This window comes from Sphingomonas jaspsi DSM 18422 (assembly GCF_000585415.1).
Classification (GTDB): Bacteria; Pseudomonadota; Alphaproteobacteria; order Sphingomonadales; family Sphingomonadaceae; genus Sphingomicrobium; species Sphingomicrobium jaspsi.
Window position 1 is genome coordinate 920,832 of the sequence record NZ_KK073876.1, and the last position, 57,525, is coordinate 978,356.

Consider the following 57,525-nt stretch of genomic DNA (forward strand, 5'->3'; position numbering starts at 1 on the left):
GCCGCACCATGATGGCCTTCGGCGCCACCGAAGAGGTTCCTTACGATAGCAGCGGCCGGATCATCGTGCCCCCGATGATGCGCCGCAAAGGGGGACTCGCCGACCTCGCCCTGTTCCTAGGGGTCGGCGAGACCTTCCAGATCTGGAATCCGGACGAATTTCTGAAGCATCCGGATATCCCTGAAGACCTGAAGGACATCTGTCGCTTCCGGCTCGAGGAGCGCGGGCTATGAGCGCCGCGCCGCACGTTCCTGTCCTCATCAACGAGGTCGTAGCGGGTCTCGCCGTCGTCCCCGGCGAGACCCTAGTCGACGGCACCTTCGGAGCGGGCGGCTACACGCGCGCCCTGCTCGGGGCGGGGGCGGGACGAGTGATCGGGTTCGACCGCGATCCGGATGCGATCGCGAATGGACCTGCGCTCGTCCCGGACGCCAAGCTTACGCTGATCCACGAACGTTTTTCGCAAATGGACAAGGCGCTGGCCGAGCGCGACCTGCTGCCGGTCGACGGCATCGCCCTCGACATCGGCGTCAGCTCGATGCAGCTCGACCAGGCCGACCGCGGCTTTTCCTTCCAGCAGGACGGGCCGCTCGACATGCGCATGAGTCAGTCGGGCCAGACCGCCGCCGACTTCGTCAACGAAGCCGACGAGGGTGAGATCGTCCGCGTCCTCAAGGATTATGGCGAAGAGCCGCGTGCCCGCACCGTCGCCAAGGCGATCGTCAAGGCGCGTCCGCTGACCCGCACCTCGGAACTGGCGAACGTCGTGCGCAAGGCGCTTGGCCATCACGCGGGGATGAAGACCGACCCGGCGACCAAGACCTTCCAGGCGATCCGCATCCACCTCAACGCGGAACTGGAAGAGCTGGAGCAGGGCCTTCGCGCCGCCGAACGTTCGCTGCGTCCCGGCGGCCGCCTTGCCGTGGTGACCTTCCACAGCCTGGAAGACCGGATCGTCAAGCGCTTCCTGCGCACCCGCAGCGGCGGCGACCCCGCCGGCTCGCGTCACCTGCCGATGGCCCACAAGGGGCCGTCGCCGACCTTTGAACAAGTTGCCAAGCCGGTGTCCCCGTCGGATGCCGAGCTGGCCCGTAACCCGCGCGCGCGTTCCGCCCGGCTGCGCACCGCAGTCCGCACTGGGGCGCCCGCGTGGGACCAGCCCGGTACGAGGGAGAAAGCAGCATGAGCGCGCGTGGTTTCGGACCGGTCATCTGGGCAGGTGCGGTCGCCGGCGCGGCGCTGAGCTTCTACCTCGTATCCCTTCGCGTCGCGTCCGAGCGGGCGGCGCTGGAGGATGTCGAAACCGAAATCGCGCTGACCCAGCGCGACATTCGCGTGCTGCAGACCGAACTCGGAACGCGCGGTCGGCTAGCCCAGCTGGAACGGTGGAACGTCAAGTTCATCCAGCTGTCGGCGCCGACCGCCGACCAGTTCGTCGACGGCGGCTTCCAGCTGGCGACCCTGGTCAAGCCCGAAGCCAAGCCGGTGGTCGATGCGCCGGTGGTCATGGCGTCGGCCCCGGTCGAGGACGTTAACGCACGCAAGCTGAGCGGTGACGCCGTCGTCGACGTGGCCCCGTCAGCCACCCCGGCGCCCGCCGCGACGGCCCCGCGCCCGTCGAAGTCGGCCGGCGATATGATGGTCGTTGCCGGCTATACCCCGCCCGCGAAGGTGCGGGCAGAGGTTGCGCCGGCGCCGCCCAAGCCGGCTAAGGCCGACGTCAAGACGTCGACGCCGGGTGCAAAGCCTTCCGCTGCAAAGCCTGCGACGAAGCCCGTCAAAACTGCGACGGCTGATCCGCTGTCGCCCTTGCCAACGGCCAAGGCCAAGGGCAAAGCGGCAACGGGAGTCACCGGGGCGACACCCAAAAAACCCAATCAAACCAAGGCTAGTGTAACCGACTGATGAACGCGCCGACGCCCGCTCTCGTCGCACGGCCCGAGCGGCTCCGACTGGTCGGACAGCGCCGCCAGATATTGGCCGTCATGCACCAGCGCCTGATGTTCGGCATGCTGGTGTACGGTGCGATCGTCGCCGTCATCGCCCTTCGCCTGCTCTATCTCGGCGTGTTCGGGGATCATGCCGGACGCAAGCAGGGGTTCGGCGGTCTTAACGTCGAGCGCGGCGACATCGTCGACCGCGACGGCATCGCGCTGGCCCGCACCATCGATGCCTGGACCATCGGCCTCAACGGCAAGAAGGTGATCGGCAACAAGCTCGACCTCGCCCGCAAGCTCGCCGCGCTGATGCCTGAAAAGGACGAGGCGACCTATCTCAAGATGCTGCGGTCGGGTAAATTCTTCTACCTGCGTCGCCGCGCCGCCCCGGACCTGGTCGCCGCCGTCAACGCGATCGGCGAGCCCGGCCTGCAGCTCGAGCGCGAGCCCGACCGGCTTTATCCGCAGACGACGCTTGCCGCGCATGTGCTGGGCTATACCGACATCGACGGTCACGGCACGTCGGGCATCGAACGGGCGTTCGACAAGCAGCTGCTCGATCCGGCGCTGCGCAACCAGCCGCTCGCGCTATCGATTTCGAGCCGGGTGCAGCAGGCGCTCGAGCATGAACTCAACGAGGCCATGGTCAAATTCTCGGCCATCGGCGCGGCGGGCGTCATCATGGACGTCCACACCCACGAAGTGCTGGCGATGACGTCGCTGCCGACGCTCAATCCCAACTCGCCGGGCCAGGCGATCGATGCGGCGCGGTTCAACCGGGCGGCGCAGGGAGTCTACGAACTGGGGTCGACCTTCAAGCCGTTCACCGTGGCGATGGCGATGGACAGCGGCGTGGTCCGCTCAATGGGGCAGATGTACAATTGCCCGCGCGAATATCCGATCTACGGCCACGTCATCCACGACACCCATCCCTTCGGCCGCGCCTGCTCGGTCGCCGAAATCATGATGGAAAGCTCCAACATCGGCACCGCCCAGATCGCCGACCAGCTGGGCACCAAGCGCCAGCAGGCGTTCCTGAAAAAGATGGGCTTCCTCGACCGCGTCGAGGTGGAACTGGCCGAAAAGGGCCATCCGATCCTGTCGCGCAACTGGGGGCCGTTCGAAACATTGAACGTCGGCTTCGGTCAGGGGATCGCGGTCACGCCGCTGCAGCTGGCGAACGGCTATGCGACCCTGTTCAACGGCGGCATCTACCGCCCGGCGACGATGCTCCGGGTCGACGACGCGCATCCCATGACCAACGGTCGCCGCGTGTTCAGCGCCGAAACCAGCCGCAAGATGCGCGCCCTGCTGCGCCTCGTCGTCACCAACGGCACCGGCAAGAACGCCAATGCCGAAGGCTATCGCATCGGCGGCAAGACCGGGACCGCGCAGAAGGTCATCAACGGCCATTATTCCAAGACCATCAACATCACCTCCTTCGCCGGCGTGTTCCCGATGGACGATCCGCGTTATGTGATCGTTGTCATGCTCGACGAACCCCATGCGACGGCCGACACCTTCGGTTTCACCACCGCCGGCTGGAACGTCGCGCCGGTGGTCAAGAAGACCGTCAGCCGCATCGCGCCGATGCTGGGCGTGCGCCCCGACAAAAAGCTTGAGCCCAACATGGCCGAGGTGCTTCCCTACGTTCACGAGGAGAAGTGAACGCCATGAAGCTGGGGCAGCTTGCCGGGATTGAAAGCGATTCAGAAGTGACCGGGTTTGCGCTGGACCATCGCAAGGTGGCGCCGGGCGATATCTTCGGCGCGTTCAAGGGCGCGCGCTTCAATGGCGAGGATTTCATCGCCGACGCGGTCAGACGCGGCGCGACGGCCGTTGTTGCCGGCCCCGGGGCCAAGGTCGAGGGCGTTCCGCACTTGTGCGCCGACGAGCCGCGCAGGCTGTTCGCGGACCTCGCGGCGAAATTCTATGGTCCCTATCCGGACACGGTGGTGGCCGTCACCGGCACCAACGGCAAGACCTCGACAGTCGAACTTGCCCGCCAGCTTTGGCGCCTTGCCGGCCATCGTTCGGCGTCGATCGGTACACTGGGCGTCACCACCGCCGACGACCAGGTGAAGACGGGCCTCACCACCCCCGACATCGTCACCTTCCTCAGCAACATGGCGGGGCTGAAGCGCATGGGGATTTCCCATGTCGCTTACGAAGCCTCCAGCCACGGTCTCGACCAGTATCGCGCCGAAGGGGTGCCGGTGAAGGCCGCCGCCTTCACCAACCTGTCGCGCGACCATCTCGACTATCACGGCACCATGGACGCCTATTTCGAGGCGAAGATGGCGCTGTTCGATCGCGTCGTCGAACCCGGCGGCACGGCAGTCGTGTGGATGGGCGATGCCCGTTCGGTCGACGTGATCGAGCGCGCCCGCACCCGCGGCCTGAAGGTCATGACCGTCGGGCCCGGCGGCGACACGATCGACCTGCTGTCGCGCAGTTCCACCGCGCTCGGCCAGCAGCTGACGCTGATGCACGAAGGCAAGCAGTACAAGCTCAGCCTGCCGCTGATCGGCGCCTACCAGATGAACAATGTCCTGACCGCGGCCGGCCTGGTTCTCGCCACCGGCGGCGATTGGGCGACGACCCTGGCCGGAATGGGCCGCGTGTCGCCGGTGCGCGGTCGGCTGGAGCGGGCGGTGATCACCCCGGCGGGTGCGCCGGTCTATGTCGACTATGCCCATACCCCCGATGCGGTCGAGGCGGCCATCGCCGCCCTGCGTCCCCACGTGTCGGGTCGGCTCATCACCGTTCTCGGTGCGGGCGGCGACCGCGACCATGGCAAGCGGCCCGAAATGGGCCGCGTCGCCGCAACGCTCAGCGACGTCGTCATCGTCACCGACGACAACCCCCGCAGCGAAGATCCCGCGACGATCCGCAAGGCCGTGCTGGAAGGCGCGCGCGATGCCACCGAAATCGGCGACCGGCGCGACGCCATCGCTGCCGCAATTCAAATGGCGAAGGCGGGCGACATCGTCCTCCTCGCCGGCAAGGGCCATGAACAGGGCCAGATCATTGGAGACAAAGTGCTTCCCTTCGACGACGTAACCGTGGCTCGGGAATGTGCTGCATGACCGCCTTGTGGACCAGCGATGAAATCGTCGCCGCAACGGGCGGAAAGCTCATCGGCGCGTCATTCGAGGTCGTGGGGGTCGCCTTCGACAGCCGTGAGATAGAGCCCGGCTTCCTGTTCGTCGCCATGCCCGGCACCGTCTATGACGGTCACCAGTTCGTCGCCAAGGCTATCGCATCGGGCGCGGCCGGCGTGCTGGTGTCGCAGGCGGTGGATGGCCCGCACATCCTGGTCGCCGACGTGCCTGCCGCGCTGACCGCGATGGCGGTCGAGGCGCGCCGCCGCATGAAGGGGACTGTCCTCGGCGTCACCGGGTCGGTCGGCAAGACCTCGACCAAGGAGGCGCTGGCCGCCGCGCTCGAACGCTTCTCGCCGCACAAGGTCCATCGGTCGGTCAAAAGCTACAACAATCACACCGGCGTGCCGCTGAGCCTCGCCCGCATGCCGCGCGACAGCCGCTATGCGGTGCTGGAAATGGGCATGAACAACGCGGGCGAGATCGCCGCGCTGACCCGGCTCGTCCGCCCGCATGTCGCGCTGATCACCGCCATCGCCTCGGCCCATATCGAAAACCTCGGGTCGATGGAGGCGATCGCCGACGCCAAGGCCGAAATCTTCGAAGGGCTGGAGCCCGACGGCGTTGCCATCATTCCCGAAGACACGCCCCACCGCGACCGGCTGCTGAAGGCCGCACGCCGATGGGCCGACCGCATCGTCACCTTCGGGTCGGGCGAAGCCGACGTCAGCGCGCTCCACGCGGTCCGCGCCGACAATGGCGGCAGCCTGGTCACCGCGCGGCTGGTCGAAAGCGAAGTCACCTACACCATCGCCCAGCGCGGCGATCATTGGGTGTCCAACTCGCTCGCCGTCCTTGCGGCGGTCGAAGCGGTCGGCGCCGACCTTGCGGTCGCCGGCCTCGCGCTGGCGGAGATGGGCGGCCTCAAGGGTCGCGGCGAACGCCACATGCTCGATGTCGACGGCGGCCAGTATCTGCTGATCGACGAAAGCTACAACGCCAACCCCGCCTCGATGGCCGCGACATTGAAGTCGCTGGGCGCGGAGCGCGACGTCAAGCGCCGCATCGCCGTCCTCGGCCCGATGCGCGAGCTGGGCGAGAAGGCGGCCGAGCTGCACGCCGGCCTCGCCGAAGCGGTGCGCGAAGCAGGCATCGACCACCTCATCCTCGTCCACGCCGACATGCGCCCGCTTGAAGACGCATTGGACGGCGACATCATCGTCGACCGCGCCGAGGGGCCGGACGACGCCGCCGAGCTGCTCGCGCGGATCGTCGAGCCGGGCGACGCGGTCTTGGTCAAGGCATCCAACTCTATCGGGCTTGCGAAGCTGGTCGAACGGATGGCAGGGGGTTTGGCGACGTGCTCTACTTAATCGCAGAACAGCTCGGCTTCCCGGGCATCCTGAACCTTATCCGCTACATCAGCTTCCGGGCGGGTGCGGCGACCGCGACCGCGCTGATCATCGGCCTGCTGCTGGGCCCGGCGTTCATCCGCTGGCTGCGCGAGAAGCAGGGCAAGGGCCAGCCGATCCGCGCCGACGGGCCGCAGAGCCACCTCGCCAAGCGCGGCACGCCGACCATGGGCGGGCTGCTGATTCTGATTTCGGTCGCCATCTCCACCCTGCTGTGGATGGACCTCAAAAACCCCTACGTCTGGGCCTGCCTGCTGGTCACCGGCGGGTTCGGGCTGATCGGTTTCCTCGACGATTACGACAAGGTGAAGAAGGCGCACCACGCCGGCCTGTCGGCCAAGATGCGGCTGTTTCTCGAATTCGCTATCGCCGGCTTCGCCACCTGGCTGATGGTGCGGATGAGCGGGACGCAGCTCTACCTGCCATTCGTGCAAGGGTCGGTGATCGACCTTGGCTGGCTCTACATCGCCTTCGGCGCGTTCGTGATCGTCGCCTTCGGCAATGCGGTGAACCTCACCGACGGGCTCGACGGGCTGGCGACCATGCCGGTGATCATCGCCTGCATGGCCTTCACGCTGATCGCCTACCTCGTCGGCAACGCCAAGTTCGCGACCTACCTCGGCATCCCGCATGTTCTGGGGGTCGGCGACCTTACCATCCTGCTGCTCGCCATCGTCGGGGCGGGGCTGGCGTTCCTGTGGTTCAACGCGCCGCCCGCAGCGGTCTTCATGGGCGACACCGGCAGCCTCGCGCTCGGCGGCGCGATCGGCGCGGTCGCAGTGGCGGCGCATCATGAATTCGTGCTGGCGGTCATCGGCGGCCTGTTCGTGCTCGAAGCGGTCAGCGTCATCATCCAGGTGTTCTGGTTCAAGCGGACCGGCAAGCGCATCTTCAAGATGGCGCCGATCCACCACCATTTCGAACATCTGGGGTGGAGCGAGCCGACCGTCGTCATCCGCTTCTGGATCATCAGCTTCGTGCTGGCGCTGGCCGGCCTTTCGACCCTCAAGCTGCGGTGATCACGGCCCGGGCCTTCTTGGGAAAACATTATGCTGTCCTGGGCCTCGCCCGCTCGGGACTGGCGACGGTCGAGGCATTGCTGGCGAGCGGGGCCAAGGTCACCGCTTGGGACGACCGTGAAGAGGCGAGGGCGGCCGCGCCTGAAGGCACCATCGTCGACGATTTCGTCGGCGGCGACCTGACCCGCTTCGACAGCATCGTCGTCACCCCCGGCCTGCCATTGAATCGCCACCCCATCGCCCCGGCAGCCAAGGCGGCGGGGGTCGAGATCATCGGTGACATCGAACTCTTCGCCCGCGCCCGGCCCGAACTGCCGCCGCACAGGGTGGTCGGCATCACCGGCACCAACGGCAAGTCGACCACCACCGCGCTCATTCACCACATTCTCAAGACCGCAGGCGTGCCGACGACGATGGGCGGCAACATTGGCCTGCCGATCCTGGCGCAGGACCCGCTTCCCGAGGGCGGGGTCTATGTGCTCGAACTGTCGAGCTACCAGATCGACCTGACCAAGAGCCTCGACTGCGACGTCGCGGTGTTGCTCAACATCACGCCCGACCATCTCGACCGGTATGAGAGCTTCGAGGCGTACGCAGCGTCGAAGATGCGGCTGTTTGAAATGCAATCGCATGCACATGCTGCCGTGATTGCGACGGATAATTTTTGGGTACGTGAGTATATGATGGCCATGACTGGCGGCCCGGGTTCGATCACACATCGAATTCCCGGAACGCAGATCAATTGGGAGGAGCAGACCCGTTGGCCTGCGCTCCAAGGGCCCCACAATCTAGAAAATGTGTTCGCGGCCGAGAATGCGCGCGTCGATCTCGGCATCCTCCGAGACCTTGTGTGGGGTCCGGGTGGTGCTTTCGAGACCTACCCCGGCCTCCTCCATCGCATGGAGCGCATCCGCGACATCGACGGCGTCCTCTACGTCAACGACAGCAAGGCGACCAATGCCGAAGCCGCCGCGCCCGCGCTCGCCGCTTACCCGCGCATCCGCTGGATCGTCGGCGGGCAGGCCAAGACCGAGAGCCTGGGCGACACCGAAAAGCATCTCGGCCACGTCGTGAAAGCCTATGCCATCGGTGAGGCGGGGCCGATGTTCGCGCGGTTGCTGCGCGATCACGGCATCGAGGTCGCCGAGAGCGGCACGCTCGATGCTGCCGTTCGCGCTGCGGCTGCCGAAGCGCAAGATGGGGAGACGGTGCTGCTGTCGCCCGCCTGCGCCTCGTTCGACCAGTTCGCCAATTTCGAAGCGCGGGGCGATGCCTTCCGCCAGCTAGTGAGTGAATTATGAGTGAAGGCGGCCTTACCGGACGCATCAAGGCGGGAGCGGCGTGGGCTGACCCCAATCGCTATGGCCGGTCCGACCGCTCGGCCGTGGGCCGCTGGTTCTGGGAAATCGACCGCGTCCTGTTGCTGATGGTGGCGGTGCTGATCGGCATCGGCCTCATCGCCGTCGCCGCCGCCGCGCCCGCCGCCGCGCAGCGCTATTCGGGCGGCAATGTGAAGATCCCGGAACTCTATTATTTCTGGCGCCAGATCATGTGGATCGGCGTGTCGATGCCGGTGATGATCGTCATTTCGATGATGCCGCGCGACCGGCTGCGCCGCCTGTCGCTCATTGGCGCGGGCTTCTGCTTCGTCGGGCTGGTGCTGGTCCCCTTCATCGCGCCCGAGGTGAACGGCGCCCGGCGGTGGCTCAACCTCGGCATCGGTCAGTTCCAGCCGTCGGAATTCCTGAAGCCCTTCTTCGTCGTGTCGATGGCGTGGCTGTTGTCGCTGCGCGAAAAGGACAAGTCGCTGCCGGTCTTCTGGCTGTCGGCCTGCGTGCTGGCGGTGATCGCCGCGCTGTTGATGAAGCAGCCCGACTTCGGCTCGACCATCATTTTCGCCGCCGTCTGGGTAGCGATGCTGGCCATTGCCGGCATCAACCTGCGCATCCTTATAGGCCTTGGCGTCGCGGGCGTGGTCGGGATCGTGCTCGCCTATTTCTTCTATGACGTGGCGACCGTTCGCATCAACGGCTTCCTGTTCGGCGAAGGCGACAATTTCCAGGTCGAAAACGCCATGCGGACGCTGACCGCGGGCGGGCTGTTCGGCATGGGGCCGGGTGCGGGCACGAGGAAGTTCGGCCTGCCCGAACCGCACACCGACTATATCTTCTCCGTCATCGGCGAGGAATTCGGCCTGATCGCCTGCCTTGGCATCGCCTGCCTCTACCTCGCCATCGTAGCGCGGGTGCTGATCAAGCTGCTCGACGAAGAAAACAGCTTCGCCATCCTGGCGGCGTCGGGTCTGGTGCTCGAATTCGGGCTGCAGGCGCTGATCAACATGATGGTCAACGTCCAGCTGGCCCCGTCGAAGGGGATGACGCTGCCGTTCATCAGCTATGGCGGATCGTCGATGCTGGCGCTGTCGATCGGCATGGGATTGCTGCTCGCCTTCACGCGGCGAAATCCCTATCTGTCGCGTTCGCCCTATGTCGTGAAATGGGGCGGGGAGAATTTGGACTGATGAATATCACGCTGGCCGCCGGGGGAACCGGCGGGCACATGGTTCCCGCCCACGCATTGGCCGCCGAGCTGAAGAAGCGCGGCCATGGCGTCATGCTGGTCACCGACAGCCGCGGCACCAAGATCCCCGCGATCTTCGACGACGTGCCGGTCCATGTGCTGCCGGCCGGACGGCTCGGCGGCGGTCCGATCGGGATGCTGAAGTCCGTGCGCTCGGTCCTCGCCGGTCGGCGCGAGGCGAAGCGCCTCTATCGCGAATACCGCCCCGATGCGGTGGTGGGCTTCGGCGGCTATCCCGCCTTTCCCGCGCTGATCGCCGCCTCTTCGCTTGGCATCCCGACCATCATCCACGAACAAAATGCCGTGCTCGGCCGGGTCAATCGCTGGGTCGCGGGCAAGGCGGCGGCGATCGCCACTGCCTATCCCGATGTGCAAAAACTGAAGCCCGCCTATCGCGAAAAGGTCGCGCTGGTCGGCAATCCGGTGCGCGAAGAAGTCGCCGTGCTCGGCACCATGCCCTTCCCCGACTATGACGACACCGCACCGCTCAAGATCCTCGTCACCGGCGGCAGCCAAGGCGCGACGATCCTCGGGCAGGTCGTTCCCGAAGGCCTTGGCCAGCTTCCGCCGCGCCTGCGCCATCGCTTGCAGGTCGTGCAGCAATGCCGTCCGGACGATATCGAAGCGGTTCGCGCAAAATATGCCGAGCTGGGCATCCCGGCAGAGCTATCGACCTATTTGTCCGACATGCCCGCCAAGATTGGCGACGCCCACCTCATCATCGGACGGGCGGGCGCATCGACGATTGCCGAGCTGACTGCCGCGGGCCGTCCCGCCATCCTCGTGCCGCTGCCGATTGCGACCGACGATCACCAGACCTTCAATGCCCGCGAAATGGCCAAGGCCGGCGGCGCGCGGATGATCCCGCAGCCGCAGTTCACGCCCGAAGTGCTGGCGGAGCAGATCGCGGTGATTGCCGGGGACAGCCAGGCGATGGCCAACGCCGCCGCCCGCGCCCTGTCGGTCGGCCGCCCGCACGCCACCAGCGACCTCGCCGACCTGGTCGAACGCATCGCCGGCGGCCTTTCGCCGCTGGTCGTCGGCCCGGCCGGCCTCCAACCCGAACCGCGTCTTGCCATGGGAGCGCCCGCATGAAAGCCATGGGAACCGAAATCGGGACGATCCACTTTGTCGGCATCGGCGGCATCGGCATGTCCGGCATCGCCGAAGTGATGCACCACCTCGGCTACAAGGTGCAGGGCAGCGACCGCGCCGAAAGCTATGTCACCGAAGGCCTGCGCAAGCGCGGCATCCCGGTGATGATTGGGCAAAGCGCCGACAACCTCGGCGATGCGGCGGTGCTGGTCTGCTCGACCGCGATCCGCGACGACAATCCCGAAGTGAAGGCCGCCGCCGAACGCCGCCTGCCGCGCGTGCGCCGTGCCGAAATGCTGGCCGAACTGATGCGGATGCAATCGACCATCGCGGTCGCCGGCACTCACGGCAAGACGACCACCACTTCGCTCATTTCCGCCATGCTCGACGCCGGCGGGATCGAACCGACCGTGATCAACGGCGGCATCATCAACAGCTACGGCTCCAACGCCAAGCTGGGCGACGGCGAATGGATGGTGGTCGAAGCCGACGAAAGCGACGGCAGCTTCCTGCGCCTCGACGGCACCATCGCGGTCGTCACCAACATCGACCCCGAACATCTCGAACATTACGGCAGCTTCGACAAGGTGAAGGACGCCTTCGTCGAATTCATCGAGAATGTGCCCTTCTACGGGCTGGCCGTGATGTGCGTCGACCACCCAGAAGTGCAGGGCGTATTGAGCCGCATCCGCGACCGCCGCGTCGTCACCTACGGCACCTCGACGCTGGCCGATGTGCGCGCCGACAATATCGTCGCCGAAAATGGCGGCAGCCGCTTCGACGTCAGCATCCTTGGCCGCGATGGTGAGCGGCGGGTGATCGAGGGCGTCTTCGTCCCCATGCCAGGCCGCCACAATGTGCTGAACGCGCTGGCTGCGGTCGCCGTCGGCCTCGAATTCAAGATGGACGATGCGACGATCGCTAACGGATTCGCCAAGTTCGGCGGTGTGAAGCGCCGCTTCACTAAGGTGGGCGAGGTCGACGGCGCGACGGTCATCGACGATTACGCCCACCACCCGGTCGAAATTCGCGCCGTGCTGTCGGCAGCGCGCGAGGCGGCGGACGAGCGTGTGATCGCGGTGGTCCAGCCGCACCGCTTCACCCGCCTGCGCGACCTGATGGACGACTTTCAGGGTGCGTTCAACGACGCCGACGTGGTGTTCGTCGCCCCGGTCTATGCCGCCGGCGAAGAGCCGATCGACGGCGTCGATGCTGAGGCGCTGGCGGAGGGGCTGCGCGCCCGCGGTCACCGCATGGTCAAAACGGTCAGCGACGCCGCCGACCTTGCCGCCTCGCTCCGCGACCTCGCCGCCGAAGGTGACATGATCGTGTGCATGGGCGCAGGCGACATCACCAAATGGGCGGCGGGGCTGGCCGACGGGATCAAGGCGGCGAGGGCGGCCAAGTGAGCGATGTCATGACTGTGCCGCCCGTTCGCGGCAGGTTGAAGCCTGATGCCCCGCTTGCGCCGCTGGTCTGGTTCAAATCCGGCGGCCATGCCCAATGGCTGTTCGAACCCGCCGACACAGACGACCTCGTCAATTTCCTGAAGGCGCTCGACCCCTCGGTGCCGGTCATGGGCCTGGGGCTCGGCAGCAACATGATCGTCCGAGATGGCGGCGTTCCAGGTGTGGTCGTCCGCCTCGGCAAAGCTTTCGCCAAGGTCGAAAGGCTCGACGAAGTCACACTCAAGTGCGGCGGCGGGGCCAGCGGTATTCTCGTCTCCTCGACCGCCCGCGACGCCGGCATCACGGGCGTCGAATTCCTTCGTTCCATTCCCGGCACGGTCGGCGGCTTCGTCCGCATGAACGGCGGCGCCTATGGCCGTGAGACCTGCGACATCCTCGTCCAATGCGAGGTCGTGCTGCGCTCGGGCGAGCGGGTGATGCTGTCCAACGCCGATCTCGGCTATACCTACCGCCACAGCGAATTGCCCGAACAGGCGATCGTCGTGTCCGCGACCTTCCGCGGCGAACCGGGTGACCCCGCCGCGATCCAGGCCGAAATGGACCGCATTGCGCAAAGCCGCGAGGAATCGCAGCCGCTGCGCAGCAAGACCGGCGGATCGACCTTCAAGAACCCGCCCGGCGACAAGGCGTGGCGACTGGTCGATGAGGCAGGCTGCCGCGGCCTTACGATGGGCGGCGCCCAAGTGTCGGAGAAGCATTGCAATTTCCTGCTCAACCTCGGTAACGCTAGCAGTGCCGATATCGAGGGGCTGGGCGAGGAAGTCCGGCGCCGCGTCAAGGAAAAGTCCAACATCTCCCTTGAATGGGAAATCCAGCGTATTGGAGTGCCGAAAGCGTGACTGACCAGCTCGACCGCAATCTCAACATCGTCGTGCTGATGGGCGGCTGGTCGTCGGAGCGGCCGGTGTCGCTGATGAGCGGCAATGGCGTCGCGGATGCGCTGAAGGACCGTGGGTTCACCAACGTCACCGCGGTCGACATGGACCGCAACGTCGCGCAGGTGCTGGCCGGCGTCCGCCCCAACGTCGTGTTCAACGCGCTGCACGGAACGCCGGGCGAGGACGGCACGGTGCAGGGCATGCTCGAATTGATGCAGATCCCCTACACCCATTCGGGCGTCACCACTTCGGCCATCGCGATCGACAAGGAACTGACCAAGGGCGTCCTCGTGCCCCATGGCGTGCGCATGCCCAAGGGCAAGATCGTGGAGAGCAAGTCGCTGTACGAAGGCGACCCGATGGCGCGGCCCTATGTGCTGAAGCCGGTCAACGAAGGCTCGTCGGTCGGCGTCGCGATCGTCACCGACGGCGGCAATTATGGTCACCCGATCAGCGCCAAGGCCGAAGGGCCGTGGCAGCATTTCGACACGCTTCTCGCCGAGCCCTTCATCAAGGGCCGCGAACTGACCGTCGCGGTGCTGGGCGACGAAGCGCTGTGCGTCACCGAATTGAAGCCCAAGGCGGGCTTCTACGACTTCGACGCAAAATATACCGACGGCCTCACCGAACATGTCTGCCCGGCGCAGGTCCCGGACAATGTCGCCAAGGTCATGATGGACATGGCGCTCGCCTCGCACCGCCTGCTCGGCTGCAAGGGCGCCTCGCGGAGCGATTTTCGCTGGGACGATGAGCTCGGCGAAGCCGGCGTCTACCTGCTCGAGGTCAACACACAGCCCGGCATGACCCCGCTCAGCCTCGTTCCTGAACAGGCCCGCCAAGTTGGCATCAGCTATGGCGAGCTGGTCGAGCGCATCCTGGCCGAAGCGCTCGAGGGAGCGAAGAAGACCACGGGAGCAACCAAGGGGTGAGCGCGGAGCGCGTCCGGCGGGGGGCGTCGGGCCGGACACGCCCCAAGGCAAAGGCACCGCGCGTTGCGGTCCCCAAACGGCTGGCAGCCAAGCTGCCGGTCGAGGAAGCGCAGGCCAACCGCCTCGCCACCTGGGCTTTCGGCTTCTTCGTGCTGGCGATCGCTGGCGTCGCGCTGGTCGCGTTGGACGTTCCGGCCAAGGTCGGGCTGGCGGCGGGCGAGGCGGTCGGCAACGCCGGCTTCCGCGTCCGCAGCGTCGACGTCCAGGGCATCCGCAAGATGGACCCCAAGCCGGTCTACGAAATCGCCTTGGGGCAGAAGACCACGGCGATGCCGCTGGTCGACGTCTCCGCGATCCGCAACGAACTGCTCAGCTATGGTTGGGTCAAGGACGCGCGCGTATCCCGCCGCTTCCCGGATACGCTGGTGGTCGACATTGTCGAGCGCAAGCCCGCTGCGCTGTGGCAGGACGATACGCGCCTGTCGCTGATCGATGCCGAAGGCGTCGTGCTCGACCGGGTGCCGGTCAGCCAGATGCCCGACCTGCCGCTGCTGATCGGCAAGGGCGCCAACCGCCAATCGACCGGGCTTGAAGCGCTCCTCGCCAAGGCACCGGCGATCAAGGCGCAGCTGGTCTCGGCAAGCTGGATCGGCGGGCGGCGCTGGGACCTTGCGCTGCAATCGGGCGAGACGCTGGCGCTGCCCGAAGGCCAGGCCGCGGCGGAAGCGGCATTGACGCGCTTTGCGAAGATGGACAAGGCAAGCGGCCTGCTGGGCCGGGGCATCGTCCGCTTCGACCTTCGCGTGAAAGACAAGATGATCGTCCGCTTGCCCCGCGCGGCCGGCGAGCCCATCGTGCCCGAAGCCAAGACCGAAAGTTGATGTTGTAACCCCATGGCCGCCGCCACCGACCAGCCCCTGATCGCCGCCCTCGACATCGGATCGTCGAAGGTCAGCGCGCTCATCTGCACGCTCGACGCCGACGGGCGGCTGCGCGTGCTCGGCACCGGCCAGCGCGAAAGCCGCGGGGTCAAGCGCGGCTATGTTACCGACATGGACCAGAGCGAGATCGCGGTCCGTGAATCGGTCGAACTGGCCGAACGCATGTCGGGCGTCACCATCGACGACATCTGGGCCAGCTTCGCCGCCGGCGGCCTGGTCAGCGACGTCGCCAATGTCGAGGTCGAACTGGGCGGCCACCAGGTCGAACAGTCGGACATCGACGAGCTTCTTTCCGCCGGCCGCAACGCGATCGACCGCAACGGGCAGGTCGTGCTTCATGCCCATCCCGCGCTCTACACCATCGACGGGGTCGAAGGCGTCAGCCATCCGATCGGCCTTCATGCCGACCGGCTGGGCGTCGACATCCACGTCGTCGCCGCCGATCCCGCGCCGCTGCGCAACATCGACTATGTCATCCGCTCGGCCCACCTCGGCGTCCGCGCGATCGTCGCCTCGCCGGTCGCCGCCGCGCGCGCTTGCCTGACCGACGAGGAGCGCGAACTCGGCGTCGCGCTGGTCGAAATGGGCGCCGAAGTCACCAATGTCTCGCTCCATGCCGGCGGCATGCTCGTCGGGCTGCGCTCGATCCCCTTGGGCGCCAAGGACATCACCGACGACATCGCCTGCGCCTTCGGCGTGCCGCGGCGCGAGGCGGAGCGTATGAAGTGCCGCTACGGCTCGGCGATGACGTCCCCGCGCGACAATCACGAAATGATCGAGGCGGTGCCGATCGGCGGCGAGGACGGGGGCGAGCCGCTGCGCATTACCCATGCCCAGCTGATCACCGTCATCCGCCAGCGCGTCGAAGAGATTACGAGCGAAGTCGAAAAAGCGCTGAAGAGCTTGGGCTTCACCGGCCCGGTCGGTCGGCAGGTCGTGCTGACCGGCGGCGGTGCCGAGCTCAAGAACATTGCCGACTATATGCAGGGCGTGCTCGGCCGCGCGGTCCGCGTGGGTCGTCCGCGCACCATCACCGGCCTGCCCGAAGCCCATTCGGGCCCGGCCTTCTCGACGCTGGTCGGGCTCATCATGCTCGCCGCGCGCGGCAGCGACGACATCCGCGACCTCGCCATGCCCGTCTCGCGCGAGAAGAAGGCCGCATCGGGCCTCATCGGCCGGCTGATGAGTGCCCTTAAGGCAGGCTACTAGTCGGTCTAATCCGTCGATTTGTGTCCTTTGGGACTCGGCGCTGTCTCATAATGAATCAAATCTTCACTTTTTTGGGGATGAGTTAATTTTTTGCTTGGGTCGCGAATCCCAATAGTGCAAAGATTCATCCCCACGGTTCAACGCGTTGCATGCTGCGAGGGGGTTTTACATGAGCATTGATTTCATCCGGCCGGAAGTCGACGAACTTCGCCCGAGAATCAGTGTCATCGGCGTCGGTGGCGCGGGCGGAAACGCCATCGCCAACATGATCGCGGCGGACGTCCAGGGCGTCCAGTTCCTGGTCGCCAATACCGACGCGCAGGCGCTCAACGCCTCGGCCGCGGATACCCGCATCCAGCTCGGCCTCAAGATCACCCAGGGCCTCGGCGCCGGGTCGCGTCCGGAAATCGGTCGCGCGGCGGCCGAAGAGACGATGGAAGAAATCGAAAAGGCGCTGGAAGGCGCGCACATGTGCTTCATCGCCGCCGGCATGGGCGGCGGCACCGGCACCGGCGCAGCCCCGGTCATCGCCAAGACGGCGCGTGATCGCGGCATCCTGACCGTCGGCGTCGTCACCAAGCCGTTCGCCTTCGAAGGCTCGCGCCGCATGCGCTCGGCCGATGCCGGCATCGAAGAACTGCAGAAGCATGTCGACACGCTGATCGTCATCCCGAACCAGAATTTGTTCCGCCTCGCCACTTCGGACACGACCTTCAAGGAAGCGTTCGAAATGGCCGACGAAGTGCTGCAGCAGGGCGTTCGCGGCATCACCGACCTGATGGTCATGCCGGGCCTCATCAACCTCGACTTCGCCGACGTCCGCTCGGTGATGGGTGAAATGGGCAAGGCGATGATGGGCACGGGCGAAGCATCGGGCGACAACCGCGCCATCGAAGCCGCCGAAAAGGCGATTTCCAACCCGCTGCTCGACGGCGTCAGCATGAAGGGCGCCAAGGGCGTGATCGTCTCGATCGTCGGCGGCGAGGACATGCGCCTGATGGAAGTCGACGAAGCGGCCAGCCACATCAAGGAACTGGTCGACCCCGACGCCAACATCATCTGGGGCAGCGCCTTCAACAACGACCTGCAGGGCAAGATCCGTGTCAGCGTCGTCGCCACCGGCATCGAAGCCGAGGAAGCCGCCCAACCGGCCCCGGGCAAGGTGTTCACCTTCCCGACTGCGACCCGCGCGCCGACCCCGATTCCGACGCCGACCATCACGCCGGCGCCGACCCCGACGTCGACCGTGACGGACGAAGACGACACCACGCTCGACCTCACTGCCGAGGACGAAGCGGACGAGCTGATGCTCGACAGCGAAGATATTCTCGCCGATCCGGTGATGGGCACGCCCATCGCTCCCCCGGCCGAAGAAGAAGAGGCTACCGCCAAGCCCGCGGCGCCGGCCACCGGCGGCACGCTGTTCGAACGCATGTCGAACATCGCTCGCGGCGCGTCGCAGGCGAATATCGAGGACGAACCGGCCCCGTCGTTCCGGCGCGAGCCGCTCGACATTCCGCGTTTCCTCAATCGTCAGAACAACCAGTAAACGCCGATCGAAGGGTGGAGTCCGGCTCGTCGCCGCGGCGCCACCTTTCATCGCTCGCCCCTTCCCATAAAGCTTTGAGCAAGCTTGGGTCTGGCAAGGGGAGAGACATGCTTCATATGCCCAAGTTGCGCCGCGGCCTGATCGCCGTTTCGCTCGGCCTTTCAGTTGCCGTCGCCATGCCCGCCGTCGCTGCGCAGGAAAGCGCGTCGGCCGCGATGTCGCGCAACATCCGCATCCTTGCCACCGATGCGCGCAACTTCGACGCATTGATCGGTGCCGGACGCGCCGCGCTCGACATGGGCGACGTCCAGTCCGCAGCCGGCTTCTTCGGCCGGGCGCAGGAAGTGCGCCCGCAGGACTGGCGAGCGATCGCGGGGGTCGGGGCGGCGATGGCGCAAACCGGCGACGCTGCCGGGGCGGTCCGGCAATTCAACGAGGCGCAGCGGCTCGGCGGCCCGGTCGCCAGCTTCGCAATCGACCGCGGCTTGGCCCGCGACCTTCTGGGCGACAATGCCAATGCGCAGGCGGACTATCGCCTGGCGCTCGGCGGCCCCGACGACGATGAAGCGCGTCGTCGCCTCGCGCTCAGCCTCGCCATTTCCAAGAAGAAGCGCGAGGCGCTGGAAACGATCCAGCCGTTGCTCAACCGCCGGGACCCGGGCGCCCAGCGCAGCCGGGCCTTCGTCCTTGCGCTGGCGGGCGACCGCAGCGGCGCTGCCGACGCCATCGAAGCGGTGATGCCCGGTACTTCTTCCCAGTTCGAACGCTTCTTCCGTTACCTGCCGAACCTTACGGCGGCGGAGAAGGCGGCCGCCGTCCACTTGGGCCTGTTCCCCGATGACGCCGCGACGCGAGTTGCCGTCGCCGACACGCCCGAACCCATGGCCGAGCCCGCCCGTCCCGTCGCGGTCGCGTCGAGGTCGGTGACCCCGCCGCTCAAATCCACGTCGTCCAAGCCCGCGGTCACCAAGCCGGCGCCGACCCGTCCTGCGCCCGAGCCGTCGGCCACCGAGCGCCGCCGCGTCCTCGCCCGTTCCGACCTGGGGACGTCGGTCAAGATGACGCTGGACCAGGAAGCCAGGGACAAGGCCGTGCGCAACGTACTGGCGGACCGCAAGAGTGCCGCGCCGCCGCAGCAGCCGGTCGTTCCGGCTCCCGCCCCGGGATTCTCCCTTCCGTCCGCGTCCTCCGAACCGGCTCCCGCGCCCGAGCCTGAGCCGCTGGTTATCGTCGACACCACGCCGCCCGCACCGGTCGACGCGACGGCCGCGCCGTCGGTCACGGAATTGCCAAAGGGTGTTGAAGGGCCGACCCTCCCGGCCGAAGAGGTCCGCCTGAGCGGGATCGACCGGTTGCTGGCGACCATTGCCGAGCCGCCGTCCCCGCCCAAGCCGAAGGTCGACGATCGCGCCGCCAAGGCCGCAGCGGCCAAGAAGGCTGCCGACAAGAAGGCGGCCGATGCCAAGGCCGCGGCGGACAGGAAGGAAAAGGAAGAGGCTGCGAAGCTCGGCGTCGCCGGCACCAACTGGGTCCAGCTGGCCGGCGGATCGAACCGCAGCTTCATGGCCAGCGAATATAAGAAGCTGTCGGCCAAATCGTCGCTGCTCAAGCGCCGCGACGGTTATGTCAGCGCGGGCAAGGACTATTTCCGCTTGCTGGTCGGTCCGTTCGACAGCAAGGCCGACGCCCAGGCCTTCGTCAACAAGCTTGCCAAGGACGGCGTGGACGGCTTTAGCTGGACCCGCACCCCGGCCCAGATCAAGATCGAAAAGCTTCCCTAGTCATGACCTTGCCCAAGGCTCTTGCCGCCGACCCTTCCAGATCGCGCGGCCGGGCCTTCGGAGAGGATGACCGGGGACCGCGCGGGCCTCGCGACGCCTTCCAGCGCGACCGCGACCGGATCGTCCATTCGGTCGCCTTCCGCCGCCTGCGCCACAAGACGCAAGTATTCGTCGCGCCCGACGGCGACCATTTCCGCGTCCGCCTGACCCACAGCATCGAAGTCGCGCAGATCGGCCGCACCATGGCCCGCGCGCTCGGCCTCAACGAAGACCTGACCGAGGCGCTGTGCCTCGCCCACGACCTTGGCCACCCGCCCTTCGGCCATGGCGGCGAGGATGCGCTGCAGCGCTCGCTCGCCGATGCGGGCGGGTTCGACCACAACGGCCATACACTGCGGCTGGTGACCGCGCTCGAGAACCCCTATCCCAATTTCGATGGGCTCAACCTCAGCTGGGAGACGCTGGAGGGGCTGGCCAAGCACAACGGCCCCGTCGCCGCGCCGCAGTGGGCGCTGGCCGAAGCCGATGCGGCGTTCCCGCTCGATCTTCAAAGCTGGCCCAGCCTCGAAGCGCAGGTCGCCTCGATCGCCGACGACATCGCCTATGACAATCACGACATCGACGATGGGTTGCGCAGCGGAATCCTCGACCTCGACGCGCTGATGGCCTTGCCCTTCGTCGAGCGTCACTGGCGGGCGATCGAACAGCGCCACCCCGGCCTCGACCGCACCCGCAAAGTGAAGGCGCTGGTTCGCGACGGCATCGGCACGATGGTCGGCGATGTGCTCGACGAAACGCTACGACGGATCGCTGAGGCAGGCGTCGAAACGATCGACGATGTTCGTGCCTGTGGGCGCCAGCTGGTCGGCTTTTCGGACCTGATGCAGAGCGAGGAGCGGGCGATCAAGCGCCACCTCTACACCCACCTCTACGACCATGACGCGCTGCGCCCGATCCGGATCGAGGCGCAGCGGATCGTCGGCGACCTGGCGCAATGTTTCCGCGACCATCCGTCGCACCTGCCCGGCGGCTGGCAGCGCGGGGAGGGCGAGACCGCCCGCCTGCGCGGCATCGCCGACTATATCGCCGGCATGACCGACCGTTTCGCCATCGCCCAGCATGAGAAGCTCATCGGTCCCGTCACCCTGCCGGAGAAGTTCTGAGCCGTGGCGCGGATCGCGATGATCGGGGCGACCGGCCTAATCGGACACGATCTGGCGCAGCGGCTGGTCGCGGCGGGGCATGAATTGGTCGCGATCGGTCGCCGTGCTTCGGGCGTCAACGGGGCGAGCGACCTCATCGTTCCGCTGGATCAATGGGACATCGCGCTGACCGGCGGATCGATCGACGTCGCCATTTCCACACTCGGCACGACACGTAAGGCGGCGGGATCGATGGCGGCGTTCGAGGCGATCGATCGCCATGCCGTTGCCGCCTTCGCCCGATCCGCGAAAGCCGCCGGCGCGCGGCATTGGATGATGGTCAGTTCGGTCGGTGCCGAGCCTGCCAGCCGCAGCGGCTATCTGGCGGTGAAGGGCAGGGCCGAGGCCGACGTGCTGGCGCTGGGGTTCGAGCGAACGGACATCTTCCGCCCCGGCCTGCTGGTCGGCGAACGGGTCGAGCGAAGGCCCGCCGAACAACTGGGGATCATCCTCAGCCCGCTGCTCAACCGCCTGCTCCCCAGTGCGCTCGACAAGTATCGGGCCATCCCGGCGAGCGACGTTTCAGCAGCCATGGCAGTGCTGGCGGGCGCACGCGGCGGCGGCGTAACGATCCACGAAAACCGCGCCATCCGTGCCATTTTAGATCGTCCGCACAATCCCGCTTTTTAATTTTCGTTAACTTTGTGTTATACGAGTCGCCTGTCACGAGAGCGGCCGAGGGGGCTGGGCGATGTTGCGTGGAATATGCGCGATCCTTTTGGCAGGTGCGGCGGGGGCCGCATCTGCCGCACCGAACACCGATTGGGGCATCCGTGCCGTCAGCGGCGACAAGGTCACGCCCAAGACGGTGATGGCGCCCGGGGTCAGCGAACCGATCGTCAGGGTGCCGACCAGCCAATATGTCGACCCGGCGGTGGTCGAACCCGTCATCACCCAGAAGGGCAGCTTCAGCATCGGGTCGGCGGCGTCGGTCGGCGGCCGGTTCGGTCGGGTCACCAGCACCTTCCGCAGCGTCGCGCACAACCGCGCGGTGGGCGGGATGCCCAACAGCTATCACCTGCGCGGCCGGGCAATCGACATCGCGCGTCGGCCCGGCGTCGCCCACTGGCAGATCGCCGCCGCCTATCGCGCCGCCGGCTACAACCTGCTCGAAAGCCTGGACGAGGGCGACCACAGCCATTTCGCCTTCGGCGCGCCGGGCGAGATCAAACGCCGCGCCTTTGAAGGCCCGCGCCCGCAGATGGTCATCGCCAAGGCCGACGGCCAGACCCAATGGCGCATCGTCTATGCCCCCGCAGGCGGCGGCAACTAAACGCAGCGCGCGCGACTTAACTTCACTATCGGCTCACGAAATGCGCCTGTTTGGGCGGTTTGCGTGAACTTAGGCCATGCACAGCCTTTCCGGGGGACAAGCGAGCATGGGCACCGCGACTTTTCACACTTTTCACGGTCGTGCCGACCACCGTGTCTGTGCGCACGAACGATATGCAGCAAGATCAAAGAGCCGTTGTGGACAGTGGCATAATCTGGCTGCTGTAGGACAGCCAAAAGCGGACGGTCCGCTATGGGTGGAAAGCGAACTTGCGTCGTCAACACGTTAAGGGGCAAATACTCGTATTCTCTTCACCCGCAGGTCGGGGACGGTAACCTCCCTGGGCGGATGGTCGAAGGCAGCGGGCGGCATGTCACTCTCGTCGAAGTTGTAGAGCAAGTTTGTGCCGGTATCGAAGGTGACGAACCGACCATCTTCCGAGCCGTAGAGGAGCTTACCGTTCGGCCAAGCTGCCTTCACTTGAGACAAAGATGACCCTACCCCGACGCCCCTCGGACCGACTGCGTTCGAGGATTCCGTCTGAGCCAAATAGAGCTTTCCGTTGTCGTAGAATACGACTTTGACCTCTACGCCTTGAACGCCGGTTATAATGTAAAAGGTTTCTCGCTCGCCTTCCCCCATCTTCTGTCCGGTAACCACATTATAAGGAAGGCGCTTCAGGCCAGAAACAGTGAGGCTTGTCGGAACGCCGTAGAAGCTTTCCACATCACCATTTGACGCCACTTGAACCGCGCTTCGAAGCGCTGCGCTTGGGGCTGTGTCTGGATAAGGTGCTGCGACGCACCCTGCCAAGACCAATGCCAGTAGGCTGAAGGAGCGGGTCATGGCAGGTGGTTTGGCTGTTACAGCTAATGACCGCAATGGGTCGTTTTCCGCCATCACCCTTCGCCACCACGTGACGCAGCCGCCCGCATGCGCTAGGGGCGCGGCGAACCTTTTGAACGTCGGTAAAATTATGTCCCTTTACGCCCGCTATTCCGCGCTTCTCGATCTCATCCTCGACGACCTGGTCGAGGGCGGGCATCTGCCCGCCGACGCCAGCCGCAAGGCGGTGGCGGTCGAGCCGCCGCGCGATCCTTCGCATGGCGACCTGGCGACCAATGCGGCGATGGTGCTGGCCAAGGCGGCGGGGACCAATCCGCGCGCGCTGGCGGGGCTGATCGTGCCCAAGCTGGAAGGGCTGCCGGGCGTCACCAGCGTCGAGATTGCGGGACCGGGCTTCATCAACATCCGCCTGACCGAGGATGCGTGGCGCGACGAGCTGGCGACCATCATGGGCGAGGGCGAGAAATACGGCCTCAGCACTGTCGGCAACAATGAGCGGGTCAATGTCGAATATGTCTCGGCCAACCCGACCGGGCCGATGCATATGGGCCATTGCCGCGGCGCGGTGGTGGGCGATGCGCTGGCCCGCGTGTTGGAGGCCGCGGGCTTCCGCGTCACCAAGGAATATTATGTCAACGACGCCGGGAGCCAGGTCGATACGCTCGCCCGCTCCGCGCACCTGCGCTACCGCGAAGCGCTGGGCGAGGACATCGGCGAGATTCCGGAAGGGCTTTATCCGGGCGATTACCTCGTCCCGGTCGGGCAGGCGCTAGCCGAGGAATTTGGCGACAAGTACGTCGGCCAGCCGGAAAGCGAATGGCTGAAGCTGTTCAAAGCCAAGACCGTCGCCAAGATGATCGAGCTGATCCGGCACGACCTCGCCCTGCTCAACATCCACCATGACATTTTCGCGTCGGAGGCCGAACTGCAGGCGTCGGGCAAGGTCGAGGAGGCGATGGAAACGCTCAAGAGCCGCGACCTCGTCTATCAGGGCGAGCTGGAGCGGCCCAAGAGCCTCGACGAGCATGACGATTGGGAGCCGGTCGAGCTGACGCTGTTCCGCTCGAGCCAGTTTGGCGACGACCAGGACCGGCCGATGAAGAAGTCGGACGGCAGCTGGACCTATTTCGGCGCCGACGCGGCATACCATCTGCAAAAGGCGCAGACGGCGGATCACCTCGTCAACATCTGGGGCGCCGACCATGCGGGCACCGTTAAGCGGGTGCAGGCGGCGGTCAATGCGCTGACCGACGGCCGCGTCGACCTCGACGTCAAGCTGGTCCAGATGGTCAAGCTCATGCGCGGCGGCGAGCCGCTCAAAATGTCGAAGCGCGCGGGCAATTTCGTGACCCTGGCCGATGTCGTGCGCGAAGTCGGCAAGGACGTCGTGCGCTTCATGATGCTGACCAAGCGCAGCGACACGATGCTGGAATTCGACTTCGCCAAGGTGGTCGAAGCGTCGAAGGACAATCCGGTGTTCTATGTCCAATATGCCCACGCCCGGGTCAGCAGCCTGCTGCGCCGCGCGGCGGAGGCGGGGGTGACGGTCGACGCGCCTGCGGACCTCAAGCTACTCGACGCCGAGGAACTGGCGCTGGTCAAGCAGGCCGCGCAATATCCGCGCGTGGTTGAAGCCGCCGCGCTCAACCATGAACCGCACCGGGTCGCCTTCTACCTCTACGACCTGGCCGCCGCGCTGCACGCGCTGTGGAACCGGGGCAATGACGATCCGTCGCGGCGCTTCCTGGTCGATGGCGATGCGGCGCTGACCCGCGCCCGGCTGGAGCTGGCGCGCGGCGTGCAACAGGTTATCCGCAACGGGCTGTCGCTGATGGGCGTCGAAGCCGCCGAAGAAATGCGCTGAGCCGACGGATTAGCCCCTCAACAAATCCGTCGGGGCCGCTAGGATGGCGGGCAAATCACGGAGGGACGAGTTGAGCAACGCCGGCGCCTATGACGACCAGAACCTGCCCTGGCTGGAAGCGGTCGAGGATGAGGACGGGCCGCGCGGTCCCTCCGCGCGCAAGATGCTGGCGGCGTTCCTGCTGGTGCTGCTCGGCGCGGCGGCGGTGGCGGGCGCCTTTTTCTGGGTCGGGCGGCAGGACCCGGTGGTCGATGGCGCGCCCGAACTGATCAAGGCCGAAAAGGGACCGTACAAGGTGAAGCCCGACGATCCCGGCGGGCTCGACGTTGCGGGCGACAGCGAAACCGCTTTCTCGACCAGCGCGGGCGAGGACCCGGATGCGCAGCTCGACGTCACCAAGCTGCCGGGCGGGGCGCCGCCTGCGCCCGCCCCGGCCAAGGAAGATGCGCCGCCCAAGACGCTGCCGAGCAAGGAAGTGAAGGAGCCCGCACCGGCCGAACCGGCTGCGCCCGCAGCTCCGGGCGGCCCGGCGATCCAGCTTGGCGCCTATGGCTCCACGGTGAAGGCGGATACCGCCTGGTCGATGCTGTCGTCGCGCTTCCCCGAAGTGGCGGCGATGAAGAAGCAGGTGGTCGGGGCCAATGTCGGCGGCAAGACCGTCTATCGCCTGCGCGCGACCGGATCGTCCGACCAGGCGCGAGCGGCCTGCGCGGCGCTGAAGGCGGGCGGCGAGAACTGCTTGCCGGTGAACTGATGCAGGCAGCGATTTACGGCATGGCGGGGCTGACGCTCACCGCCGACGAAGTGGCGTTCTTCACGGACGCCAGGCCCGCGGGCTACATCCTGTTCAAGCGCAATTGCGAGACGCGCGAGCAGCTTCGTGCGCTGACCGATGCCTTGCGCGACCTGGAAGGGCGCGAGGATGTGGCGATTTCGATCGACCAGGAAGGCGGCCGCGTCGCGCGGATGAAGGCGCCCGAATGGCCCGGCTTTCCCAGCGGCGAGCCGTTCGACAGGCTGTACCAGATCGCCCCGTCGAGCGCGATCGAGGCGATGCGCGCCAATGCGCTGGCGCTGGCGCTGATGCTGCGCGAGGTGGGGGTCAATATCGACCTCATCCCCAACCTCGATTTGCGGATTCCGGGGCGGCACGAGATCGTCGGCGACCGCGGCTATGGCGAGGACCCGCTGCAGGTCGCCTCGCTGGGGCGGGCGGTGCTGCGCGGGCTGGAGGCGGGCGGTTGCATCGGCGTCATCAAGCATATCCCGGGCCACGGCCGGGCGCATGCCGACAGCCATCTTGAGCTGCCGGTGGTGGAAGAGGATGAGGCGGCGCTGGCCGACGACATCTTCCCGTTCGAACGATTGAACGATGCGCCGATGGCGATGGTCAACCACCTGCTCTACCGCGCCTGGGATGGCGAACGGCCGGCGAGCCAGTCGCCGTTCGTGATCGCGGAAATCATCCGCAAGCGGATCGGTTTTTCCGGGCTGCTGATGAGCGACGATATCGGCATGGAGGCGCTCGACGGCGACCATGGCCAGCGCGCCGCAGCCTGCGTCGCGGCGGGCTGCGACCTCGTCCTCGCCTGCGACGGCAAGATGGAGAATATGGTCAAGGTCGCGGGCGCGGTCGGCGACATGGGCGAGGCCGCGCAGGCGCGCTTCGACGCGGCGATGGCGCGGATCGCGGCGCCGAGCGATCAGCTTGGCTTCGAAGGGGCGATGGCCAAGCGCGACGCGCTGCTGGCGCTCGCCTGAACTTCATCATAGCATCCCCGAATCATGGGGGAGGAACTGTTCAGCTCGGCAGCGCGCGATGATGAGGCGCTGAACCTCAGCCTCGACGGCTGGGAGGGTCCGCTCGACCTGTTGCTGAACCTTGCGCGCAACCAGAAGGTGGATTTGCGCGAGATTTCGATCCTGGGGCTGGTCGAGCAATATCTCACCTACCTCGAACAGGCCAAGGCGCTCAGGCTGGAAATTGCCGCCGATTATCTGGTGATGGCGGCGTGGCTGGCCTACCTCAAAAGCTGCCTGCTGCTGCCCAAGGATCCGGAGCAGGATCCCTCGCCCGAAGAACTGGCGCTGCGGCTGCAGCTTCGCCTGCAGCGGCTCGACGCGATGCGCGACGCAGGGGCGCGACTGATGGGCCGCGACCGCACCGGGCGCGACGTCTTCTTTCGTGGGAAGCCGGAGGGGTTGCGCGTCACCAAGAAAGCGCAGTGGCGGGCGAGTGCGTTCGACCTTTACGCCGCCTATGGCCGCGTTCGCGCGCGGACCCAGCCGGCGATGCACGTCGTCGCGGCGCGGGCGGTGATGACGCTGGAAGATGCCATCCACCGCGTCGGCATGCTGATCGGCCAGACGCTCAACTGGACCACGCTGGAGGCGTTCCTGCCCGCGACCGCCGACCCGCAATATCGAAAGTCGGCGCTGGCCAGCAGCTTCGTCGCGGCGCTGGAATTGGCCAAGCAGGGGCGGTTGGAATTGCAGCAGGAAGCGCCGTTCGCCGACATCATGGTGCGGAAGGCGGCGGCATAGTGGACGATTTCACCCGCGCCGTCGAAGCTGCCGTCTTCGCCTCGTCCGAACCGATCGGGGTCGAGGAAATCGCCGCCTATGCCGGCGAGGGCGATGTCGCGGCGGCGCTGGCAGAATTGGCCGAGCGCTACACCGGGCATGGGGTGGAACTGGTCGAGCGCGGCGGGCGCTGGCATTTCCAGACCGCGCCCGACCTTGCCCATATCCTGCGCCGCACGCGCGAGGAGCCGCGCCGCCTGTCGCGCGCGGCGACCGAGACGCTGGCGATCATCGTCTATCATGAACCGGTCAGCCGGGCGGAGATCGAGGCGATCCGCGGGGTGCAGATTTCGAAAGGCACGCTCGACGTGCTGATGGAAGCGGGGTGGGTGAAGACCGCGGGCCGCCGTGAAGTACCGGGGCGGCCGCTGCTTTATGCGACGACGCCCGACTTCCTGACGCACTTTGGCCTCAGCAGCCGCAAGGACCTGCCAGGCATCGACGATCTAAAGGCGGCGGGCCTGCTCGATCCGCTCGACGAGGCGATGCTGGCCGAGCTAGACCAGCTTCAACTGGAAAATGGCGAGGATGAGGACTAGGTAGTCCCCAACGCACTTATCTATCGGAGTCCTTCATGGGCGGTTTCAGCCTGATTCACTGGATCATTCTCGCGGTTCTCCTGCTGCTGCTGTTCGGCGGCAACCGCTTCTCGACCATGATGGGCGACGTCGCCAAGGGGCTGAAGAGCTTCAAACAGGGCCTGGCCGACGAAGACGACAAGAAGCCGCAACCGCCGCAGCAGATCGGCACGCAGCAGCAGCCGATCGACATCACCCCGCGTCCCGCCGAACCGACGGCGCCGCCGCCGCCGGCGGACGACCAGACCCGCTAAGCGACGCGGACCCCGCCGATGTTCGGCGTCGATTCCTCAGAACTGCTGATCGTGGCGGTGCTGGCGCTGCTGTTCATCGGCCCCAAGGACCTTCCGCATGTGATGTTGAAGGTCGGCCGCTTCGTCGGCAAGATCCGCGGCTACACGCGCCATTTCACCGCCGGGATCGAAAATGCGATCCGCGAAGCCGAGCTGGAGGAAATGGAAAAGAAGTGGCGCGAGGAAAACCAGCGCATCCTTGCCCAATATCCGGCCGACGGTGACTATCCCGATCCGGTCATGACGGCACAGCCCGTGATCAAGGATGAACCGACACCCGCGCTCGCAGCCGAGCAGCCCGACCTTCCGCTCGAATCGCCCGCCGCGCCCGACGACGATCCCACGCCGATCAAGGATCGCGAACTGCCGTGAAAGACATCGACGACACCAAGGCGCCGTTGATCGATCATCTGATCGAGCTGCGCCGCCGCCTGCTGATGAGCGTCCTGGCGTTGATGGGCGCGTTTTTCGCCTGCCTTTATTTCGCCAAGCCGATCTTCGCCGTGCTGGTCCAGCCGCTGCTCGCAGCCGGGCAAGGCAAGCTGATCTACACCGATATCTTCGAGGCGTTCTTCGTCGAGGTGAAGGTGGCCTTCTTCGCGGCGCTGATGATCGCCTTTCCGGTGTTCGCGACGCAGATCTGGCGTTTCGTCGCGCCCGGGCTCTACGCCAAGGAGAAGAAGGCGTTCCTGCCGTTCCTGGTGATGACGCCCTTCTTTTTCATCGGCGGGGCCTGCTTCGCCTATCTGGTGGCGATGCCCTGGGCGCTGAAATTCCTGCTGGGATTTGAAGGCAATGTCGGCGGAGTCCAGCAGGAAGCCTTGCCGGCGATCGGCAATTATCTGAGCTTCGTCACCCGCTTCCTGTTCGGATTCGGCGTGGCATTCCTGCTGCCGGTCCTGCTGATGGTGCTGGAACGGGCGGGACTGGTGACCCGCGAACAGCTGGCCGGAAATCGCCGCTACGCGATCGTCGCCGCCGGCGCGGTCTCGGCCGTGCTGACGCCGCCCGACGCGGTGTCGATGCTGCTGATGCTGGTGCCGCTCTATGGACTGTACGAATTCGCCATCCTCGCGATCCGCGTCACGCACTGGCGTGCGGCGCGGCGCCGTATTTCTGCTGCTGATGGTGTGGAAGGGCCCCAGACAAGTGAGGGCCCGGAAGCGCCACCGGGGGGGGGGAGGGTTGGCGGTTCCGGGCCCATTTAATCGGATAGCGAGAGCGGGGGGGCAAAAGGTCACTATCCGAACAGTAGAACGCCTGTTTTTCCGTCCCGGTTCCGCACAGCTGAAAATTTTTTTACGCGGCGCCAAATTGGCGGCCGATCAGCGGTCGGGGAAGATTGGCAGGGTAACGGCGTAGCGTCCCAGCCGCCGGTCGAGCGGCGAGCGCAACTGTCGGGACAGGCCTTCCACCACGCGCTCGAACTGGACCCGCGACTGGTCGTCGTCATCGTCGGTGTCGGGGCGGAGTACCGCGCTTTCGATCGCCAGCGTCGCGGTCAAATCGCCGGCCCGCCGGACGGCGATCCGTACCGGGCTATGCGGTTCGCGCAGCATCGCGAATTCGACTATTTCGGTGACTAGGAAGGCGGCTGCGACCGCGACGTCCTGGGTCGTGGAAGCATTGTCGACCTCCAGCTCGAACGGCATGGCGCGGGCCTCGACCGGCGCACTGGCGCGAAGTCCTGCGGACAGTTCGGTGAGCAGCGGCCGGAGCGCAATGCCGCGATTTTCCTCCAGCTCGGCATAGTGGTTGCGGTGGACGACCGACAAGGCGTCGACCCGCCGACCGATGGCGGCGTAGGCAGCCTTGGCTTCAGGATCGACGGCGGTGCGACCGTGGATCGACAGCAGCGAAGCGACGACCTGCAGGTTGTTCTTCACCCGGTGGTGAACCTCGCGCACCAAGCGGCGCTGGCCTTCGAGCGCGTCGCGCGCTTCGCGCTCTGCACCCTCGATGCGATCGACCGCGCGCTGGAAGGCAGTGCCGAGTTCGGAGATTTCGGCGGTCGGCCCGACCGTCGCCGGCAGGACGATTTCGCCGCCTTGCGCCGGGTCATAGGCCGATACGCTGCGCTGCAGGTCGCGCAGCGGCCGGATGATCATGCGCTGGATCATCCACCAGCTGACGATCGCGGCTGCGGCCCACATCAGGATCGGCAGGAAAATGACCAGCCGGTCGATCGGCGAGATCAGCGGTCGGTCGACCGCTACCTTCGCCGTCAGTCGGCGCGACGCGATCGGGAAACTGGCATCCACGCGCTTGCCGGTGGAGGGCAAGTCGACCAGCGTCAGCATCTGGTCGCCGGACTGCAGCGCGGCGAGGCGGATGTCCGGGCGGCCGTCGGTCAGGGCATGGACCAGTTCGTCGCTACTCAGGTGGATGGTGGCCGATCCGCCGACCAGACCGGCGCGGACGTAAAGCCCGTTGCCCGCCGGATCGAGCCAGATCCGGATGTCGCCAGGCGCCGCAAGCGGTTCGACCTGGGCGGCGCCCGCATCCCCGACCGCGCAGATCCGATTGCCGGTCGCGTCCTCGACCGAAAATTCGCTGCCGAACGCCGGCGCGAGCGCGAGGTAACGGCGCACGTCGTCACACGGTGCCGGGCCGTTGCCGGCCAGGGCGGCGGCCCCGGCTACCTTCATGGAAAGCACATTTCGGCCGATCAGCCGCTCGATCGCGTCGGCGCCGTCGCGCGCCTGGTCGATGCTGGCGTCGGCGATCGTCCGGTTGGCGGCATCGAAATTGCGTTTGGTCATCCAGGCGCCCACACCGCCGATCGGCAGAAGCGCCAAGCTTATGATGAGCAGGATCTTGAGCGGGGTCGTCAGACCACCGAACCAGTTGCCAAGGCGATTCATGACGACCCGACTCCCGCCGGAACGTCAGTCAAGCTTGCCGAGAAGGTCGAGGAAATCCTGGGGTACGTCTTCGCGAAGCATTTCGTCGTAGACGGTCTTGAGTGCGCGTCCGACGGTGCCCGAACGCTCCGCGCCCTTGCGTTTCTTGTCGGTCTTGGACGAACTGCCACCGGTGGGAATGCCCTTGTCGCTGCCACTCAACTTTGCATCCCCCTCGCGCGTTCTGATCTGCGCTTCACGTCCCACCTTCGAAAACACTCCCCACGCTGCCCGGTCGTGATCGATCGAGAAACGCCGTCGTCACCTATCGGTCCGCACAGGCGGGCGTCAATGGCCGCCCGAAAGATGAACCGAGATGAAACGGAAACAACATGATGACCGCTTTGTTCCAAGCGAAATGGCGGTCGCAATCGGTCCGTTGCAATTTTGCGACGGAACCCAATTCGCCTCTCGGGGGTTGCGATGGGACGGGCGGGTCTCCACAACGGGGGCGTAACAATCCCGCCGCAATGTCTTGGGGAGAATATTCTATCATGTCGCTGGGTCAGGAACTCGCACCGCACCTGCCTTTCTTGCGCCGCTACGCCCGCGCACTCACCGGAAGCCAGATGCACGGCGACGCGTTCGTCCGCGCCACGCTGGAAACCATCGTCGCCCAGCCGTCCGAATTTCCGCGCGACGTCGATCCGCGCCTCGGGCTCTACCGCATTTTCCATGCGATCTGGTCGAGCGCGAACATCGATGAAGGCGAAGAGCCGAGCAACGCGTTGGGCGGCGCCGAAGGCATTGCGCAGGCGCGCCTCGCCAGGATCACGCCGCTGTCGCGCCAAGCGCTGCTGCTGACCGGCCTCGAAGGTTTTTCGACCGACGACGCGGCCTATCTGATCGATGCCACCCCGGCCGACGTCGAATCGCTGGTCGCTGAAGCGCTGGCGGAAATCGAGCGCCAGACCCATGCCGACGTGCTGATCATCGAGGATGAACCGATCATCGCGATGGATATCGAATCGATCGTGCGCGACCTCGGCCACAATGTGACCGGCGTCGCCGTGACGCGCGACGAGGCGGTGGCCCAGGCGCGCAAGTCGCCCCCGGGCCTCGTCCTTGCCGACATCCAGCTTGCCGACGATTCGAGCGGCATCGACGCGGTGAAGGACATCCTGCAGGAATTTTCGGTGCCGGTGATCTTCATCACCGCCTTCCCGGAGCGCCTGCTGACGGGCACGCGGCCGGAGCCGACCTTCCTCATCACGAAACCGTTCCAGCGCTCGACGGTCAAGGCGGCGATCAGCCAGGCCCTGTTCTTCGACGCGGCAACGGTCCCGGCCATCTGACGTCCGGCATTGTCCATCGGGTGTTAAAGCCCTACATTCGACGAGTAGGCATCACGTGGATGACTGTACTTCGGCGCCCGTTGGCGTCGGCAGCGTAGCGGGGCGGGGTTTGGTGAGCGAAGAAATCGACCCTCAGGACATTGTCGCGGTGTCGGCCGAACCGACGCCGCTGTCCGACGCCGACTTCAAGGCGGAACTGGGTACGGTCATCCCGCACCTGCGTGCCTTCGGCCGTTCGTTGTCCGGCAGCCGCGACGCGGCCGACGACCTTGTCCAGGAAACGCTGCTGAAGGCGTGGGCGGCGCGCAAGCGATTCCAGGCCGGCACCAATATGCGGGCCTGGACCTTCATCATCCTGCGCAACCTGTTCCTCAGCCAGATGCGCCGTGCGCGGTTCAAGGGCGAATGGGACGATGTGACCGCGGCCAAGATCCTGTCTGCTCCGGCAAGCCAGGACCGGCATATCGAGCTTGGCGACATGCAGCGCGCTTTGCTCCACTTGCCGCAACCCCAGCGCGAGGCGCTCATCCTCGTCGGGGCGGGCGGGTTCGCTTATGAAGAAGCAGCGGAAATCTGCGGCTGTGCGGTCGGCACGATCAAGAGCCGCGTTGCGCGTGGGCGCGTAGCGCTGGAAGCGTTGATGAGCGACGGCAAGCTGCCGTCCCGCCGGCAGCACAAGACCAATCCCGACAAGTCGGCGCTGCAGGAAATCATGGGCGAGGTCGACCAGCTCAGCGGCGGTCGAGGCTGATCAGGCCAGCTTTTTAAGCAGCGCTTCGAATTCGCCAGCCGCATCGTCCGCCGGCGCATGAAACGCACGACGAAGCGCAGCCGCAAGGCCCGCTTGGACGGGAGGAAGAACGTCAATCTTTACGCGATTTGACATGGAGTTCTTCGTCCTCGTTTCAAAGGGACGATCATTTGCCATCCGAACAGTAATGCGCGAGCGCCCGATCGGTTTCATCGAGCGCGCATTTCGGCCATGAAGCGTGACATGGAAGAGACGGTCGCAAAGGTTGCCTGGCAATCGGCCCTTGAGCGGGCGAAAGCGCATGCGCCCTTCCTGAATGCAGCGGTAGAGCGGTTTCCGGCCGTCGCCGAGATGTTCCTCTCGAGCGGTGCAAATGCTGCGGTAGAACTGGCCCTTTCGATCGCGGGCGATAACCCGGCGTCCCGGTTGCGGCGGCAGCGCCATGCGCTGGCGCTGGCCGTCGCGCTTGGCGACCTCAGCGGCGAGCAATCGCTGGAATGGGTGACCCGCCACCTGTCGGATTTCGCCGACCGCGCGATGCACGAAGCGCTGGCCGTCGCGATGCGCGAGCGGATGCCCGACGATGAGCCGCGCGGGCTGGCCATCCTTGCGCTCGGCAAGCTGGGCAGCGGCGAACTCAACTATTCGTCCGACGTCGACCTCATCCTGCTGTTCGACCCGCGCACCATGCCCAGGCGGCCGCGCGACGACGCCGGCGAGGCAGCGGTGCGTTACGGTCGCCGCTTCATCGAATTGATGCAGGCGCGCGACGCCGACGGCTATGTCGCGCGGGTCGATATGCGCCTTCGCCCGTCGCCCGAAGTGACGCCGATCGTCCTGCCCGTCGATGCCGCCATCTCCTACTATGAAAGCTCGGCCCTGCCGTGGGAACGGGCGGCCTTCATCCGTGCCCGCGCTGCCGCCGGGGACACGGCGCTGGGCAACCGCTTCCTCGACGAGATCAGGCCTTTCATCTGGCGGCGCGCGCTGGATTTCGGGGCAATCGAGGAAATCCGCGACATTTCACTGCGTATCCGCGACCATTATGCACAGGGACAGGCGTTCGGGCCGGGGTTCGACCTGAAGCGCGGCCGCGGCGGTATCCGCGAGGCCGAATTCTTCACCCAGGTCCAGCAGTTGATCCACGGCGGGCGCGAGCCATCGCTGCGGGCGCCGGCGACGCTCGATGCGCTTCGCGCGCTGGCGGCGGGCGGGCGACTGGACGCGAGGGTCGCAGACGACATCGCCGCCGCCTATCGCGCGCTGCGCACCGCGGAACATCGGGTGCAGATGATCCACGACCGCCAGGAGCATCGCCTGCCGGTCGATGCCGACGCACTCGATACGGTCGCCCGGCTCGACAGCCTTGCCGACGGTACGGCGCTGATCGACCGACTGGCGCGCCACGTCGATGCGGTTGCCGCCCAGTTCGACGGGCTGGTCAGCGACCGTGAGGAGCGCCTGTCGAACGACCCCGACATCCTGCGCGCCGAGGTGAAGGCGATGGGCTTTACCGACGTCGAGGACTGCGTTCGCCGGGTCGCCGACTGGCGTTCGGGCAAGGCGCGGTCGCTGCGCTCGCCCGCCGCCATGTCGGCGTTCGAGGCGATGCTGCCGACGCTGATGCGGGCTATCGCCGCGGGACCCGAACCGATGTTCGCGCTCAACCGCTTCAGCGACATCATCGAACGGCTGTCGAGCGGGGTGAACCTCTACCGCCTGATCGGTGCGCGGCCGCAGCTGGCCCATCTGCTGGCGCTGATCCTGGCCCATGCCCCGCCGCTGGCGGACCAGCTCAGCCGGCGGCCGACGCTGCTCGACGGGCTGATCGACGAATCGAGCTTCGCGCCACCCCCCGACGCGACCGCACTGGCCGAGCGGTTCGCACAGGCGATCGAGGGCGAACCCTACGACCTGTCGCTCGACCGCATCCGGCGGATGGTGGGCGAGCGTCGCTTCGCGCTGGGCGTCCAGTTGATCGCCGCGCATCGCGACCCGCTGGTGATTGCCGAGGGCTATAGCGACCTCGCTGAAGCCGCGATCGTGACGCTTGCGGACATCGTCACCCGCGAATTCGAACGCAGCCACGGCCGTATCGCGGGCGGCGAGCTGGTCGTGCTGGGCCTCGGCAGGCTCGGCGGCCGGGCGCTGACCCATGCCAGCGATCTCGATCTCATCTACCTGTTCGATGCGCCCGACGGGTCGCGCTCTGACGGCGCCAAGTCGCTCACCGCTACGGACTATTACAATCGGCTGGCGAGCCGCATCACCGCCGCGCTGGGGACGCCGACCGCCGCCGGCCCGCTCTACGACGTCGATACAAGGCTGCGTCCACAGGGTGCGCAAGGGATGCTGGCGGTCAGCGTCGATTCCTTCGACCATTACCAGCGCCACGAAGCCTGGACGTGGGAGCATATGGCGCTGTGCCGCGCCCGACCGCTCACCGGCAGCCCGGCCGTTCGCGACAAGGTGCGCGCGGCGATCAGGGACGTGCTCGAACGGATCGACAATCCCGCCAAGGTGCGCGCCGACGCTGCGGCGATGCGCGCGGAAATGGCGCGTCACAAGGCGCCTGCCGGCCCGCTCGACATCAAGCTGGGCCGGGGCGGCCTGGTCGACCTCGAATTCGCGGTCCACACGCTGCAGCTGACGACCAATATAGGTCTCGATCCGCGGCTGGAGGTGGCGCTGGCCGAGCTTTCGGCGGCGGGCAAGATCGACGAGGCGACTGATGCGGACCTGCGCCTGCTCAGCCGGGTGCTGGTCGTCTTGCGGCTGGTCAGCACGCATGGGTCGATGGAACCCGCCACCGCGTCGCAGGCGTTGGTCGCGGCGTTGTGCGGGCACGAAAGCTGGCCTTTGCTGGTCGAGGCGATCGACGAAGCGCGCGACCGCATCGCCCGGCGCTGGGCCGACATCAAGGAAGGGAAATAGGATGAAGGAAGGCGACAAGGTCCCGTCGATCAAGGCGACGTTGAGCGACGGATCGACCCTCGATCTGGGCCAGCCCGGCGCACCGCTGATGCTGTATTTCTATCCCAAGGACGATACGCCGGGCTGCACCAAGGAAGCGCAGGCCTTTACCGCGCTGGCCGACGACTTTGCGAAGGCGGGGGTGAGGGTGGTCGGCGTGTCGCGCGATCCGATGAAGAAGCACGACAAGTTCATCGCCAAGTACGACCTCAAGGTGCTGCTTGCCAGCGACGAGGAGGGGCACATCAGCGATGCCTTTGGCACCTGGGTCGAAAAGTCGATGTACGGCCGCAAATATATGGGCATGGAGCGGTCGACCTTCCTGATCGGCGCCGACGGGATCGTGCGGCAGGCGTGGCGCGGCGTTAAGGTTCCGGGCCATGCCGAGGCGGTGCTGGCCGCCGCCAAAGCCTAGCGCCGGGCGAGGAAGTCGAGGATCGCGTCGGCCTGCCGCTGCGAGGACGGCAGGGGCGAGGGGTCAAGCGAACGTGCCAGCCCGGCGCGCTGCGCGGCCTCATAGTCCGGCTGAAGCGCGGCGGCGTGTGACAAGGCGGGGCCGAGTTCGGCGATATCGTCGATGACCTGCCCGAACGCCCAGTGCGAATAGCGCTCCACGCCCTGCCATTCCACGCGATCGAGGTTGAGGAAGATGCAAGGCCGCGGCGTGCGGATATATTCGTACACCTGGCTCGAAGCGTCGCCGATGTAGACGTCGGCGCGGTTGGTGTAGCTCATGTCGATCGACCGCCGCGATCCCATGTCGATCAGGATGTTCGGCGCGCTGCTGGTGGGTCGCGGCCCGCCCTTCAATTTGACATGGGGGGCGACGATGAAGTTCCAGCCGGGGATCCGCTCCATCTCGGCGACGATTTCCGGGGCATGGTCGAACCAGCTCGACCCCGGCGCCTTGGCATGGGCGTTGTAGAGCGCGACAGGCCGGTCGTCGGGAAACAGTTGATCGTCCGGCCCGACGGCTTCGAATTTCGCATAACCAACGACCCGAATCTCGTCCGGCCCCGCAAGCCCCTTTTCGATCAGCCGCTCGCGGTCCTTTTCGCCGTTGACCAGCGTCAGGTCGAAATGGCGATGCTTGGCGTTGTACCCGACGACACTGTCGCCCGCGCCATGCTTCAGGTGGATCATCGGTACCTTGAACCAGGGCAGGCGCTTCAGCACCGAACTGGTCGTCTCGGTCGTCACCAGCGCGTCGTAGCGGGCCAGCCGCGGATGCCACAGCAGCGCCGAAATCGCGCGGGGCGGTACGTCGAACAGGCCGTCGCGGCGATGCGGGACCGGCAGGTAGCGGAGGCGCAGCAGGCCGTCCGGATCGAAGCGGCGGATGAAATCGAGGTTTGCGCGGCTGGCGGACAGCACGTCGACCGCGACGCCCGGCCGCCTGGCCAGCGCCAGCGCGCCCGGAATCCAGTGAAGATGCTGGTGGGCTTGGGCGAAGGCGAGGTAGCCGATGCGGAGCATGGCGACAGGCGCTATTGCCGCTTTCGTCGCGATTCAAGACGCATTGCTTGAAGGACAGGCTTTTGCCGTGCTAGCGGCGGGCGCGAACGCGAAATCAAGAGGTTCATGTCCGTGGCCGAATTTACCCTTCCCAAGAACAGCAAGATCCAGAAGGGCCGCCAGTACCAGGCGGAAGAGGGCAAGCGCCTGAAGACGTTCAAAGTCTATCGCTACGACCCGGATTCGGGCGCCAACCCGCGCTACGACCGCTACACCATCGACCTCGACAAGTGCGGGCCGATGGTCCTCGACGCGATCATCAAGATCAAGAACGAGATCGACCCGACGCTGACCTTCCGCCGGTCGTGCCGCGAAGGCATTTGCGGATCGTGCGCGATGAACATCGACGGCAAGAACGGCCTCGCCTGCACCACCGCGATCGAGGATGTGAAGGGCGAAGTGCGCATCACGCCGCTGCCGCACATGGAAGTGGTCAAGGACCTGGTCCCCGACATGACCCATTTCTACGCGCAATATGCCTCGGTCCAGCCGTGGCTGAAGTCTTCGACGCCCGAACCGTCGGGCAAGGAACGGCTGCAGTCGCCGGAAGACCGCGCCAAGCTGGACGGTCTTTACGAGTGCATCCTGTGCGCCTGCTGCTCGACCAGCTGCCCCAGCTACTGGTGGAACAGCGACAAGTTCCTGGGGCCGGCGATCCTGCTGGCGGCCTATCGCTGGCTGGCCGACAGCCGCGACGAAGCGACCGGCGAGCGGCTCGACCAGCTCGAGGACCCGTTCCGACTCTATCGCTGCCACACCATCATGAACTGCGCCAACGTCTGCCCGAAGGGCCTGTCCCCGGCCAAGGCGATTGCCGAGACCAAGAAGCTGGTCGCGGAGCGCGCGGCTTGAGCGAGAGGCCAGAGGGCCTTCCGCAAGGAGTAAAGGAAGATCCGGACCACCCCGGCTGGTACAGCTGGGGCGATTTTCCGCGCGGGTCGTTCGCCAGCCGCACGGGCCGTCTGCTGTTCCGGCCGACCGTCCCGGGCGAAGCGGAAACGCGCATGTTCCCGGACGACAGTCACCAGAATCTCGGCGGGTCGATCCATGGCGGCGCGGTGATGAGCTTCATCGACATGAGCCTGTTCGCAGGCGGGCGCTGCGCCGGCATGGCCGAAGGGCATTATGTCACCCTCGACTGCAGCACGCGTTTCCTCAACCGTGGCCGGGTGGGCACCCCGCTGACGGGGCATGTGAAGCTGGTGCGCCAGACGCCTGGCGGTCTGGTGTTCCTCTCGGGCTACCTCGAACAGGACGGGGAGCCCTGCTACGATTTCACCGGAACGCTGAAGCGGGTGAAGGCCCCCAACGGTCCGAGCGCGGGCGGGGACGATGACGGGCCCCGTCGCTGATGCCTATCGCCGGCTGCTCGACGCCGGCGAACTCAAGGCCGACCCCGACCAGGCAGCCGCGGTAGCGGCGCTCGACCGCTTCGCCGACCGCTTGCAGCGGCAGGACGGCGGCTTCCTGAAGAAGCTGCTGCGCAAGGATCGTCCGACCTGCGGCGTCTACCTGTGGGGCGGGGTCGGGCGCGGCAAATCTATGCTGATGGACCTGGCGTTCGACAGCATTGCCGCGACTCCCAAGCGTCGCACGCATTTCCATGCCTTCATGCTCGAAGTGCACGAGCGGCTGCGCGATGCGCGCAAGGGTGAGGAGGGCGATCCGGTCATCCGCGTCGCCGCCGACATCGCCGAGGAGGTCAAATTCCTCTGCTTCGACGAGATGATGGTGACCAACAGCGCCGACGCGATGATCATGTCGCGGCTGTTCACGGCGCTGTTGGATGCGGGGGTTGCCATCGTCACCACGTCGAACCGACCGCCGTCCGACCTCTACAAGGACGGCCTCAACCGCGAGCTGTTCCTGCCCTTCATCCGGCTGATCGAGGCGCGGATGGAGGTGGTGAGCCTCAATGGCCCGACCGACTATCGGCTCGACCGCTTGCAGGGGCTCGACACCTGGCTTGTGCCCAACGGGCCGGACGCCACGGCAAAGCTGAGCGAAGCGTTTTTCCGCCTGACCGACTATCCGCCCGAAGACCGCGCCAATGTCCCGACCGAAGAGCTGGAGGTCGGCGGCGGGCGGACGCTGCACGTTCCCAAGAGCCTGAAGGGCGTCGCCGTCTTTTCGTTCAAGCGGCTGTGCGGCGAGGCGCGCGGGGCAGCGGACTATCTCGCCATCGCGCGGCGATTCCACACCGTCTTCATCGTCGGCATTCCGGTGATGAGCCGCGAGATGCGCAACGAGGCAGCGCGCTTCGTCACGCTGGTCGACGCGCTCTACGAACACCGCGTGAAGCTGCTCGCCGCGGCCGACGCCGAACCGCGCAATCTCTACCCCGCCGGCGACGGCCGCTTCGAATTCGAGCGGACGGTCAGCCGGCTGGAGGAAATGCAGAGCGCCGACTATCTTGCGGAGGGGCACGGCGCCGCCTAGCGTCCAACCCGTCTATCTGCTCGGGAAAGGAGCGCCATGCGCCCGTTGATTGCCACGCTGCTTGCCGCCACCCTGCTCGCCTCGCCTGTCCATGCCGGGACGGCGGAGCTGATCAATGCCCCGTCCAAACTGGCGCCCGAATGGCAGAAACAGACCCGCGAGCTGTTCAAGCAGGTGGTCGAAATCCCGACGGTCAAGGACCGCAATGAAGTGCCGAGAATGGCCAATCTGCTGGCCGACCGGCTGAAGGCCGCGGGGATCCCGGCAAGCGATATCAGCATCATCCCCTACGAAGCGACCAAGGGCGACCAGACGGTGATGATGATCGCCCGCTGGCGTTCGCCCAAGCCGACCAAAAAGCCCATGCTGATCCTTGGTCACATGGACGTGGTCGAGGCCAAGCGCAGCGACTGGGAGCGCGACCCGTTCCAGTTCATCGAGGAAGGCGGCTATTTCTACGGGCGCGGCACCAGCGACATGAAGAACGGCATTGTCGCGACGACGATGGCGGTACTCAAGCTGAAGGCCGCGGGGTTCAAGCCCAACCGCGACATCATCCTGTTCTTTTCGGGCGACGAGGAAACGGCCGGGCAGGGGGCGACTTTGGGCGCCGACAAATATCGCAGCCTGACCGATGCCGAATTCGGGCTGAACGCCGACGGCGGGGCGGGCGGCTACACCCACGACGGCAAGCCCCTTGGATTCGCCGTGTCGACCGCGGAAAAGACCTACCAGAGCTATACGCTGACCGCGCACAATCCGGGCGGGCACAGCTCGCGGCCGCGGCCCGACAACGCCATTTACGATTTGGCCGATGCGCTAAAGGCGGTGCAGGCCTATCGCTTCACGCCGCGCCTCAACGAAACCAGCCGCGCCTATTTCGCCAAGCGGGCGCAGGACGAGGGCGACAGCGCGCTCGGCAAGGCGATCCGGGCCTGGCTTGCCAATGCAAACGACGGTGCGGCGGCGGACGCGGTGGAAGCCAGCGAGCTGGAGGTCGGCCGCACCCGCACTCGCTGCGTCGCGACGATGCTGAACGGGGGCCATGCCGACAATGCGTTGCCGCAGACCGCGCAGGCGGTAGTCAACTGCCGCATCATCCCGGGCGAGGAACCGGCGGGAACGCTGGCGCTGCTGAAGCAGATTGTCGGACCGAAGATCGAGGTCGCCTATTATGAAGACTTCATCGGCGTTCCCAGCCCGCCGTCGCCGCTTCGCGCCGACGTGCTTGGCGCCGTCAAGAAGGCGGTCAACACCGTCTACGGGCCGACCATGGACGTGTTCCCGATCATGGCCACCGGTGCCAGCGACGGCAGCTTTTTCCGGTCGAAAGGCATTCCCGTCTACGACATCGACGGAAGCTGGGGCATCATCCCCGACGACGAGCGTGCGCACGGCCTCAACGAGCGCATCCCTGTCAGGGCTATGTACGACGACGTCGTCTATTGGGAGTCGGTGATCAGCGACCTGGCCGCAAAGAAAAAGAAATAGGTCATAAAAAAGGGCCGCCCCGAAGGGCGGCCCCGGCCGGTTGCACTCGGCCTAACGCTTAGCGGATGATCGCGCGAATGACTTCGCTGATCAGCTGCGTCTTGGGATCGACGGCGTAGAGGTAGCCATCGCCATAATAATAGCGATCATAGGGATCGAGGCGGTATTGGTTGCGCCAGTCGAGCGGGACCTGGTTGTAGGTCCACTGCTGGCCGTAATTGCCCGACCAACGCTGGCCGACATTGTAACGCTTCTTGGCCTGACCCGGCGGCAGGCAGCCATTGTTCTTCTTGGCCAGTCCCGGCGGGCAGTGGCCGACGCCATAACCCATCGGCGCGCCCATGTTGTGCGCGGCATGGCCCTGGCCCTGACCGTGATTGGCGTGATCCGGCTTGGCAACGGCCGGGGCGGCGGCGGCGAGCGTGGCGACGCCCGCGAGAATCATCAGCTTTTTCATGGCAACCTTTCTACATCCGCGGTCATGAACGCAGTTTGACCGCTCGATTCATCAAAAAAACCGTCGAATCCCACTGCAGTTCCGGCCGCAACCGGTTGCCCCCCACAACTCATCCCGCTAAGCGGGCGCCGCGCCCCCATCCAAGCGACGCGCCACCCTTGGCTGCGCCTGCCATTCCCCCCGGGGGCAACGACTTAGACGGTACGAAAGGCAGACAAGGCCCATGGCTCGCAAGAAGATCGCGCTTATCGGTGCAGGCATGATCGGCGGCACGCTCGCCCATCTCGCGGCGAAGAAGGAACTGGGCGACATCGTCCTGTTCGACATCGCCGAAGGCATGCCGCAGGGCAAGGCGCTGGACCTGTCGCAGTGCGGCCCGATCGAAGGCTTCGACGCCAAGATCACGGGCACCAACGACTATGCCGACATCGCCGGTGCGGACGTCATCATCGTCACCGCCGGCGTGCCGCGCAAGCCGGGCATGAGCCGCGACGATCTGGTCGGCATCAACCTCAAGGTCATGAAGGCGGTGGGCGATGGCATCAAGACCCATGCGCCGAACGCCTTCGTCATCTGCATCACCAACCCGCTCGACGCGATGGTGTGGGCGCTGCGCGAATTTTCGGGCCTGCCGCACAACAAGGTCGTCGGCATGGCCGGCGTCCTCGACTCGGCCCGCTTCGCCACCTTCCTCGCCTTGGAATTCGGCGTCAGCGTCAAGGACGTGAACGCCTTCGTGCTCGGCGGTCATGGCGACACGATGGTCCCGGTCACCAGCTACACCACCGTCAGCGGCATCCCGGTCGACGACCTGGTCAAGATGGGCAAGTCGTCGAAGGAAGCGATCGACGCGATCGTCAAGCGCACCCGCGGCGGCGGCGGCGAGATCGTCGGCCTGCTGAAGACCGGCAGCGCCTATTACGCCCCGGCGACCAGCGCCATCGCGATGGCCGAAGCCTATCTGGGCGACCAGAAGCGCATCCTGCCCTGCGCGGTCTATGTCGACGGCAAGTATGGCCTCGACGGCCTGTATGTCGGCGTGCCGGCGGTGCTCGGCGCCAATGGCGTCGAAGAAGTCATCGAAATCGACCTCGACGAGGAAGCGAAGAACAACCTCGCCGTGTCGGTGGGCGAAGTGCGCGGCCTGCTCGAGGCGTGCAAGGCCATCGACAGCTCGCTCGCCTAACCGGCTGCAGCAACATCGTCAGTAGGGACAAGGCATGAGCATTCTCGTCAACAAGAACACCAAGGTCATCACGCAGGGGATGACCGGCGAAACCGGGACGTTCCACACCCAGCAGGCGCTGGCGTACGGGACGCAGATGGTCGGCGGCGTGACGCCGGGCAAGGGCGGGACCGAGCATATCGGGCTGCCCGTGTTCAACACCGTGCATGAAGCGGTCGAGAAAACCGGTGCCGATGCGTCGGTGATCTACGTTCCGCCGCCCTTCGCCGCGGACTCGATCCTGGAAGCGATCGACGCCGAAGTGCCGCTGATCGTCGCCATCACCGAAGGCATCCCGGTGCTCGACATGGTCAAGGTGAAGCGCGCGCTGTCGGGCTCCAAGTCGCGCCTGATCGGCCCGAACTGCCCGGGCGTGCTGACCCCGAACGAGTGCAAGATCGGCATCATGCCGGGCAACATCTTTTCAAAGGGCAGCGTCGGCGTCGTCTCGCGCTCGGGCACGCTGACCTATGAAGCGGTGTTCCAGACCACCAACGCCGGCCTTGGCCAGACCACCGCGGTCGGCATCGGCGGCGACCCGGTCAACGGCACCAACTTCATCGACATGCTCGAGCTGTTCCTGGCCGACGACGAAACCAAGTCGATCATCATGATCGGCGAAATCGGCGGCGATGCCGAAGAGCAGGCCGCGCAGTTCCTGATCGACGAGGCCAGGAAGGGCCGCAAGAAGCCGATGGTCGGCTTCATCGCCGGTCTGACCGCGCCTCCGGGCCGTCGCATGGGCCACGCCGGCGCGATCGTCTCGGGCGGCAAGGGCGGCGCCGAAGACAAGATCGCCGCGATGGAAGCGGCTGGAATTCGCGTGTCCAAGAGCCCATCTGAGCTCGGCACCACGTTGCTGGAAGTGCTGAAAGGCTGAAGTTAGTCATGGATTCGATGGGATACGAGCGCGAGCAAGGCCCGAGCTGGGCACGGCCGAACTGGCCGATCAGCACGCTCGACCCCTACACGATCGGGCTCGATCCCACCGAAGCCACGATTGAAAAGGTCGCGGAAAAGGCCAAGGCGGCCGCGGTTGCGAGCGGGGTCACCGACGAAGCTGCGATCCGAAAGGCGGCGGACGAGAGCATGCGGGCCTATACGCTGGTCCGCCTCTATCGCGTTCGCGGCCACCTGGCGGCCAAGCTCGACCCGCTCGGTCTTGCCCATCACGATCCGGTGGCCGAGCTCGACCCGTCGTTCCACGGCTTCGGCCCGGGCGACCTCGACCACAAGATCTTCCTCGGCGGGCTGCTCGGCTTCGAGAGCGCGACCATCCGCGAGATCGTCGCGGTGCTGCAGGCCAATTACTGCGGCACGGTCGGCCTTGAATATATGCACATCAACGACCTGGAGGAGCGCCGCTTCCTGCAGGAACGGATGGAAGGCAAGGATAAGGAAATCCACTTCACGCCCGAAGGCAAGAAGTCGATCCTGACCAAGGTCATTCATGGCGAGCAGTGGGAGAAATTCCTCGCCCGCAAATATGTCGGCACCAAGCGCTTCGGCCTCGACGGCGGCGAAAGCGCGATCCCCGCGCTTGAGGCCATCATCAAGTACGGCGGCCAGATGGGTGTCACCGAAATCACCGTCGGCATGGCCCACCGCGGGCGCCTCAACGTGCTGTCGAACGTGATGGGCAAGCCCTATCGCGCGATCTTCAGCGAATTCGCGGGCGGCGCGGCCAACCCCGAAGACGTCGGCGGGTCGGGCGATGTGAAGTACCACCTCGGCACCTCGTCGGATCGCGAGTTCGACGGCAACAAGGTGCATCTCAGCCTCGTCCCCAACCCCTCCCACCTCGAAGCGGTTAACCCGGTCGTGCTGGGAAAGAGCCGCGCGGTGCAGACCAATGCCGGCGACAAGCATGGCCTGACTGTCCTGCCGGTGCTGCTGCATGGCGACGCGGCGTTCGCGGGGCAGGGGATCGTGTGGGAATGCCTCGGCTTTTCCGGCCTGCCCGGCTACGGCACCGGGGGCTGCATCCATTTCGTCATCAACAACCAGGTCGGATTCACCACCAGCCCGCAATATGCGCGTTCGTCGCCCTATCCCTCGGACGTGGCCAAGGGCATCCAGGCGCCGATCCTGCACGTCAATGGCGACGACCCCGAAGCGGTCACCTTCGCCTGCAAACTGGCGATCGAATATCGCCAGCAGTTCCGCCGCGACATCGTAATCGACATGTGGTGCTATCGCCGCTTCGGCCACAATGAGGGTGACGAGCCGATGTTCACCCAGCCGCTGATGTATGCGGAAATCGCCAAGCATCCGCCGATCAGCCAGATCTACGCCAAGCGGCTGATCGCCGAGGGCGTGGTGGACCAGGCGTGGGTGGACGAACAGACCAAGCAGTTCACGACGCTGCTGGAAGGCGAGTTCGAGGCGGGGTCGACCTATCTGCCCAACAAGGCGGACTGGTTCGAAGGGCGCTGGGCGGGGCTGGGCAAGCCCTATGAGCCGATCGACGGCCGTCGCAACGTCAACACCGCCATTTCCTACGAGCAATATGACGGGCTGACCAAGCTGCTCACCACGGTGCCGGAGAGCCTGACCGTCCACAAGACGCTCGCCCGTATCATCGAGGCGCGCAAGAAGACGCTGGAAGGCGGCGAAGGGATCGATTGGGCGACGGGCGAAGCGCTCGCCTTCGGCAGCCTGGTGGAAGACGAGTTTTCGGTCCGCCTGTCGGGCCAGGATTCGGGCCGCGGCACCTTCAGCCAGCGCCACGCCGTCTGGGTCGACCAGAAAAGCGGCGAGAAATATATCCCGCTCCGCCAGATCAACGACGGCCAGCCGCGCCCGCGCTTCGAAGTGCGCGACAGCCCGCTGAGCGAATTCGGCGTTCTCGGTTTCGAATATGGCTATTCGATTTCCGACCCGAAGACGTTGGTGCTGTGGGAAGCGCAGTTCGGCGATTTCGCCAATGGCGCGCACACCATCATCGACCAGTTCATCGCCGCGGGCGAGGCCAAGTGGCTGCGCGCGTCGGGGCTGGTGATGCTGCTGCCGCACGGGTTTGAGGGGCAGGGGCCGGAGCATAGCTCGGCGCGGCTCGAACGCTTCCTGCAGCTGTGCGCGGAAGATAATCTGCAGGTCGCGAACATTACGACCCCGGCCAATTACTTCCATGTGCTGCGCCGCCAGATGCACCGCGAATTCCGCAAGCCGCTGATCATCATGACGCCCAAGTCGCTGCTGCGGCACAAGCTGGCGGTGTCTCGCCGTGAGGATTTCGTCGGCGACGGCCATTTCAAGCGCATCCTGAGCGACCTCAATCCGCCGGCCGAGGGCGCGACCGAGCGGCTGGTGCTGTGTTCGGGCAAGGTCAGCTATGAGCTGATGGAAGCGCGCGACAAGGCAAACGACGGCGTCACGCAGATCGTCCGCATCGAACAGCTTTATCCCTTCCCGTCGGAACCGCTGGTCAAGCGGCTGCAGGCGATGAAGAAGCTGAGGGAAGTGGTCTGGGCGCAGGAAGAACCGCGCAACAATGGCGCCTGGTTCTTCGTCGAAAGCTTGATCGAGGAATGCCTTGCCGAGGCAGGCTTTGCGGGGATGCGGCCGCGTTATGCGGGCCGCTGCGCCTCGGCCAGCCCGGCGACCGGCCTTGCCAAGCGCCATGCGGAGCAGCAGGCGGCGCTGATTGCCGACGCGCTCGGCCATATCGAAGCACGCGCCGCGGCCAAGGAAGCCGCGGTCGAAACCGTTCAGAAGGCCGGGAAGGCCGGGAGTTGATCGAACAATGAGCACCGACGTCAAGGTCCCCGCGCTGGGCGAATCGATCACCGAAGCGACCGTCGGCCAATGGCTGAAGGCGCCCGGCGATGCGGTTGCGATCGACGAACCGATCGTCAGCCTGGAAACCGACAAGGTCAGCGTCGAAGTGCCCTCGCCGGTCGCGGGAACGCTGAGCGAACAGTTGTTCGCGGAAGGCGACACGGTCGAGGTTGGTGCGGTCATCGCGCGCGTCGGCGAAGGCGCTGCCGCTGCGGCTGCCCCGGCGCCCGCCGCTGCACCGGCGGCTGAAGCGCCTGCCGCGCCCTCGACGGAAGCAGCTGCGGCTGGCGATGCGTCGCTGACGCTGTCGCCGGCGGTTCGCCGCGCGGTGCTCGAAAACCATGTCGATCCCTCGACCATCAAGGGGTCGGGCAAGGACGGCCGCATCACCAAGGACGATGTGATCGCCGCCGCCAGCGCGAAGAAGGCCGCGCCGGCTCCGGTTGCGCCGGCCGCTACCGCTTCGGCTGCTCCTGCCGCGCCGGTCGCCGCCAAGGGATCGCGCATCGAGGAACGGGTCAAGATGACCCGCCTGCGCCAGACCATCGCGTCGCGCCTCAAGGATGCGCAGAACACCGCGGCGCTGCTCACCACCTTCAACGACGTCGACATGTCTGCGGTGATCGACGCTCGGAACCGCTACAAGGATTTGTTCGAGAAGAAGCATGGCATCCGCCTTGGCTTCATGAGCTTCTTCGTGAAGGCCTCGGCGCTCGCCGCGCGCGACGTGCCGTCGGTCAACGCGCGCATCGAAGGCGACGAGATCGTCTATAACAACTATCTCGACGTGTCGGTCGCGGTGTCGGCACCGAAGGGCCTCGTCGTCCCGGTCGTGCGCAACGCCGAAAGCATGAGCTTCGCCGAAATCGAGCAGGCCATCGCGGGCTTCGGCAAGAAGGCCAAGGATGGCACGCTGACCGCCGACGACATGAAGGGCGGTACCTTCACCATTTCCAACGGCGGCGTGTTCGGATCGTTGCTGTCGACCCCGATCATCAACCCGCCGCAGTCGGCGGTGCTCGGCCTCCACCGCATCGAAGAACGTCCCGTCGTCCGCGACGGCCAGGTGGTGGTGAAGCCGATGATGTACTTGGCGCTGAGCTACGACCACCGCCTCATCGACGGCCGCGAAGCGGTCACCTTCCTCGTTCGCATCAAGGAAGCGATCGAAGACCCGACCCGCCTGCTGATCGACCTTTAAGGAATACCCCATGGCAGACTATGATTTCGATGTTCTGGTCATCGGCGCCGGTCCCGGCGGTTATGTTGCAGCGATCCGCGCGGCGCAGCTGGGGCTGAAGACCGCCTGCGCGGAAAGCCGCGAGACGCTGGGCGGCACCTGCCTCAACGTCGGCTGCATCCCGTCGAAGGCGATGCTCCACGCGTCGGAATATTTCGACGCGGCGGCCAATGGCGCGATGGCCAAGATGGGCATCGAGGTCACGCCCAAGCTCAACCTCGACGCGATGCACGGCCAGCGCCGCGACGCGGTCAAGCAGCTGACCGGCGGGATCGAATTCCTGTTCAAGAAGAACAAGGTCGAATGGCTGAAGGGCCTCGCCACCTTCGAAGACGCGCACAGCGTGTCGGTCGCGGGCAAGAAGGTCACCGCCAAGAACATCGTCATCGCCACCGGTTCGTCGGTGACCCCGCTGCCGGGTGTCACCATCGACGAGAAGGTCGTGGTGTCGTCGACCGGCGCGCTCGAGCTGGAGAAAGTCCCCGAGCATATGGTCGTCATCGGCGGCGGCGTGATCGGGCTTGAACTGGGCAGCGTGTGGCGCCGCCTGGGCGCCAAGGTCACCTGCGTCGAATATCTCGATGCGATCCTGCCCGGCATGGACATGGACGTGCGCAAAGAAGCGCTGAAGATCTTCAAGAAGCAGGGCATCGAGTTCAAGCTCGGCACCAAGGTCACTGGCGTGCAAGTGAATGGCGGAACCGCCACCCTGACGCTCGAACCCGCCAAGGGCGGCGAGACCGAGATGCTGAACGCCGATTGCGTGCTGGTATCGATCGGGCGCAAGCCCAACACCGACGGCCTCGGCCTCGACAAAATCGGGCTGGCGGTCAACCAGCGCGGCCAGATCGAAACCGATCATGACTTCCGCACCAAGGTCGACGGCGTGTGGGCGATCGGCGACGTCATCCCCGGCCCGATGCTGGCGCACAAGGCCGAGGACGAAGGCATTGCGGTCGCGGAGAATATCGCGGGCCTGACCGGCATCGTGAACCACGACCTCATTCCCGGCGTGGTCTACACCTGGCCGGAAATCGCGGGCGTGGGCCTGACCGAAGAGGACGCCAAGGCGAAATATGGCGAGGTCAAGGTTGGCAAGTTCCCGATGCTCGCCAACAGCCGCGCAAAGACCAACCACGAACCCGACGGCTTCGTGAAAGTCATCGCCGATGCCAAGAGCGACCGCGTGCTGGGTGTGTGGTGCATCGCATCGGTCGCCGGCACGATGATCGCGCAGGCGACGCAGGCGATGGAATTCGGCGCAACGAGCGAAGATATCGCCTACACCTGCCACGCCCACCCGACCCATTCGGAAGCGATCAAGGAAGCGGCGATGGCGGTGACGGGCAAGCCGATCCACATCTGACGCGATCGTTAACGCTGTCGGTTGTCGGCAACAGTCGGCGGGCAAGTTAGCGTTAAGATAACAAAAATCATGCCGTTCACGCTTCGTCCCGCTATGGCGGGACCAGGGCGATTCGCGCCGGTCGGTTGGGGACGAGCCGAGTGGCGCCGGTGAATCGACCGGGACCAGGGGGAATGTCATGGCAATTCGCGCGACCTTGCGCCGTTATCACGTCTGGCTGGGCTGGCTGGTCGGCATCCCGATGCTGTTCTGGACCGTGTCGGGGCTGATGATGGTCGCCAAGCCGATCGAGGAAGTTCGCGGCACCGACCTGCTCCGCCCGCTGGCGCCGGTGGTATCCACTGCCGACGTGATCCTGCCCATCATCGACGGCCGGTCGCTCAAATCGATGCGGCTGGAGAGCCGCGCCGACGGGCCACGCTGGGTGCTGGAATTTGCGGACGGCGCGACGCGTCTCGCCGATGCCCGCACCGGCAGCCTGCTGCCCGCACTGTCCGCCGCCGACGCCGCTCGCGAAATTGCGAGCCGCTATACCGGCAAGGCCAGCATCGTCGCCACGCGCCGGGTCGATCCGCGCCATCCGCCGCTGGAATTTCGTCGCGACACGCCGGCGTGGCAGGTTGAGATGAGCGACGACACCCACTTCTTCGTTGACGCGGGCAATGGCGACGTGATCGCCAGGCGCACCGGATGGTGGCGCGTCTACGACTTCTTCTGGGGCCTGCACATCATGGACCTGCAGGGCCGTGAAGAAACCAGCAACCCGTGGGTCGTCACCTTCGGCGCGCTGGCGACGGTGATGGCGCTGCTCGCGATCGTCCTGTTGCCGATGACGGGCCGCCGCCGGCGCCCAAAGCAGGCCTAGCCTTCGAGCCACCCGGCAAGCGTCGTCATCCACCCGACTTTCGCTTGCTGCGCCGGTCGCGGGGTCGCATCGGACATGCATTCGAGACAGCGGACCTGTACCGTCGGACCGGCCATGATCCGCTGCAGGTCGGCGATGACCCGCAACATGGTGTCCGCCGGCATCGGCGACAGGCTGGCGAGCGCGTCGGCCGGGGCCGCTTCAGGCTCGTCGTCCTCGCTGGAGAAGCCTGACAGCAGGCTGGCCCAACCTGTCGGATGCGCTTCGAGATAGGTGACGTCGCGTTCGTCGCCCAGCTTGGCCAGTTCGGCCGCCTTGGCGATCGCATCGTCGAGATCGCCATATTGGTCGATCAGCCCGATCTGGCGCGCCGTTCCGCCGTCCCACACGCGGCCCTGCGCGATGCGGTCGATGTCGGCGGGGGTCTTCTTGCGCGCCTGGGCGACGATCGACAGGAATTTGGCATAAACCTGTTCTACCCCCGCCTGGACGTAGGCGTTGGCTTCGGGTGAGGGGCCTTTCATCAGGTCGGGTTCGCCCGACAGCGTCGTCGTCTTGACCCCGTCCGCACCGATTCCGACCTTGGCCAGCGTGCCCTGGAAGCTGGGCAGGATGCCGAACACCCCGATCGAGCCGGTGATGGTCGACGGCTCGGCGAAGACATAGTCGCCGGCGGTCGACACCCAATAGCCGCCCGACGCCGCGACATTGCCCATCGATACCACCACGGGCAGGCCCTTGGCCTTGGCGTCGAGCAGCGATTTGCGGATGCGTTCGGACGCGAGGGCCGACCCCCCTGGGCTGTCGATCCGTACCACCAGCGCCTTGAGGTTGCCGTCGGCGAGGCCCTTTTCGACCGCACGGGCGATGGTGTCGCCGCCGGCCGATCCGGGACCTGCCTTGCCGTCGACGATGTCGCCGGCGACGGTGACGAGGCCGATCGGGCCGTCTTCATGCTTCACCGCATCGCGGATATAGGAGGCCAGCTTGATCCGCTTGTACCCTCGGGCACTGTCGCTGTCCTGGCCGCCCAGTTCGGCCAGGCGGTTTTCATAGTCGCGGCGTTCGCCGATGCGGTCGACAAGTTGCAGGCTCTTGGCCGCGCCGCTGAGATTGCCCTTCGACGAGGCGAGGACGCCCGCCGGATCGGTCAACAGGCGCTTCAGGCCCGGCGCCGCCTTGGGCCGGGCGCGGTTCACTTCAAGCGTCCAGCCTTCGAGCAGGGCGCCGGCCAGCGCCTGCGCATTTTCCTTGGCTTCCGGCGACATGTCGCTGCGAATGTAAGGCTCGACCGCGCTCTTGTAGGTGCCGACCCGGTAGACGTTGGCAGTCACGCCCAGCTTGTCGAGCAGGCCCTTGTAATAGAGGCGGCTGCCGCCCGGCCCGGCGATCGCCACTGCGCCCAGTTCGGGCAGCCAGACTTCGGACGCGTGGGCGGCCAGCTGGTAGCGATCGTCGGTGTAGCCGGTGGCGAAGGCCAATACCGGCTTCCCGCTCTTGCGCACCTCGTCCATCGCTTCGCCGACGGCGCTCAGCGCGGTCTGCCCGCCGCCGAGGAAGCCATCGAGGTCGAGCGACACGGCCTTCACCCGGTCGTCATCCTTTGCCGTGCGCAGCGCGGCGACGACATCGCGCACCGCATATTCGTGGGTGACATCGCCCATGCCCGACAAGGAGGATAAGGGGTCGGTGGCTGCTGGCTGCTCGACGATCGACCCGTTAAGGTCCATCGCCAGCACGCCGTCACCGATGGCAGCCGGCTTCGACGACAGGGCGGCATAGAGCAGCCCGAAGAACATCAGCATGAAAACCAGGACCAGCGCATCCTTGATGCCGACCAGCAACTTCCACACTGCGGACACGAACTTCATGGCTTCACTCCACCGATTTGGCCTCCTGCCTAGACCAGCACCGCGCCGTGGCCCAAGGCTTTTCGACCGAAGGATTGGCGGCTAGGGCCGCACGCGATGGCAGACAGCCCCACCTATGTGCCCGGCAAGGGGCCGTGGCGCGCCGAATTCGGTGCGACGCTGGCGCTCGCCTGGCCGCTGATCCTGTCCAACCTCACCATGTCGGCGATCCAGGCGACCGACGTGGTGCTGATGGGCTGGCTGGGCTCGCGTCAGCTGGCGGCGTCGGCCTTGGGGCTCAATTTCACCTTCGCCTTCACACTGGTCGCGCTGGGCCTGATCACCGCGGCGTCGCCGATGATGGCGACCGCGCTGGGAACCAGGCGGCGCACGCTGCACGAAGTACGGCGGACGTTCCGCCAGTCGATGTGGCTGGTGATCACGCTGGTCGTGCCGATCTGGATCGTCCAGTGGAATGCGGAAAGCCTCATTCTCGGGCTGGGACAGGAACCGGCGCTGGCCCGCGACGCGCAGATTTTCCTGCGCGGTTACATGTGGTCGGCGCTGCCCTTCCTGGCGTTCCAGACCATGCGCAACTTCGTCGCCGCGCTCGAACGGCCGGGCTGGGTGCTGGCGATCAGCCTCATCGGGATCCTGCTCAACGCTTTGCTCGGCTACGGCCTCATCTTCGGCCACTTCGGCCTGCCGCAATGGGGAATTTTCGGCGGCGGGCTGGCCAGCAGCATCGTGTGGACCCTGCTCGCGCTGCTGCTTGCGCTGGTGGTCGTGCGCGATCGCCAGTTCCGCCGCTATCACCTCTTCGGTCGCTTCTGGCGGCCCGACTGGCCGCGCTACCGCCACCTGTGGAAGCTCGGCCTTCCGATCGGCCTGGCCATGGGGTTCGAAGGCGGCGTGTTCAGCGCCGCAGCCTATCTGATGGGGCTGATCAATGCCGACAGCCTCGCCGCCCATGCCGTTGCGCTGCAGATTGCGGCGATGAGCTTCATGGTGCCGTGGGGCATGGCACAGGCGGCAACCGTGCGTGTGGGCATCGCCTTGGGGCAGGGCGACCGTGCCGCGATCGGACGGGCAGGCTGGACCGCGTGGATATTGGGCGTCGGCTTCATGGCGGTGATGGCCGTCATGATGTGGGCGATCCCGCGGCAACTGATCACCCTTTTCCTCGACGACACGCCTGCCAATGCGACCGTCATCGCGCTCGGCGTCTCCTTCCTCGGCGTGGCGGCAGTGTTCCAGATCGTGGACGGGGCGCAGGTGGTCGGCGCGGGCATGCTGCGCGGCCTGCACGACACCCGCATCCCGATGCTGTTCACGCTGGTCGGTTATTGGGGCATCGGAATTGGCGTCGGTGCCTGGCTCGCCTTCGCCAAGGATTGGGGCGGGGTCGGGCTGTGGACGGGGCTAGCGGTCGGCTTGGCGATCGTTTCGGTCCTGATGCTGTGGCGCTGGCGACACCGCGAGCAGCTTGGCCTGGGTAAAACCGCCGCGAGTGCCGTCCCTCACTGATTTTTTTCAGCCTTTCGAATCGTTGACGAATAGGAAAGCGCCACCCATATGCGGCGCATCGCTGGCACTCCGGTTCAAAGAGTGCCAGCGGAAGCATTTTCAACGAAGCAACAAAGGGTGAAAGAAACATGGGTTTCCGACCGCTTCACGACCGTGTCCTCGTCCGCCGCGTCGAGGCTGAAGAAAAGACCGCCGGCGGGATCATCATCCCGGATTCGGCCAAGGAAAAGCCGCAGGAAGGCGAAGTCGTCGCCGTCGGCACCGGCGCCCGCGCCGATGACGGCAAGGTGACCCCGCTCGACGTCAAGGCCGGCGACAAGATCCTGTTCGGCAAATGGTCGGGCACCGAGGTCAAGATCGACGGTGAAGACCTGATCATCATGAAGGAAAGCGACATCCTGGGCATCGTCGGCTGACGCCTTCGAACCGGAACGCTTCCTCTTTCCCTAATCATTCAATCCAAGGAACAAGCACATGGCTGCCAAGGACGTGAAATTCAGCCGCGATGCGCGTGAACGCATCCTCAAGGGCGTCGACATCCTCGCCGACGCCGTCAAGGTGACGCTGGGGCCGAAGGGTCGCAACGTCGTCATCGACAAGAGCTTCGGCGCACCGCGCATCACCAAGGACGGCGTCAGCGTCGCCAAGGAAATCGAGCTCAAGGACAAGTTCGAAAACATGGGCGCGCAGATGCTGCGCGAAGTCGCGTCGAAGACCAACGACCTCGCCGGTGACGGCACCACCACCGCGACCGTTCTCGCCCAGGCGATCGTTCGCGAAGGCATGAAGTCGGTTGCCGCCGGCATGAACCCGATGGACCTCAAGCGCGGCATCGATCTGGCCGTCGCCAAGGTCGTCGAAGACATCAAGGGCCGCTCGAAGCCGGTCGCCGGCACGGCCGAAATTGCGCAGGTCGGCATCATCTCGGCCAACGGCGACACTGAAGTCGGCGAAAAGATCGCGGAAGCGATGGACAAGGTCGGCAAGGAAGGCGTCATCACCGTCGAGGAAGCCAAGGGCCTCGAATTCGAACTGGACGTCGTCGAAGGCATGCAGTTCGACCGCGGCTACCTGTCGCCCTACTTCATCACCAACCCGGAAAAGATGCAGGTCGAACTGGCCGACCCCTACATCCTGATCCACGAAAAGAAGCTGTCGTCGCTGCAGGCGATGCTGCCGATCCTCGAAGCGGTGGTGCAATCGGGTCGTCCGCTGCTCATCATCGCCGAAGACATTGAAGGCGAAGCGCTGGCGACCCTCGTCGTCAACAAGCTGCGCGGCGGCCTCAAGGTCGCGGCGGTCAAGGCGCCGGGCTTCGGCGATCGTCGCAAGGCGATGCTCGAAGACATCGCCATCCTGACGGGCGGCGAGATGATCTCGGAAGACCTCGGCATCAAGCTCGAAAACGTCACCGTTGGCATGCTCGGCACCGCCAAGAAGGTCGTGATCGACAAGGACAACACGACCATCGTCGACGGTTCGGGCACGCATGAGCAGATCGAGGGCCGCACGCTCGCGATCAAGCAGCAGATCGAAAACACCACCAGCGACTATGACCGCGAGAAGCTGCAAGAGCGTCTCGCCAAGCTCGCTGGCGGCGTGGCCGTGATCAAGGTCGGCGGTGCCACCGAGGTTGAGGTGAAGGAGCGCAAGGACCGCGTCGATGACGCGCTTCACGCGACCCGCGCCGCGGTCGAGGAAGGCATCGTTCCGGGCGGCGGAACCGCGCTGCTTTACGCCACCAAGGCTCTCGAAGGCCTGAAGGGCGCGAACGACGACCAGACCCGCGGCATCGACATCATCCGCAAGGCGATCGAAGCCCCGCTTCGCCAGATCGCCCAGAACGCGGGTGTCGACGGCGCCGTCGTCGCCGGCAACCTGCTGCGCGAAGGTGACGTGACCCAGGGCTTCAACGCCGCGACCGACACCTATGAAAACCTCGTCGCCGCGGGCGTCGTCGACCCGACCAAGGTCGTCCGCACCGCGCTGCAGGACGCGGCCTCGGTCGCCGGCCTGCTGATCACCACCGAAGCCACCATCGCGGAACTGCCGGACGACAAGCCGGCAATGCCGATGGGCGGCGGAATGGGCGGCATGGGCGGCATGGACTTCTAACGTCCGCGTCACACCGCAACCGACAAGAGGGCCGGGAACGCCAAATTCCCGGCCCTTTTTTAATGCGCGCAATTCGCAAACCAATTTTCAACCAGTCCCGGTTACAAGCCATTGACGTTCGAACGGATGGGGTTGGACGAGTTGGGCGGACTGTTGTTCCTGATTTGGGTGGCGTTCTGGATCTGGGCGCTGAAGGCGGCCTATGGGAAAATTGCGGCCACCTTCGGCAACGCGCTGTCCGGCGATTGGGGCACCGCCTTCCGCGGGTCTGCGGGCCGCGAATGGGATCGCGATGCTTATGCCCGGTTGACGCGGGTCGACCGCACGCAGCAGAAAATCGCGCCGCCGAGCCTCGACGAGATGACCGACGACCTTGAAGCGACGCTGCGGGAAGAAGAGGCGAGCGCGGCCGAACTCACCGATGCGATCCGCCAGCGCGAGGAGAATATCCGGGTGCTGCAAGGCCACGCCGCGGACTGGCGCGAGCGGGCCGGCGTGGCGGTCGCCAAGGGCCGCGACGATCTTGCCCGGCAGGCACTGGCCGAAGCGCAGGATTGCGATGCCAAGGCCAAGGCCAGCGAGCAGGCGGTGGCCGAATTGCGCACCATCCTCGACAGTTACACCGACGAAATCGCGACGCTACGGCAGCGGCTGAACGAGGGATTGAGCCGGAAACTGGTTGCCGAGGCGCGGCTCGAACGCGCCCGTATCGGGCAGCGTGCTTCGCGCCTGTTGCAGGACGACGGGACGGACAAGCTCGACCAGGCGATGGATCGGTTCGAACGACAAGCCGACACGGCCGAGGGGCAGTGGTAGGCGCAGGCCCTGGGTGGGTTCGGGCGCAAGAAGGTCACGGCTCAAGTATCGCTGCCCGAGCCCGACGTCATCCCGCCGGACGTCACCAAGCGCTGGGACGCCGCCATCGAACGGCAACTGCAGGAATTGAAACGGCGGTCCGATCCGCCATCGGGTGCCAGCGCGGCCTGACCGTTTATTGCGCCGCGTTGGTCGGCGTCACGTCATTGGCAGCAAGATTGTCGAGCATCGCACCAGCCTCGTCGAGCTGGGCGTTTTCGGTGGCTGTCGGCGGCTCGGGTTGCGGCTCTCGGTTGCAGGCGGCGAGCAATAGCAAAATGGGTAAGGCGCGGATCATCGCGCAACCATCCACGAAAAAAGGCCGCCCGCACAAGG

54 protein-coding genes (1 of these 54 cut by a window edge) are annotated in these 57,525 nt (G+C 65.9%); 46 read left to right on the forward strand and 8 right to left on the reverse strand.

Annotation, left to right across the window (positions count from 1 at the left end):
- From G570_RS04670 to G570_RS04765, 20 genes are all read left to right on the forward strand, one after another.
- On the forward strand, positions 1–233 hold the 3' portion of the coding sequence (locus tag G570_RS04670) for a division/cell wall cluster transcriptional repressor MraZ (RefSeq protein ID WP_169731729.1). Its footprint begins 187 nt before the window's first position; 233 of the gene's 420 nt are visible here — the last part of the coding sequence; its start codon lies off the left edge, out of view; the stop codon is at positions 231–233.
- Positions 230–1,186 (forward strand): 16S rRNA (cytosine(1402)-N(4))-methyltransferase RsmH, encoded by a 957-nt coding sequence (gene rsmH / locus G570_RS04675; protein ID WP_037499663.1) that lies wholly within the window; start codon positions 230–232, stop codon positions 1,184–1,186. The genes G570_RS04670 and rsmH overlap by 4 nt, the downstream gene beginning before the upstream one ends.
- A complete protein-coding gene (locus tag G570_RS13115) occupies positions 1,183–1,905 on the forward strand; it encodes a hypothetical protein (protein WP_051504037.1) in 723 nt (240 codons plus the stop codon). The genes rsmH and G570_RS13115 overlap by 4 nt, the downstream gene beginning before the upstream one ends.
- A complete protein-coding gene (locus G570_RS04685) occupies positions 1,905–3,605 on the forward strand; it encodes a peptidoglycan D,D-transpeptidase FtsI family protein (protein ID WP_037499665.1) in 1,701 nt (566 codons plus the stop codon). Before G570_RS13115 ends, G570_RS04685 begins: the two co-directional genes overlap by 1 nt.
- Before the next feature lie 5 nt (positions 3,606–3,610).
- Positions 3,611–5,026 carry a UDP-N-acetylmuramoyl-L-alanyl-D-glutamate--2,6-diaminopimelate ligase gene (locus G570_RS04690; RefSeq protein ID WP_037503791.1) on the forward strand — a complete coding sequence of 472 codons (1,416 nt, stop codon included), beginning with the start codon at positions 3,611–3,613 and terminating at the stop codon, positions 5,024–5,026.
- Positions 5,023–6,414 carry a UDP-N-acetylmuramoyl-tripeptide--D-alanyl-D-alanine ligase gene (locus tag G570_RS04695; RefSeq protein WP_037499668.1) on the forward strand — a complete coding sequence of 464 codons (1,392 nt, stop codon included), beginning with the start codon at positions 5,023–5,025 and terminating at the stop codon, positions 6,412–6,414. Before G570_RS04690 ends, G570_RS04695 begins: the two co-directional genes overlap by 4 nt.
- A complete protein-coding gene (mraY, locus tag G570_RS04700; protein WP_037499669.1) occupies positions 6,402–7,472 on the forward strand; it encodes a phospho-N-acetylmuramoyl-pentapeptide-transferase in 1,071 nt (356 codons plus the stop codon). The genes G570_RS04695 and mraY overlap by 13 nt, the downstream gene beginning before the upstream one ends.
- The gene (gene murD, locus G570_RS04705) at positions 7,469–8,773 is read left to right on the forward strand and encodes a UDP-N-acetylmuramoyl-L-alanine--D-glutamate ligase (RefSeq protein WP_037499672.1); all 1,305 of its coding nucleotides are present in this window, start codon (positions 7,469–7,471) and stop codon (positions 8,771–8,773) included. Before mraY ends, murD begins: the two co-directional genes overlap by 4 nt.
- A complete protein-coding gene (locus tag G570_RS04710) occupies positions 8,770–9,993 on the forward strand; it encodes an FtsW/RodA/SpoVE family cell cycle protein (protein WP_051504038.1) in 1,224 nt (407 codons plus the stop codon). Before murD ends, G570_RS04710 begins: the two co-directional genes overlap by 4 nt.
- Entirely contained in the window at positions 9,993–11,147 is a 1,155-nt protein-coding gene (gene murG, locus G570_RS04715) for an undecaprenyldiphospho-muramoylpentapeptide beta-N-acetylglucosaminyltransferase (protein ID WP_037499674.1), read from the forward strand. Before G570_RS04710 ends, murG begins: the two co-directional genes overlap by 1 nt.
- On the forward strand, positions 11,144–12,556 hold the full coding sequence (gene murC / locus G570_RS04720; RefSeq protein WP_037499676.1) for a UDP-N-acetylmuramate--L-alanine ligase: 1,413 nt from the start codon (positions 11,144–11,146) through the stop codon (positions 12,554–12,556). The genes murG and murC overlap by 4 nt, the downstream gene beginning before the upstream one ends.
- Positions 12,557–12,564: 8 nt before the next feature.
- A complete protein-coding gene (gene murB, locus G570_RS04725; RefSeq protein ID WP_037503798.1) occupies positions 12,565–13,455 on the forward strand; it encodes a UDP-N-acetylmuramate dehydrogenase in 891 nt (296 codons plus the stop codon).
- Complete coding sequence (locus G570_RS04730) at positions 13,419–14,423, forward strand: D-alanine--D-alanine ligase (RefSeq protein WP_051504040.1); 1,005 nt, start codon at positions 13,419–13,421, stop codon at positions 14,421–14,423. The genes murB and G570_RS04730 overlap by 37 nt, the downstream gene beginning before the upstream one ends.
- Entirely contained in the window at positions 14,420–15,304 is an 885-nt protein-coding gene (locus tag G570_RS04735; RefSeq protein ID WP_051504041.1) for a cell division protein FtsQ/DivIB, read from the forward strand. Before G570_RS04730 ends, G570_RS04735 begins: the two co-directional genes overlap by 4 nt.
- A 12-nt stretch (positions 15,305–15,316) precedes the next feature.
- The gene (gene ftsA / locus G570_RS04740; RefSeq protein ID WP_037499681.1) at positions 15,317–16,573 is read left to right on the forward strand and encodes a cell division protein FtsA; all 1,257 of its coding nucleotides are present in this window, start codon (positions 15,317–15,319) and stop codon (positions 16,571–16,573) included.
- A gap of 169 nt (positions 16,574–16,742) precedes the next feature.
- Positions 16,743–18,122: a cell division protein FtsZ gene (ftsZ, locus tag G570_RS04745; protein ID WP_037499684.1), complete on the forward strand. Its 1,380-nt coding sequence runs from the start codon at positions 16,743–16,745 to the stop codon at positions 18,120–18,122.
- A 107-nt stretch (positions 18,123–18,229) separates the two neighbouring features.
- Positions 18,230–19,903 carry an SPOR domain-containing protein gene (locus G570_RS04750; RefSeq protein ID WP_037499688.1) on the forward strand — a complete coding sequence of 558 codons (1,674 nt, stop codon included), beginning with the start codon at positions 18,230–18,232 and terminating at the stop codon, positions 19,901–19,903.
- A gap of 2 nt (positions 19,904–19,905) precedes the next feature.
- Positions 19,906–21,066 (forward strand): deoxyguanosinetriphosphate triphosphohydrolase, encoded by a 1,161-nt coding sequence (locus tag G570_RS04755; RefSeq protein ID WP_037499691.1) that lies wholly within the window; start codon positions 19,906–19,908, stop codon positions 21,064–21,066.
- A 3-nt stretch (positions 21,067–21,069) separates the two neighbouring features.
- The gene (locus G570_RS04760; protein WP_051504042.1) at positions 21,070–21,735 is read left to right on the forward strand and encodes an NAD(P)H-binding protein; all 666 of its coding nucleotides are present in this window, start codon (positions 21,070–21,072) and stop codon (positions 21,733–21,735) included.
- Between the two features lie 61 nt (positions 21,736–21,796).
- Complete coding sequence (locus G570_RS04765; protein ID WP_084607524.1) at positions 21,797–22,378, forward strand: D-Ala-D-Ala carboxypeptidase family metallohydrolase; 582 nt, start codon at positions 21,797–21,799, stop codon at positions 22,376–22,378.
- A 285-nt stretch (positions 22,379–22,663) separates the two neighbouring features.
- Here the strand turns inward: G570_RS04765 and G570_RS04770 are convergent, their stop codons facing one another.
- Positions 22,664–23,224, reverse strand: a complete 561-nt coding sequence (locus G570_RS04770; RefSeq protein ID WP_156930320.1) for a hypothetical protein — start codon at positions 23,222–23,224, stop codon at positions 22,664–22,666.
- Between the two features lie 130 nt (positions 23,225–23,354).
- Here G570_RS04770 and argS point away from each other — a divergent pair, with 130 nt between their 5' ends.
- The 8 genes from argS (at position 23,355) to tatC (ending at position 29,750) form a co-directional block, all read left to right on the forward strand.
- Positions 23,355–25,088, forward strand: a complete 1,734-nt coding sequence (gene argS / locus G570_RS04775; RefSeq protein WP_037499699.1) for an arginine--tRNA ligase — start codon at positions 23,355–23,357, stop codon at positions 25,086–25,088.
- A 70-nt stretch (positions 25,089–25,158) separates the two neighbouring features.
- Positions 25,159–25,842, forward strand: coding sequence for an SPOR domain-containing protein (locus G570_RS04780; RefSeq protein ID WP_037499702.1), 684 nt, complete (start codon positions 25,159–25,161; stop codon positions 25,840–25,842).
- Positions 25,842–26,849, forward strand: coding sequence for a beta-N-acetylhexosaminidase (gene nagZ, locus G570_RS04785; RefSeq protein ID WP_037499705.1), 1,008 nt, complete (start codon positions 25,842–25,844; stop codon positions 26,847–26,849). The genes G570_RS04780 and nagZ overlap by 1 nt, the downstream gene beginning before the upstream one ends.
- A gap of 24 nt (positions 26,850–26,873) precedes the next feature.
- The gene (locus G570_RS04790) at positions 26,874–27,632 is read left to right on the forward strand and encodes a segregation and condensation protein A (RefSeq protein WP_037499707.1); all 759 of its coding nucleotides are present in this window, start codon (positions 26,874–26,876) and stop codon (positions 27,630–27,632) included.
- The gene (scpB, locus tag G570_RS04795; protein WP_156930321.1) at positions 27,632–28,210 is read left to right on the forward strand and encodes an SMC-Scp complex subunit ScpB; all 579 of its coding nucleotides are present in this window, start codon (positions 27,632–27,634) and stop codon (positions 28,208–28,210) included. The genes G570_RS04790 and scpB overlap by 1 nt, the downstream gene beginning before the upstream one ends.
- A gap of 35 nt (positions 28,211–28,245) precedes the next feature.
- A complete protein-coding gene (locus G570_RS04800; RefSeq protein ID WP_037499708.1) occupies positions 28,246–28,503 on the forward strand; it encodes a twin-arginine translocase TatA/TatE family subunit in 258 nt (85 codons plus the stop codon).
- Positions 28,504–28,521: 18 nt separating this feature from the next.
- Positions 28,522–28,914, forward strand: coding sequence for a Sec-independent protein translocase subunit TatA/TatB (locus tag G570_RS04805; protein ID WP_037499710.1), 393 nt, complete (start codon positions 28,522–28,524; stop codon positions 28,912–28,914).
- Positions 28,911–29,750, forward strand: coding sequence for a twin-arginine translocase subunit TatC (gene tatC / locus G570_RS04810; RefSeq protein ID WP_051504043.1), 840 nt, complete (start codon positions 28,911–28,913; stop codon positions 29,748–29,750). The genes G570_RS04805 and tatC overlap by 4 nt, the downstream gene beginning before the upstream one ends.
- A gap of 117 nt (positions 29,751–29,867) precedes the next feature.
- Here the strand turns inward: tatC and G570_RS13120 are convergent, their stop codons facing one another.
- Complete coding sequence (locus G570_RS13120) at positions 29,868–31,406, reverse strand: sensor histidine kinase (RefSeq protein ID WP_051504044.1); 1,539 nt, start codon at positions 31,404–31,406, stop codon at positions 29,868–29,870.
- A 24-nt stretch (positions 31,407–31,430) separates the two neighbouring features.
- Positions 31,431–31,607 (reverse strand): NepR family anti-sigma factor, encoded by a 177-nt coding sequence (locus G570_RS04820; protein WP_156930322.1) that lies wholly within the window; start codon positions 31,605–31,607, stop codon positions 31,431–31,433.
- 332 nt (positions 31,608–31,939) lie between these two features.
- On the opposite strand from G570_RS04820, the gene G570_RS04825 reads away from it, so the two are divergent.
- Together G570_RS04825 and G570_RS04830 are read left to right on the forward strand one after the other, a co-directional pair.
- Positions 31,940–32,740, forward strand: a complete 801-nt coding sequence (locus G570_RS04825) for a response regulator (protein ID WP_037499714.1) — start codon at positions 31,940–31,942, stop codon at positions 32,738–32,740.
- Positions 32,741–32,852: 112 nt separating this feature from the next.
- On the forward strand, positions 32,853–33,491 hold the full coding sequence (locus G570_RS04830) for a sigma-70 family RNA polymerase sigma factor (RefSeq protein WP_037503817.1): 639 nt from the start codon (positions 32,853–32,855) through the stop codon (positions 33,489–33,491).
- Here the strand turns inward: G570_RS04830 and G570_RS13585 are convergent, their stop codons facing one another.
- Positions 33,492–33,704 (reverse strand): hypothetical protein, encoded by a 213-nt coding sequence (locus G570_RS13585; protein ID WP_156930324.1) that lies wholly within the window; start codon positions 33,702–33,704, stop codon positions 33,492–33,494.
- Between the two features lie 30 nt (positions 33,705–33,734).
- Between G570_RS13585 and G570_RS04835 the strand changes: the two genes are divergently transcribed.
- Both G570_RS04835 and G570_RS04840 read left to right on the forward strand, forming a co-directional pair.
- Positions 33,735–36,425 (forward strand): bifunctional [glutamine synthetase] adenylyltransferase/[glutamine synthetase]-adenylyl-L-tyrosine phosphorylase, encoded by a 2,691-nt coding sequence (locus G570_RS04835; RefSeq protein WP_037503819.1) that lies wholly within the window; start codon positions 33,735–33,737, stop codon positions 36,423–36,425.
- A 1-nt stretch (position 36,426) separates the two neighbouring features.
- Positions 36,427–36,879 carry a peroxiredoxin gene (locus G570_RS04840; RefSeq protein ID WP_037499716.1) on the forward strand — a complete coding sequence of 151 codons (453 nt, stop codon included), beginning with the start codon at positions 36,427–36,429 and terminating at the stop codon, positions 36,877–36,879.
- Here G570_RS04840 and G570_RS04845 read toward each other — a convergent pair.
- Positions 36,876–37,940 (reverse strand): CDP-glycerol glycerophosphotransferase family protein, encoded by a 1,065-nt coding sequence (locus G570_RS04845; protein WP_037499718.1) that lies wholly within the window; start codon positions 37,938–37,940, stop codon positions 36,876–36,878. The two genes, G570_RS04840 and G570_RS04845, sit on opposite strands and share 4 nt — an antisense overlap.
- Before the next feature lie 111 nt (positions 37,941–38,051).
- Between G570_RS04845 and G570_RS04850 the strand changes: the two genes are divergently transcribed.
- Genes G570_RS04850 through G570_RS04865 form a run of 4 tightly spaced genes read left to right on the forward strand, consistent with a single transcriptional unit; the run spans position 38,052 to position 41,909 of the window.
- Positions 38,052–38,831, forward strand: coding sequence for a succinate dehydrogenase iron-sulfur subunit (locus G570_RS04850; RefSeq protein WP_037499720.1), 780 nt, complete (start codon positions 38,052–38,054; stop codon positions 38,829–38,831).
- Positions 38,828–39,331 (forward strand): PaaI family thioesterase, encoded by a 504-nt coding sequence (locus tag G570_RS13125; protein WP_051504045.1) that lies wholly within the window; start codon positions 38,828–38,830, stop codon positions 39,329–39,331. Before G570_RS04850 ends, G570_RS13125 begins: the two co-directional genes overlap by 4 nt.
- Positions 39,312–40,418 carry a cell division protein ZapE gene (gene zapE / locus G570_RS04860; protein ID WP_037499721.1) on the forward strand — a complete coding sequence of 369 codons (1,107 nt, stop codon included), beginning with the start codon at positions 39,312–39,314 and terminating at the stop codon, positions 40,416–40,418. The genes G570_RS13125 and zapE overlap by 20 nt, the downstream gene beginning before the upstream one ends.
- A gap of 36 nt (positions 40,419–40,454) precedes the next feature.
- Entirely contained in the window at positions 40,455–41,909 is a 1,455-nt protein-coding gene (locus G570_RS04865; RefSeq protein ID WP_037499723.1) for a M20/M25/M40 family metallo-hydrolase, read from the forward strand.
- 58 nt (positions 41,910–41,967) lie between these two features.
- Here G570_RS04865 and G570_RS13920 read toward each other — a convergent pair whose 3' ends face one another.
- On the reverse strand, positions 41,968–42,366 hold the full coding sequence (locus G570_RS13920) for a hypothetical protein (protein ID WP_051504046.1): 399 nt from the start codon (positions 42,364–42,366) through the stop codon (positions 41,968–41,970).
- A 223-nt stretch (positions 42,367–42,589) separates the two neighbouring features.
- Between G570_RS13920 and mdh the strand changes: the two genes are divergently transcribed.
- From mdh to G570_RS04900, 6 genes are all read left to right on the forward strand, one after another.
- On the forward strand, positions 42,590–43,552 hold the full coding sequence (gene mdh / locus G570_RS04875) for a malate dehydrogenase (protein WP_037499724.1): 963 nt from the start codon (positions 42,590–42,592) through the stop codon (positions 43,550–43,552).
- A gap of 34 nt (positions 43,553–43,586) precedes the next feature.
- On the forward strand, positions 43,587–44,471 hold the full coding sequence (gene sucD / locus G570_RS04880; RefSeq protein ID WP_037499726.1) for a succinate--CoA ligase subunit alpha: 885 nt from the start codon (positions 43,587–43,589) through the stop codon (positions 44,469–44,471).
- A 17-nt stretch (positions 44,472–44,488) separates the two neighbouring features.
- Entirely contained in the window at positions 44,489–47,329 is a 2,841-nt protein-coding gene (locus G570_RS04885) for a 2-oxoglutarate dehydrogenase E1 component (RefSeq protein ID WP_051504518.1), read from the forward strand.
- A gap of 7 nt (positions 47,330–47,336) precedes the next feature.
- Positions 47,337–48,572: a 2-oxoglutarate dehydrogenase complex dihydrolipoyllysine-residue succinyltransferase gene (gene odhB, locus G570_RS04890; protein WP_037499728.1), complete on the forward strand. Its 1,236-nt coding sequence runs from the start codon at positions 47,337–47,339 to the stop codon at positions 48,570–48,572.
- A gap of 10 nt (positions 48,573–48,582) precedes the next feature.
- On the forward strand, positions 48,583–49,977 hold the full coding sequence (gene lpdA / locus G570_RS04895; RefSeq protein WP_037499730.1) for a dihydrolipoyl dehydrogenase: 1,395 nt from the start codon (positions 48,583–48,585) through the stop codon (positions 49,975–49,977).
- A gap of 178 nt (positions 49,978–50,155) precedes the next feature.
- Complete coding sequence (locus G570_RS04900; protein ID WP_037499732.1) at positions 50,156–50,842, forward strand: PepSY domain-containing protein; 687 nt, start codon at positions 50,156–50,158, stop codon at positions 50,840–50,842.
- On the opposite strand, the gene sppA is transcribed toward G570_RS04900, so the two are convergent.
- The gene (gene sppA / locus G570_RS04905; RefSeq protein ID WP_037499733.1) at positions 50,839–52,713 is read right to left on the reverse strand and encodes a signal peptide peptidase SppA; all 1,875 of its coding nucleotides are present in this window, start codon (positions 52,711–52,713) and stop codon (positions 50,839–50,841) included. The genes G570_RS04900 and sppA overlap by 4 nt on opposite strands.
- Before the next feature lie 96 nt (positions 52,714–52,809).
- Here sppA and G570_RS04910 point away from each other — a divergent pair, with 96 nt between their 5' ends.
- From G570_RS04910 to G570_RS04925, 4 genes are all read left to right on the forward strand, one after another.
- A complete protein-coding gene (locus tag G570_RS04910; protein WP_051504047.1) occupies positions 52,810–54,219 on the forward strand; it encodes an MATE family efflux transporter in 1,410 nt (469 codons plus the stop codon).
- 128 nt (positions 54,220–54,347) lie between these two features.
- Positions 54,348–54,635, forward strand: a complete 288-nt coding sequence (groES, locus tag G570_RS04915; RefSeq protein ID WP_037499735.1) for a co-chaperone GroES — start codon at positions 54,348–54,350, stop codon at positions 54,633–54,635.
- Positions 54,636–54,693: 58 nt separating this feature from the next.
- Positions 54,694–56,334, forward strand: a complete 1,641-nt coding sequence (gene groL / locus G570_RS04920) for a chaperonin GroEL (protein ID WP_037499737.1) — start codon at positions 54,694–54,696, stop codon at positions 56,332–56,334.
- Positions 56,335–56,502: 168 nt separating this feature from the next.
- Complete coding sequence (locus G570_RS04925) at positions 56,503–57,150, forward strand: PspA/IM30 family protein (protein WP_169731730.1); 648 nt, start codon at positions 56,503–56,505, stop codon at positions 57,148–57,150.
- A gap of 175 nt (positions 57,151–57,325) precedes the next feature.
- Here G570_RS04925 and G570_RS13595 read toward each other — a convergent pair whose 3' ends face one another.
- Entirely contained in the window at positions 57,326–57,487 is a 162-nt protein-coding gene (locus G570_RS13595) for a hypothetical protein (RefSeq protein WP_156930325.1), read from the reverse strand.
- Between the last annotated feature and the right edge of the window lie 38 nt (positions 57,488–57,525).

Coding starts and splice junctions, on each gene's coding strand:
- G570_RS04910 (WP_051504047.1), top strand. CDS start 52,810: ATGGCAGACAGCCCCACCTATGTGCCCGGCAAGGGGCCGTGGCGCGCC.
- nagZ (WP_037499705.1), top strand. CDS start 25,842: ATGCAGGCAGCGATTTACGGCATGGCGGGGCTGACGCTCACCGCCGAC.
- argS (WP_037499699.1), top strand. CDS start 23,355: ATGTCCCTTTACGCCCGCTATTCCGCGCTTCTCGATCTCATCCTCGAC.
- G570_RS13115 (WP_051504037.1), top strand. CDS start 1,183: ATGAGCGCGCGTGGTTTCGGACCGGTCATCTGGGCAGGTGCGGTCGCC.
- G570_RS04900 (WP_037499732.1), top strand. CDS start 50,156: ATGGCAATTCGCGCGACCTTGCGCCGTTATCACGTCTGGCTGGGCTGG.
- murC (WP_037499676.1), top strand. CDS start 11,144: ATGAAAGCCATGGGAACCGAAATCGGGACGATCCACTTTGTCGGCATC.
- rsmH (WP_037499663.1), top strand. CDS start 230: ATGAGCGCCGCGCCGCACGTTCCTGTCCTCATCAACGAGGTCGTAGCG.
- G570_RS04805 (WP_037499710.1), top strand. CDS start 28,522: ATGTTCGGCGTCGATTCCTCAGAACTGCTGATCGTGGCGGTGCTGGCG.
- G570_RS04755 (WP_037499691.1), top strand. CDS start 19,906: ATGACCTTGCCCAAGGCTCTTGCCGCCGACCCTTCCAGATCGCGCGGC.
- sppA (WP_037499733.1), bottom strand. CDS start 52,713: ATGAAGTTCGTGTCCGCAGTGTGGAAGTTGCTGGTCGGCATCAAGGAT.
- sucD (WP_037499726.1), top strand. CDS start 43,587: ATGAGCATTCTCGTCAACAAGAACACCAAGGTCATCACGCAGGGGATG.
- G570_RS04730 (WP_051504040.1), top strand. CDS start 13,419: ATGGGAAATCCAGCGTATTGGAGTGCCGAAAGCGTGACTGACCAGCTC.
- ftsZ (WP_037499684.1), top strand. CDS start 16,743: ATGAGCATTGATTTCATCCGGCCGGAAGTCGACGAACTTCGCCCGAGA.
- G570_RS04690 (WP_037503791.1), top strand. CDS start 3,611: ATGAAGCTGGGGCAGCTTGCCGGGATTGAAAGCGATTCAGAAGTGACC.
- murG (WP_037499674.1), top strand. CDS start 9,993: ATGAATATCACGCTGGCCGCCGGGGGAACCGGCGGGCACATGGTTCCC.
- G570_RS04845 (WP_037499718.1), bottom strand. CDS start 37,940: ATGCTCCGCATCGGCTACCTCGCCTTCGCCCAAGCCCACCAGCATCTT.
- G570_RS13585 (WP_156930324.1), bottom strand. CDS start 33,704: ATGAAACCGATCGGGCGCTCGCGCATTACTGTTCGGATGGCAAATGAT.
- groL (WP_037499737.1), top strand. CDS start 54,694: ATGGCTGCCAAGGACGTGAAATTCAGCCGCGATGCGCGTGAACGCATC.
- lpdA (WP_037499730.1), top strand. CDS start 48,583: ATGGCAGACTATGATTTCGATGTTCTGGTCATCGGCGCCGGTCCCGGC.
- G570_RS04840 (WP_037499716.1), top strand. CDS start 36,427: ATGAAGGAAGGCGACAAGGTCCCGTCGATCAAGGCGACGTTGAGCGAC.
- mdh (WP_037499724.1), top strand. CDS start 42,590: ATGGCTCGCAAGAAGATCGCGCTTATCGGTGCAGGCATGATCGGCGGC.
- G570_RS13595 (WP_156930325.1), bottom strand. CDS start 57,487: ATGATCCGCGCCTTACCCATTTTGCTATTGCTCGCCGCCTGCAACCGA.
- G570_RS13920 (WP_051504046.1), bottom strand. CDS start 42,366: ATGAAAAAGCTGATGATTCTCGCGGGCGTCGCCACGCTCGCCGCCGCC.
- G570_RS04790 (WP_037499707.1), top strand. CDS start 26,874: ATGGGGGAGGAACTGTTCAGCTCGGCAGCGCGCGATGATGAGGCGCTG.
- G570_RS04695 (WP_037499668.1), top strand. CDS start 5,023: ATGACCGCCTTGTGGACCAGCGATGAAATCGTCGCCGCAACGGGCGGA.
- G570_RS04765 (WP_084607524.1), top strand. CDS start 21,797: ATGTTGCGTGGAATATGCGCGATCCTTTTGGCAGGTGCGGCGGGGGCC.
- odhB (WP_037499728.1), top strand. CDS start 47,337: ATGAGCACCGACGTCAAGGTCCCCGCGCTGGGCGAATCGATCACCGAA.
- G570_RS04865 (WP_037499723.1), top strand. CDS start 40,455: ATGCGCCCGTTGATTGCCACGCTGCTTGCCGCCACCCTGCTCGCCTCG.
- G570_RS04710 (WP_051504038.1), top strand. CDS start 8,770: ATGAGTGAAGGCGGCCTTACCGGACGCATCAAGGCGGGAGCGGCGTGG.
- murB (WP_037503798.1), top strand. CDS start 12,565: ATGACTGTGCCGCCCGTTCGCGGCAGGTTGAAGCCTGATGCCCCGCTT.
- G570_RS04750 (WP_037499688.1), top strand. CDS start 18,230: ATGCTTCATATGCCCAAGTTGCGCCGCGGCCTGATCGCCGTTTCGCTC.
- G570_RS04885 (WP_051504518.1), top strand. CDS start 44,489: ATGGGATACGAGCGCGAGCAAGGCCCGAGCTGGGCACGGCCGAACTGG.
- groES (WP_037499735.1), top strand. CDS start 54,348: ATGGGTTTCCGACCGCTTCACGACCGTGTCCTCGTCCGCCGCGTCGAG.
- G570_RS04800 (WP_037499708.1), top strand. CDS start 28,246: ATGGGCGGTTTCAGCCTGATTCACTGGATCATTCTCGCGGTTCTCCTG.
- G570_RS04685 (WP_037499665.1), top strand. CDS start 1,905: ATGAACGCGCCGACGCCCGCTCTCGTCGCACGGCCCGAGCGGCTCCGA.
- G570_RS04835 (WP_037503819.1), top strand. CDS start 33,735: ATGGAAGAGACGGTCGCAAAGGTTGCCTGGCAATCGGCCCTTGAGCGG.
- G570_RS04825 (WP_037499714.1), top strand. CDS start 31,940: ATGTCGCTGGGTCAGGAACTCGCACCGCACCTGCCTTTCTTGCGCCGC.
- zapE (WP_037499721.1), top strand. CDS start 39,312: ATGACGGGCCCCGTCGCTGATGCCTATCGCCGGCTGCTCGACGCCGGC.
- G570_RS04770 (WP_156930320.1), bottom strand. CDS start 23,224: ATGACCCGCTCCTTCAGCCTACTGGCATTGGTCTTGGCAGGGTGCGTC.
- ftsA (WP_037499681.1), top strand. CDS start 15,317: ATGGCCGCCGCCACCGACCAGCCCCTGATCGCCGCCCTCGACATCGGA.
- G570_RS13120 (WP_051504044.1), bottom strand. CDS start 31,406: ATGAATCGCCTTGGCAACTGGTTCGGTGGTCTGACGACCCCGCTCAAG.